The sequence below is a fragment of the Paenibacillus sp. LjRoot56 genome (genome assembly GCF_964253335.1).
Lineage (GTDB): Bacteria > Bacillota > Bacilli > Paenibacillales > NBRC-103111 > Paenibacillus_E > Paenibacillus_E allorhizoplanae.
The window spans coordinates 2,856,787-2,914,457 of record NZ_CAXURV020000001.1; the positions used below are offsets into that span (position 1 = coordinate 2,856,787).

44 protein-coding genes (2 of these 44 only partly in view) are annotated in these 57,671 nt (G+C 45.8%); 41 read left to right on the forward strand and 3 right to left on the reverse strand.

The genetic code is table 11. From position 1 onward, the window contains the following. The 6 genes from ACSQ8O_RS12735 to ACSQ8O_RS12760 all read left to right on the forward strand — a co-directional run. Nucleotides 1–2,348, forward strand: partial view of an S-layer homology domain-containing protein gene (locus tag ACSQ8O_RS12735; RefSeq protein ID WP_436241851.1) — the final stretch only. Its footprint begins 4,594 nt before the window's first position; the window shows 2,348 of its 6,942 coding nt (coding positions 4,595–6,942); its start codon lies off the left edge, out of view; its stop codon occupies nucleotides 2,346–2,348. A 327-nt stretch (nucleotides 2,349–2,675) separates the two neighbouring features. Beyond that, on the forward strand, nucleotides 2,676–5,783 hold the full coding sequence (locus ACSQ8O_RS12740) for an efflux RND transporter permease subunit (protein ID WP_436241852.1): 3,108 nt from the start codon (nucleotides 2,676–2,678) through the stop codon (nucleotides 5,781–5,783). Nucleotides 5,784–5,815: 32 nt separating this feature from the next. After that, a complete protein-coding gene (locus ACSQ8O_RS12745) occupies nucleotides 5,816–7,069 on the forward strand; it encodes an efflux RND transporter periplasmic adaptor subunit (protein WP_436241853.1) in 1,254 nt (417 codons plus the stop codon). A 27-nt stretch (nucleotides 7,070–7,096) separates the two neighbouring features. After that, on the forward strand, nucleotides 7,097–8,848 hold the full coding sequence (locus tag ACSQ8O_RS12750; RefSeq protein ID WP_436241854.1) for a hypothetical protein: 1,752 nt from the start codon (nucleotides 7,097–7,099) through the stop codon (nucleotides 8,846–8,848). A gap of 149 nt (nucleotides 8,849–8,997) precedes the next feature. Next, nucleotides 8,998–10,794 (forward strand): sensor histidine kinase, encoded by a 1,797-nt coding sequence (locus ACSQ8O_RS12755; protein WP_436241855.1) that lies wholly within the window; start codon nucleotides 8,998–9,000, stop codon nucleotides 10,792–10,794. Then, entirely contained in the window at nucleotides 10,791–12,338 is a 1,548-nt protein-coding gene (locus ACSQ8O_RS12760) for a response regulator transcription factor (RefSeq protein WP_436241856.1), read from the forward strand. Before ACSQ8O_RS12755 ends, ACSQ8O_RS12760 begins: the two co-directional genes overlap by 4 nt. Before the next feature lie 72 nt (nucleotides 12,339–12,410). Here ACSQ8O_RS12760 and ACSQ8O_RS12765 read toward each other — a convergent pair whose 3' ends face one another. Continuing rightward, nucleotides 12,411–14,717 carry an FAD-dependent oxidoreductase gene (locus ACSQ8O_RS12765; RefSeq protein ID WP_436241857.1) on the reverse strand — a complete coding sequence of 769 codons (2,307 nt, stop codon included), beginning with the start codon at nucleotides 14,715–14,717 and terminating at the stop codon, nucleotides 12,411–12,413. Between the two features lie 129 nt (nucleotides 14,718–14,846). On the opposite strand from ACSQ8O_RS12765, the gene ACSQ8O_RS12770 reads away from it, so the two are divergent. The 23 genes from ACSQ8O_RS12770 to ACSQ8O_RS12880 all read left to right on the forward strand — a co-directional run bounded on the left by ACSQ8O_RS12770 (nucleotide 14,847) and on the right by ACSQ8O_RS12880 (nucleotide 42,878). Next, a complete protein-coding gene (locus ACSQ8O_RS12770; protein ID WP_436241858.1) occupies nucleotides 14,847–15,836 on the forward strand; it encodes a LacI family DNA-binding transcriptional regulator in 990 nt (329 codons plus the stop codon). Between the two features lie 133 nt (nucleotides 15,837–15,969). Continuing rightward, nucleotides 15,970–17,835: a 3D-(3,5/4)-trihydroxycyclohexane-1,2-dione acylhydrolase (decyclizing) gene (gene iolD, locus ACSQ8O_RS12775; RefSeq protein ID WP_436241859.1), complete on the forward strand. Its 1,866-nt coding sequence runs from the start codon at nucleotides 15,970–15,972 to the stop codon at nucleotides 17,833–17,835. 21 nt (nucleotides 17,836–17,856) lie between these two features. Then, a complete protein-coding gene (gene iolE / locus ACSQ8O_RS12780) occupies nucleotides 17,857–18,765 on the forward strand; it encodes a myo-inosose-2 dehydratase (protein ID WP_436241860.1) in 909 nt (302 codons plus the stop codon). Between the two features lie 7 nt (nucleotides 18,766–18,772). Beyond that, nucleotides 18,773–19,783, forward strand: coding sequence for a 5-dehydro-2-deoxygluconokinase (gene iolC / locus ACSQ8O_RS12785; RefSeq protein ID WP_436241861.1), 1,011 nt, complete (start codon nucleotides 18,773–18,775; stop codon nucleotides 19,781–19,783). Nucleotides 19,784–19,814: 31 nt separating this feature from the next. Then, a complete protein-coding gene (locus ACSQ8O_RS12790) occupies nucleotides 19,815–21,260 on the forward strand; it encodes a CoA-acylating methylmalonate-semialdehyde dehydrogenase (protein ID WP_436241862.1) in 1,446 nt (481 codons plus the stop codon). Between the two features lie 32 nt (nucleotides 21,261–21,292). Continuing rightward, a complete protein-coding gene (gene fba, locus ACSQ8O_RS12795; protein WP_436241863.1) occupies nucleotides 21,293–22,171 on the forward strand; it encodes a class II fructose-1,6-bisphosphate aldolase in 879 nt (292 codons plus the stop codon). Then, nucleotides 22,168–23,208, forward strand: a complete 1,041-nt coding sequence (gene iolG, locus ACSQ8O_RS12800; protein ID WP_436241864.1) for an inositol 2-dehydrogenase — start codon at nucleotides 22,168–22,170, stop codon at nucleotides 23,206–23,208. The genes fba and iolG overlap by 4 nt, the downstream gene beginning before the upstream one ends. Before the next feature lie 21 nt (nucleotides 23,209–23,229). Next, a complete protein-coding gene (gene iolB / locus ACSQ8O_RS12805; RefSeq protein WP_436241865.1) occupies nucleotides 23,230–24,048 on the forward strand; it encodes a 5-deoxy-glucuronate isomerase in 819 nt (272 codons plus the stop codon). A gap of 75 nt (nucleotides 24,049–24,123) precedes the next feature. Continuing rightward, nucleotides 24,124–25,137: a LacI family DNA-binding transcriptional regulator gene (locus tag ACSQ8O_RS12810; RefSeq protein ID WP_436241866.1), complete on the forward strand. Its 1,014-nt coding sequence runs from the start codon at nucleotides 24,124–24,126 to the stop codon at nucleotides 25,135–25,137. Nucleotides 25,138–25,434: 297 nt separating this feature from the next. Then, nucleotides 25,435–27,831, forward strand: a complete 2,397-nt coding sequence (locus ACSQ8O_RS12815; protein WP_436241867.1) for a glycoside hydrolase family 95 protein — start codon at nucleotides 25,435–25,437, stop codon at nucleotides 27,829–27,831. Nucleotides 27,832–28,109: 278 nt separating this feature from the next. Further along, nucleotides 28,110–29,039 (forward strand): ABC transporter permease, encoded by a 930-nt coding sequence (locus ACSQ8O_RS12820; protein ID WP_436242008.1) that lies wholly within the window; start codon nucleotides 28,110–28,112, stop codon nucleotides 29,037–29,039. Between the two features lie 45 nt (nucleotides 29,040–29,084). Next, nucleotides 29,085–29,957: a carbohydrate ABC transporter permease gene (locus ACSQ8O_RS12825; protein WP_056616038.1), complete on the forward strand. Its 873-nt coding sequence runs from the start codon at nucleotides 29,085–29,087 to the stop codon at nucleotides 29,955–29,957. A 59-nt stretch (nucleotides 29,958–30,016) separates the two neighbouring features. Continuing rightward, a complete protein-coding gene (locus ACSQ8O_RS12830) occupies nucleotides 30,017–31,696 on the forward strand; it encodes an extracellular solute-binding protein (RefSeq protein WP_436241868.1) in 1,680 nt (559 codons plus the stop codon). Between the two features lie 120 nt (nucleotides 31,697–31,816). After that, nucleotides 31,817–32,896 (forward strand): Gfo/Idh/MocA family protein, encoded by a 1,080-nt coding sequence (locus tag ACSQ8O_RS12835; RefSeq protein WP_436241869.1) that lies wholly within the window; start codon nucleotides 31,817–31,819, stop codon nucleotides 32,894–32,896. Nucleotides 32,897–32,922: 26 nt separating this feature from the next. Beyond that, nucleotides 32,923–33,942: a Gfo/Idh/MocA family protein gene (locus ACSQ8O_RS12840; RefSeq protein WP_436241870.1), complete on the forward strand. Its 1,020-nt coding sequence runs from the start codon at nucleotides 32,923–32,925 to the stop codon at nucleotides 33,940–33,942. A 138-nt stretch (nucleotides 33,943–34,080) separates the two neighbouring features. Further along, the gene (locus ACSQ8O_RS12845) at nucleotides 34,081–35,028 is read left to right on the forward strand and encodes a sugar phosphate isomerase/epimerase family protein (RefSeq protein WP_436241871.1); all 948 of its coding nucleotides are present in this window, start codon (nucleotides 34,081–34,083) and stop codon (nucleotides 35,026–35,028) included. Between the two features lie 9 nt (nucleotides 35,029–35,037). Then, nucleotides 35,038–36,780, forward strand: a complete 1,743-nt coding sequence (locus tag ACSQ8O_RS12850) for a hypothetical protein (protein WP_436241872.1) — start codon at nucleotides 35,038–35,040, stop codon at nucleotides 36,778–36,780. Between the two features lie 14 nt (nucleotides 36,781–36,794). Then, a complete protein-coding gene (locus ACSQ8O_RS12855) occupies nucleotides 36,795–39,035 on the forward strand; it encodes a glycoside hydrolase family 88/105 protein (RefSeq protein ID WP_436241873.1) in 2,241 nt (746 codons plus the stop codon). Then, a complete protein-coding gene (locus ACSQ8O_RS12860; protein WP_436241874.1) occupies nucleotides 39,032–39,787 on the forward strand; it encodes an MgtC/SapB family protein in 756 nt (251 codons plus the stop codon). Before ACSQ8O_RS12855 ends, ACSQ8O_RS12860 begins: the two co-directional genes overlap by 4 nt. 338 nt (nucleotides 39,788–40,125) lie before the next feature. After that, a complete protein-coding gene (locus ACSQ8O_RS12865) occupies nucleotides 40,126–40,773 on the forward strand; it encodes a chromate transporter (RefSeq protein ID WP_056616015.1) in 648 nt (215 codons plus the stop codon). A 17-nt stretch (nucleotides 40,774–40,790) separates the two neighbouring features. Further along, on the forward strand, nucleotides 40,791–41,330 hold the full coding sequence (locus ACSQ8O_RS12870; protein WP_436241875.1) for a chromate transporter: 540 nt from the start codon (nucleotides 40,791–40,793) through the stop codon (nucleotides 41,328–41,330). 41 nt (nucleotides 41,331–41,371) lie between these two features. Further along, nucleotides 41,372–42,346 carry a formylglycine-generating enzyme family protein gene (locus tag ACSQ8O_RS12875; protein WP_436241876.1) on the forward strand — a complete coding sequence of 325 codons (975 nt, stop codon included), beginning with the start codon at nucleotides 41,372–41,374 and terminating at the stop codon, nucleotides 42,344–42,346. Between the two features lie 256 nt (nucleotides 42,347–42,602). After that, nucleotides 42,603–42,878: a transporter suffix domain-containing protein gene (locus ACSQ8O_RS12880; protein ID WP_056616008.1), complete on the forward strand. Its 276-nt coding sequence runs from the start codon at nucleotides 42,603–42,605 to the stop codon at nucleotides 42,876–42,878. A gap of 51 nt (nucleotides 42,879–42,929) precedes the next feature. Here the strand turns inward: ACSQ8O_RS12880 and ACSQ8O_RS12885 are convergent, their stop codons facing one another. Then, entirely contained in the window at nucleotides 42,930–43,829 is a 900-nt protein-coding gene (locus ACSQ8O_RS12885) for a LysR family transcriptional regulator (RefSeq protein WP_056616005.1), read from the reverse strand. Nucleotides 43,830–44,080: 251 nt separating this feature from the next. Here ACSQ8O_RS12885 and ACSQ8O_RS12890 point away from each other — a divergent pair, with 251 nt between their 5' ends. The 12 genes from ACSQ8O_RS12890 to ACSQ8O_RS12945 all read left to right on the forward strand — a co-directional run bounded on the left by ACSQ8O_RS12890 (nucleotide 44,081) and on the right by ACSQ8O_RS12945 (nucleotide 56,699). Next, a complete protein-coding gene (locus tag ACSQ8O_RS12890; RefSeq protein ID WP_436241877.1) occupies nucleotides 44,081–45,412 on the forward strand; it encodes an LLM class flavin-dependent oxidoreductase in 1,332 nt (443 codons plus the stop codon). Nucleotides 45,413–45,425: 13 nt separating this feature from the next. After that, the gene (locus ACSQ8O_RS12895; protein ID WP_436241878.1) at nucleotides 45,426–46,757 is read left to right on the forward strand and encodes an LLM class flavin-dependent oxidoreductase; all 1,332 of its coding nucleotides are present in this window, start codon (nucleotides 45,426–45,428) and stop codon (nucleotides 46,755–46,757) included. A gap of 20 nt (nucleotides 46,758–46,777) precedes the next feature. Then, a complete protein-coding gene (locus tag ACSQ8O_RS12900) occupies nucleotides 46,778–48,421 on the forward strand; it encodes an ABC transporter substrate-binding protein (protein WP_436241879.1) in 1,644 nt (547 codons plus the stop codon). Between the two features lie 21 nt (nucleotides 48,422–48,442). Next, a complete protein-coding gene (locus ACSQ8O_RS12905) occupies nucleotides 48,443–49,366 on the forward strand; it encodes an ABC transporter permease (protein ID WP_436241880.1) in 924 nt (307 codons plus the stop codon). A gap of 21 nt (nucleotides 49,367–49,387) precedes the next feature. Further along, nucleotides 49,388–50,284 (forward strand): ABC transporter permease, encoded by an 897-nt coding sequence (locus ACSQ8O_RS12910; RefSeq protein WP_436241881.1) that lies wholly within the window; start codon nucleotides 49,388–49,390, stop codon nucleotides 50,282–50,284. A gap of 3 nt (nucleotides 50,285–50,287) precedes the next feature. Then, entirely contained in the window at nucleotides 50,288–52,324 is a 2,037-nt protein-coding gene (locus tag ACSQ8O_RS12915) for an ABC transporter ATP-binding protein (RefSeq protein ID WP_436241882.1), read from the forward strand. A gap of 47 nt (nucleotides 52,325–52,371) precedes the next feature. Further along, on the forward strand, nucleotides 52,372–53,181 hold the full coding sequence (locus ACSQ8O_RS12920) for a CoA transferase subunit A (RefSeq protein WP_436241883.1): 810 nt from the start codon (nucleotides 52,372–52,374) through the stop codon (nucleotides 53,179–53,181). A 16-nt stretch (nucleotides 53,182–53,197) separates the two neighbouring features. Next, nucleotides 53,198–53,983 carry a CoA-transferase gene (locus ACSQ8O_RS12925; protein ID WP_436241884.1) on the forward strand — a complete coding sequence of 262 codons (786 nt, stop codon included), beginning with the start codon at nucleotides 53,198–53,200 and terminating at the stop codon, nucleotides 53,981–53,983. A gap of 14 nt (nucleotides 53,984–53,997) precedes the next feature. Next, complete coding sequence (locus ACSQ8O_RS12930; protein ID WP_436241885.1) at nucleotides 53,998–54,585, forward strand: hypothetical protein; 588 nt, start codon at nucleotides 53,998–54,000, stop codon at nucleotides 54,583–54,585. A gap of 48 nt (nucleotides 54,586–54,633) precedes the next feature. Beyond that, nucleotides 54,634–55,803 carry a CaiB/BaiF CoA transferase family protein gene (locus ACSQ8O_RS12935; protein WP_436241886.1) on the forward strand — a complete coding sequence of 390 codons (1,170 nt, stop codon included), beginning with the start codon at nucleotides 54,634–54,636 and terminating at the stop codon, nucleotides 55,801–55,803. Nucleotides 55,804–55,806: 3 nt separating this feature from the next. Beyond that, the gene (locus ACSQ8O_RS12940) at nucleotides 55,807–56,280 is read left to right on the forward strand and encodes a DinB family protein (protein WP_436241887.1); all 474 of its coding nucleotides are present in this window, start codon (nucleotides 55,807–55,809) and stop codon (nucleotides 56,278–56,280) included. 122 nt (nucleotides 56,281–56,402) lie between these two features. Further along, nucleotides 56,403–56,699, forward strand: coding sequence for a DUF6509 family protein (locus tag ACSQ8O_RS12945; RefSeq protein ID WP_056615967.1), 297 nt, complete (start codon nucleotides 56,403–56,405; stop codon nucleotides 56,697–56,699). A gap of 354 nt (nucleotides 56,700–57,053) precedes the next feature. Here the strand turns inward: ACSQ8O_RS12945 and ACSQ8O_RS12950 are convergent, their stop codons facing one another. Continuing rightward, nucleotides 57,054–57,671, reverse strand: partial view of an aldo/keto reductase family protein gene (locus ACSQ8O_RS12950; RefSeq protein ID WP_056615964.1) — the 3' portion only. Its footprint extends 324 nt past the window's final position; the window shows 618 of its 942 coding nt (coding positions 325–942); its start codon lies off the right edge, out of view; its stop codon occupies nucleotides 57,054–57,056.

Below are 57,671 nucleotides of genomic sequence, written 5' to 3' on the forward strand. Positions count from 1 at the left end.
CCGCATGGGTAGATACAGACAGCTACAACGCTTCCGTAGCAGGCAGCTATACATTTACGGCAACGTTAGGAAGTTTGCCTGCCAACACAACCAATACCGACAGCGTAACAGCGACAGTCGAAATTGTTGTATCGCCAGTGATTACCAACATCACAGCATTCGATGCCATTGGAGATGTAGCAGCTGGGACGGCAGGCGCAGCAACCTACGCAAACGCAGGTGAAGCAACGGCTGCGTTATTAGCAAACCATGCGATTGTAACGGCAAATGGCGGCACGATCACGGTGCCAGTAACGGCATGGGTAGATTCAGACAGCTACAACGCATCCGTAGCCGGTAGCTATACATTCACAGCAACGTTAGGAAGTTTGCCGGCTAATACAACTAATACAGGCAACTTAACAGCGACAGTAGAAGTTGTCGTAGAGCCAGTGATTACAAACATCACAGCATTCGATGCCATTGGAGATGTAGCTGCAGGGACGGCGGGTGCAGCAAGTTATGCAAATGCTGGTGAAGTAATGGCAGCGTTATTAGCAACCCATGCGACTGTAACGGCAAACGGCGGTACGATCACGGTGCCAGTGACGGCGTGGGAAGATACAGACAGCTACAACGCATATGTAGCGGGCAGCTATACATTCACGGCAACGTTAGGAAGTTTTCCGGCCAACACAACCAATACAGATAATTTAACAGCGACTGTTGAAGTTGTCGTATCGCCAGTGATTACTAACATCACGGCATTCGATGCTATCGGGGATGTTTCTGCGGGGACGGCAGGCTCAGCAACCTATGCAAATGCAGGGGCGGTATCAGCAGCGTTGTTAGCAACCCAAGCGACTGTAACCGCAAACGGCGGTACGATCACGGTGCCGGTAGCGGCATGGATAGATACGGACAGCTATAACCCGGCAGTTGCAGGCAGTTATACATTTACGGCAACGCTAGGAAGCTTGCCAGCCAACACAACCAATACAGGCAACTTAACAGCGACAGTCGAAGTTGTTGTGTCGCCAGTGATTACCAACATCACAGCATTCGATGCCATTGGAGATGTAGCAGCAGGTACGGCAGGCGCAGCCGCTTATGCCAACGCAGTTGAAGTATCAGCCGCGTTATTAGCAAGTCATGCAACAGTAACGGCAAACGGCGGCACGATCACGGTGCCGGTAACAACATGGGTAGATACGGACAGCTACAACGCATCCGTTGCGGGTAGCTATACATTCACGGCAACACTGGGAAGTTTGCCGGCCAACACAACCAATACGGACAACCTAACAGCAACCGTAGAAGTTGTCGTAGTAGATCCACCGCTTCCTCCAACGGGAGGAGGAGGAAGCGAAAGTTCAACAACACCAATAATTGACAACCCAGTAACCTCAACAGATGGTACATTAACTCTTCCTGTTGGTAAAAGAGGTATTGTTAGCTTGGAAGATGAGGCAATTGTCTCGATTCCGGCAGATGCCACAGACAGAGAGCTGAAACTAACAATAGCCAAAGTGTTAGATACGAAGCCTTTTCTAACGAATAAAAATGGTTTAGTCAGCCCAATTTTTGAGATTTTGAAAAACTTCTCGGAGAACTTTAATAAACCTGTCACACTAACTTTTGTTTTCGATAAGGCAAAATTGAGTAACGAACAAATTGTAACTGTAAACTATTTTGACGAAGCGAAGAAGGAATGGGTGGAAGTTCCTGGCGGTAAGATCAACGGAAATAACATTTCCGTAGAAGTTAATCACTTCACGAAATACGGTGTATTCGTTGTCGGCCAATCGACAACAGTGCCAACTCCAACCATGAACTTAAGCGATATTACTGGACATTGGGCAGAAGCAAACATCAAACAAGCGCTAAGCAGTGGAATCGTCGACGGTTATCCGGGAGGAACGTTTGCGCCGGATCAGTCTGTAACGCGTGCAGAATTTGCCGTGATGCTGATGAATACGTTGAAAATGCAAGGTGAAGGAGCAGCACTTACTTTCACAGATACAGCGAAGATTGGAGCTTGGGCGAAGAAAGCAGTTGCGCAAGCCGTACAATCAGGAATTATTCAAGGCTATGAGGATGGTAATTTCCGTCCGGACGTAGAAATTATGCGAACTGAAATGGCAGTGATGACTGCGATAGCGATGGGTCAGTCTATACCGGCCAACAGCACAACCGGCTTCGCCGATGACAAGAATATTCCGGCATGGGCGAAATCAAGTGTTGCTTACATGAAACAAACAGACGTTATGCAAGGGAAAGCTAACCTCCAATTCGCCCCTCGAGACCACGCAACAAGAGCAGAGGCCGTAACGGTACTGTTGAATATGCTAGCGCAAAAGAGTAAGTGAAATGCCGAATTTGACATAGTTTGAAAATAAGAGAACCGATGCCCTCGTATTTTGGAGAGCATCGGTTTTCTTTCGTTTCGTTTTATTTTGTTTTTAGATTTTCTCACACGAGGTCACAATCATTTTAACTGTTCGTATTACCAAAATATGACTTAAATATGACTTTACTCACCTGTTTTAATCACAATGAAAAGCTATAATAAATCCGATCGAGCATACATGGAATTGTCAACTTTAGGATATTTACTGTTAAAAAATTCCAAGTAAAATGTAAGAGTGAGTAATAAGCATGTAAGCATTAAAGCTGGTGATAGGGGAGAAGTGAGAATGTCCAAGTTAACTGAGTTTTCAATGAAAAATGTGGCAGCGATTTTCATCGTCATGCTGCTGTTGGTCGTAGGAGGAACTTATTCTACTACCACACTAAAGGTAGAAAGTATGCCTGATATTACATTTCCGGTTGTCATTATTAGCACGACTTATGTAGCACCCCCGAAGGACGTCCTTGATGAAATTACGAAGCCATTAGAGAAGGCTGTTGCGGGGTTGGATGGACTCAAAACCCTAAGCTCCGGATCACAGGACAATTACTCACAGATTATCCTGGAGTTGGACCAAGATAAGAAGCCGGAAGATGTTAAGAAAGATGTAGAGAGCTTGATATCTAACGTGAAGCTGCCTCAAGGCTCTGAGAAACCCAAAGTGTTAACAGCAGGTTTTGCTTCTGACCCTGTCTATTATTTGGCGGTTTACGGTGAGGCAGGAATGAACCAAACCGAGCTGGATAAAGCCTACAAAGATACAATTCTTCCCGGTTTTAATGGGCTCAAGGGAATTGACCATGTCGACTCTGTAGGCAATCAGGATGCTGTTCTTACTATTAAGCTTGATGCGCCTGCGATAAATAATTATGGTCTAACACCATCCGAAGTTTCTAGTTTAATCAAAGCTTCATTGGTATCTAGCCCAGCAGGTACGGTAGATTTCAATGGAAACACACAGATGGTTCGAGTCAAAGGTGAACTAGATACAATTTATAACTTAGATAACTTGAAAATCACCACGAAAACAGGCGATACATTGCTTCTCAAACAAATTGCCAAAGTTGAAGCGATCAGCGAGTCCAAGTTCATTGCAAGACTAGATGAACTTCCAGCCATTGGCGTGCTGCTTTACAAAACGAAAGCTGCGAATGCGGTAGAATTTGCAGATAGTGCTGACAAACTAATGACTGACTGGAGCCAAACGCTGCCTGGCGTAAAGTTCCATAAAATTTATAATTCTGCCAATGACATTAAAGATTCTATCCACGGGATGGTCCAAGAAGGTGGATTAGGTGCCATACTTGCTTCATTAATGATCTTGCTTTTCCTACGCAATGCACGTATGACAATCATCGTACTCGTTTCGATTCCTCTCTCCATCCTTGTTACGTTACTATTTATGGGTCCTCTAGGCATTTCCCTTAACATCATGACATTAGGTGGGATGGCCATTGCAGTCGGGCGAGTCGTGGATGACAGTATAGTCGTTATTGAGAATATCTATAGTCAGCTGCAAAAAGCGCAAGATCGTAATGAATCTGTTATTAAATTAGCAACGAAACAAGTTTCCAGCGCAATTACCTCCTCTACCATTACAACAGTTGGTGTATTTGGTCCCATTGGATTCGTAAGTGGGGTCGTTGGTGAAGTATTCCGTCCTTTTGCTATAACACTTGTCGTAGCCCTAATGTCATCATTAATTGTTGCACTAACGGTAATTCCAATGTTAGCGAAGATTATGGTGCTTAAAAGCAAGAAGCTTGCAAGTCATGATGACAATCACGTCGGCCCAATGGGTGTGAAATATAGGAAAGCACTCATATGGTCCTTGAATAACCGAATCAAAACGTTATTTATGGCTGGGGTTGCCCTTATAATCTCGATTTTCATTACAGTACCTAATTTAGCAGTAGCTTTTATGCCGGATAGTGAAGCAGTCAAACAAGGTGTAATTGAGATTAAAATGCCGCGAGAAACATCCATTGAAATGATGAATGAGAAGTCCAAAGAACTTGAAAAAGAACTAAAATTACACACAGATGAAGCTGGCAAACCTGCATTCAAGTACATTGAATCTCTTGTTGGATATAACCAAAGCAGTGATCGATTTGCTTATCGAGCAATGATGTTCTTCGAGCTAACAGCTGAAACCAATGCGACTGAGGGTGTCAAAACGTATAAGGAAGACATGTTGAAACTGATGCCAGATGGATCAGATGTGAATATTACACTGTTTACAGGAGGACCTCCTACCGCAACAGGAGCTGACTTCTCATATTCCCTTAAAGGGGATGACCAGCTTTACCTGAAGCAAGCTTCCCAGTTGGTCAAAGATAAAATGAAGGAATTCCCTGAGCTGAATGACATTAAAGACAGCTTGAGTGATTCCAAAACGGAAGTCGAGATTGTCGTAAATCAAAACAAAGCACGATTGTATGGTCTCTCAAGTGCTCAAATTTTGCAAGCAGTCAACGCCTGGATAGCAGAAGAGAAGTTAGGTGATTTGAAATTTAATAACATCACTTACGCCACGAAGGTTATGTTGAATCCTATGTACAAAAACTCCGTGGATAAATTGGGTACTTTCTTAATCAAGACGCCTACTGGCCAAACCATACAGTTAAATGAAGTAGCTCGTGTTGAACAGATTGAGGCACCAAACAGCATTAGTCGTGAAGATCAAGAACAAATCGTGAGTGTAAGAGCCAAAATTGATGCCACGGATAAAGGTGGCGTCAGCAAGAAAATTACGGAAGAACTGGCCAAGTTAGAACTACCTTCTGGCGTCACTCGTGAAGTGAAAGGTGTATCAGACGATATTCAAAAAAGTTTCATGCAAATGTTTATGGCTATTATAGCTTCCATCTTCATTGTGTACATGGTTATGGTTATTGCCTTTGGTAACGCTAGAGCGCCGCTTGCCATTCTGTTTTCACTGCCGCTAGCAGCTATTGGGGGACTCTTAGGGCTACTAATAACCGGCGAATCGATCAACGTAACGTCACTCATCGGCTTCCTCATGCTAATTGGTATCGTTGTAACCAATGCGATTGTACTCGTAGACCGCGTACAGCAGCTGAGAGAGCAAGATTATTCGATTCGTGACGCGCTCATAGAAGCCGGAATTACGAGATTAAGACCTATTATTATGACGGCAGGTGCAACGATACTTGCACTGATGCCTTTAGGACTTGGATTATCCAAAGGAACGATCATTTCCAAAGGTTTGGCCGTTGTCGTTATTGGCGGTCTTACGACTTCGACTCTACTAACGCTCGTAATCGTGCCAATTATTTATGAGATCCTATTTAAGAAAAGAGAAGGCGGCTTCTTCAAGAGAAAAGGAAAGCCGAATGCCATTCAATCAGAGCAAGTAGCATCTGCACGTTAATCATCTATATCGGGGAAAAGGGGAAAATGAATATGAAACGTCAGTTGTTTATGATCAAACAGAGCACCAAGATATTCGGTGTCCTCGCGCTTAGCGCGGCGATAGCCGTAGGATGTTCCTCAACACCAGCAGTAAGCCCTGCAGCAACAACAGCTGCCCAGCAAGGGGATAAGGTAGTGAAAACGGCAAAAGTCACAAAGCAAAAGATTGGTGAACCTCTAGAACAAGTGGGTGATGTCGTATCATCCGTTCAATTAGATATTATTGCCAAGTCCGGTGGCGAAGTTGTTGAAATCCTGAAAAAACGTGGAGATATCGTAGAGAAAGGCGAAGTGCTTTTCCGATTGGATCCAACGGATGTGCTGATACAAAAAGATCTGAATGCAGTAAGTATCAAAGGAGCACAGGCTGGACTTACAGCGGCTAAGCAAAATACATCGAATGGTATCGAAGATGCCAAAGACCGTGTTGCTAAGATGGAGAGCGCGGTTAGTGACCTAGAGAAGGCTTACAGCAGGGTTCACAATGAATACGATCTAGGAACAGCAACGAAATCCGATTTAGAACAGATGGAAACGAAGCTAAACAATTCCAAAAAAGATCTAGCCAGCGAACGTAGGTCGCTGAAAACGATGCAAGAGACGAATTCATTGGCACAAGCTGAGTCCAGTTTGGAAACGGCGCAAGTCAATGCCAAGAATATCGATAGAGCCCTTAGCAATCTGGAGGTAAAAGCACCAGCTTCCGGTAAGCTGACGGATCTGAATGTTACGGTCGGTCAGACCTTAGCGCCAGGTGGCCGTGTAGGGGAAGTGCAACAAACAAATCCCGTTAAAATCAAATCCCAATTAAGTGAAGAGTCAGCCAACCTTGTCAGAGGTAAGAGTGAATTGACATTCTACATTCCTGGCGTAACGACGAAAGCCGGAGCCAAAGTAACTTACTTATCGGATGTTATTAATGGACAATCCAAAGCTTATGATCTGGAATTGGAAGTCCCGAATCCGGAGGGGAAGCTGAAACCAGGATCTAAGGCACAAGTCGAACTAACCAAAGATGATGAACAAAACGTGCCTGTCATTCCAAGCCTTAGTATTGTTCGTGAAGGCGGAAATAACTTTGTTTATGTTGTAGATGGCGATAAGGTACAAAAGCGTAAACTTGAACTTGGTCGTTTGAATGAGACGAATCAGGAAGTTATTTCTGGGGTTAAAGAAGGAGAGATTCTGGTTATTTCCGGACAACATCAACTGAAAGATCAAGACACGGTCAAAGTGAGTAACTAACCTAATATTTTGAAGGAGGAGAAGTAAGTGAATATCAAGATGAAGAGATCTCTAGCTACTCTTGTTCTATCAGCTGTCCTTTTATCTACAGCATCTTTACCTGCATCGGCTGCGGATGGTCAGAATTTGTCAGCACTAGCTGAAGCAAGCACAAATGTTAGCTACGCGCTTTCCAATAAAGTAGAGGTTGAAATCAAAAGCATGCTCAATGAGCACGAATCGGATTCCACTAAGTTAGGTACAGTTCTTCGTATTAGAAATACGAGTGATAAAATCACGCGTGTACCTGACTTTGAACTACGGGTTCTGATGGCAGACGGTATTGAATATATACTGCAGCCTAGTGCCAAAAATCCGAAGTCCATTCAACCCAAGAGTCAGCTGGAGCTTAGCTACCTGTCGATAGTTGAACGGAGTGACGATGTTGATCTAACAAGCCTCAACTTTATTGATGTGGATATGGACGTGTATCCGAAAAAAGAAACAACACTGCTTACTATCCCTGTTGATGCTGGTATCGTATGGAACGGCAGTGACAGTACCATAACGAAATCATCTGCTATTCTTAAATGGGGAGAAGCCTTTACCTTACCATCATCGCGCTCGCCCCTTGGCTTCATTCCTGTAGACATTCATAAGGAAATTACAGCGAAAGGCGTTTCCACGGTAGTTCAAATTCAAGTCGTAAATACAACCAAAGAACGTCAGACTGTACCTAATTTTGGGATTGATGGAAAGTCAGAAAGTAAGGTTTATTCCGGTAGTCGTGCCGAAACTGCAGTTACGCTAGATCCAGGTGAGAAGAGATATATCCATATCGTCATTCCAACAGATCTGGATACGGAATTCACCAGCCTGAATGTAGTCACACCAGAGAGTTTTGCTGTTTCATTGGGTGAAGGTAAGTTCCTTGAAGACACCTACCGGGTTGGACGTGTCAATATTCTCCTCCCTGCAGGAGCTGCGACGCAGGGAGTTATCCCTGCCCCAGAATATATCTTAGGTACACCAGTTAAACTGGATTCTACGAATAAATTCGTTCCGTCTAATGTCGATGTTTCTTTGGTTGAATTACACGTAACAAGTAATGAAGACGATGGTTTTAATACGGCCGTGGCAAAGTTTAAATTGACGAACAATAGTGATCGTCCGATCCCAATTCCGGCGATACAAACGGAGCTTGTTAGTTTAGATGGTTATGCTTATGGAGGAAGAAGACAGGAAGCTACAGCACTAAGTGTTGTTCCTAATGCTTCCTATGTGGTTAGTTATTCGTATGCACTTCCAGCTTCGGAGACGGGTGAAGGTCTTAAAATGAACCTCTACAGTCAACAATCGAATGGAGACCTATCGTATAAATCACTTCTTGCATCGGCCAAGGTACCTGTTCAGAAAAATGACCTGACGAGTAAAGTACTTAACGTGTATCCCTATGAAATTACCATCAAAGATTGGACTATTTCAGCTATTTTCCAAGCAAATATGAGTTATGATTATAAGCTGAAGCTAGATCTAAGTATGAAGCCAGATAAGCAAGTTACGGTGGATAAGTTTAATAGTAAGCTCTCATTCGAATTATTCGATAATGTTGGAAATCCTGTTGGAAAATCAGTTCAAGCCTTGTCAGGCGAAGGCCGTTTGTACAATGGGACTAACACAATAGATTTAAACGCAAGATCCAACCAACTTGATTTCCCGATTCAGGTCAAAGTATTTGAGACGTTCACGAACGAATATGGTGAGTCCGTTAAGCGGTTGTTGACCACTTTCAAACAATAGTTAAATGTAAAAGACCGATGAACCTTAACTTGGGAACATCGGTTTTTGCTTTGTTTTGGTTCTGAAACTAAAAAATTAGCGGGAAAGCGATTAATGTTGTTATAATATCGTTTAAGGCTCGGTCACTTATAAGCAAAGGGGTAAATAAGATGCTATCCTGGATTCGAAATGTTATTATGATTAATCGCAGCTTCAGGGTGAAACTTATTCTTAGTTTATCCATTATTATTTTATTGGCATTCTGTTTGACCGGGTATTTAACGTATCGCTATAACTTAACGTTGTTCGAGGAAGAGATCAGTAAGCAATTTACCAGTACGAACGAAGAAGCGTTAGCGAAACTGGACCTTAAGGTGCAAGAAGTTGTTCGTATTTCGCAAACTGTTGTATTTAATCCATCAATTGAAAAGTTGATTTCACGCATTAACTTAAATGAAAGCTCCGATGCCTTTGAACGTTATTATGATAAGAAGCAAATCGAAGATCAGATCTACCAACTCAAATCAGATGCGCCCTATATTACAGGGATGTACCTATATGACTTAAATGGGAATCCATCGTATTTCAGCTATACGACTTCTGCCATTAATGCCCCTGATGAGAATGTATTTAAAGTGATTCGTTCCAAAATTAGCGACACCTCTGGCGATCTCGTGTGGATTAGCGTGCCATTAGCATCGTCTATTGAGCCAAGCGGTTATAGAAACACAATCATTGTGGCAAGGTTTATGAAAAATAGTAGTTTGACGACGTACGGTGTACTCGTTATGGCTTTCGACGAATCCTTCTTCTCAGGCTCTCTCAAGGAGTTGACGAAGGCAGGCCAGGGGCAAGTGTATTTGTTTAATAAGAATAGAGAACTGTTATTTACGAATTCACCTGTTCATTTAGATCAATTATCAGTGCTTCAAAATATGAACCAAACGCAATTAATGGAGCATCATTTGTATGTACAAGGAGAATCCGAAGTAACCAATTTCAAGCTCGTTAGTGGAACTTCGTTAACAGAGATTCAATCTAGAAGTCGCGATTTGTTCAGAATGATTGTTTACTCTGGTTTGGTTAGTATTCTACTTGCCAGTGTCTTAATCGTACTTTCCACGGGGAATCTACTCCGTCCACTTAAGGATTTAATGCTAGGACTTCGTAAGGTTCGCTCGGGTGATTTCGATGCACGTATCGAAATAAGGACCCATGACGAGTTAGCTTATATGGGCGAAAGCTTTAATGCCATGGCCGAACAGGTTGGACGGTTAATTAAGGAAGTATATCTCACGCAATTAAGTGAGAAAGAAGCGGAGCTTAAAGCTTTACAAGCGCAATTAAATCCTCATTTTCTACACAACATGTTTAATGAAATTTATTGGAAGCTATATCTGCAAGATGAAACGGAGACTGCGGCTTTGATCGCTGCCATTTCGGAAATGCTCAAATATTCCTTGATGCCTGTTCGAACGCTGACGACGGTAAAAGAAGAATTCCAGCAGATCCGTAACTATTTGAAGATACAGAAGGAACTGTTTGAAACTGATTTGGAAACCATCATTCAAGTAGATGAGGATGTCATGGACGTTCAGGTAATGCGTTCGCTGCTTCAGCCGTTAGTTGAAAATGTATTTATGCATGCTTTTCGCAATATGGTTTCACATAAAGTATTGATCATTAAGGCAAGCAGCCGCGACGACTTCCTTGAGATTGATGTTACCGATAATGGGTGTGGCATGGATGAGAAGGCTATTTCACAAATATTGGGAGTACAGGGCTCTTCCTTGCCTCATCGTACGGATGGACGAGAAAGTCTAGGTGTACGGAGTGTTGTGAGAAGGATTGAGTTGGTGTATGGCCCTCCGTTCCGCATGGAAATCTCAAGCCACGTGGGGAGTGGAACCAACATGCGTCTTATTCTGCCTCTTCTAACGAATGATGAAAGGAGATCACTGGAATGAGAAGTGGAAGAGTATTGATTGTCGAAGATCAGTTGAATTTTAGAAAAGGGCTAGTCAAGATGCTGCAAGGTGGAGAGCTGGGCTGGCAAGTGGTCGGTGAGGCAGGGAATGGGCAGGACGCCTTGGTGCTGCTTGATGAGCTTCAACCTGATTTGGTCTTAACGGATATTCGGATGCCCATCATGGATGGTATCGAATTCGTAGGGCATCTGCGGAAGAATTATCCGGAGATGATTGTGATTATTTTGACAGGATACAAAAATTTCGAATACGCACAAGCCGCTGTTAGGCTGGGAGCGTTAGATATTCTGATCAAGCCGTGCACGGAAGACGACGTTCGTCAGATCATGAACAAAGCATCAGAACGGTTCTATGAGAAGTATGCGCATCAGCAAAAACAACTCTTGCAAAGACAGCTGCAACAAGATCAAGAGCTTCGAGCGGTAGTACTGGACCTTCCCTATGAAATGAGTACATTGCCTGGCTTGAACCAAGCGTTGTCTGGTAAAGAATTGTGGTTATTGCATATGAATAATGAGGATATGGCGAATAGATCGAATGGTAAAAGGGACATGAGCTTGCTGCAATTTGCTTTCTCCAACATTGTGGAAGAGCTTGTGAAAGGAGCGGGTCTGGAAGCCCGCCTCTTATTAGTGGAACATGACACATTCCTCTTAGTGGCTGGACTACATCAGGTAGAGGAAACTTTGCAAAGCAGTATTCCAACGGCCTCCTTTGAATATTTGAAAATTCGCACAAGCATAGTTTCCATGGGGCTAGCGCCTCCCGCAATTGACTTGGCACAATTGTATCTGTTAACAAAAGAGGCTGTCTCAGATCCCATTAAACTTCCTTCTTTAAGCGGAAGTGAAGCGGGATCGGGGATCATGCTATCCCTTAATCAGGCAAGGGTCAGAGAGATGGAAGTTCAGCTCATGTCATCCATTCTAGTGGGACAAGAGGACAGCCTGCACGTGCTGTTGAATCGCGTGATACAAGAGCTAAGCCTCACATCGCCTGAGGAGATGCGACTTGGCGCGTTGTCACTGTCTATTGCGATGCACGGGACTATCCAGAAGCAGTTTGATCCTGACGATCAGAATGCGCTGGCTAGGCTGCCGAACGAAATGCCGCAGATCCACTGGACTCCGAAAGAGGTGTTGGATTGGGCAGCTGAGCAAGTGAAGCAATTCCTGCTTAAATTCAATCAATGGCAAGCGTCCAAAAGTGATAATGTGGTTGAGCGGGCCATTAAATATATTGAGGAACACTACAATGAGGAATGCCGATTGACGGATGTGGCTGCTCATATTCATTTAAATCCAAGCTATTTCAGTGTTGTTTTCAAAAAAACAACGGGAGAAAGTTTTACACGATTCGTTACCCGGGTTCGTATGGATAAAGCGGCCTTGCTTCTGAGGAATACGGATATGAAAATATTTGAAATTGCTTGCGCTATTGGGTTTGATGAACCGAATTATTTTACGAATGTATTCAAGCAGCAGTTTCAAATGTCACCGAAGGAATACAGAAGCAGTAAGTAGTTATCAGGTGCATGGTCACATATAAACACAAAAAAACTTGCTCAAAATATGAGCAAGTTTTTTTGTTGGAAATTAGCTATAGCAACGAATCTCATAAATGGCTGCAGAGGAATCCCCATTCGTTGCTTTAACTGTCAAGCGAATGCGATCAGTCTGAACTTCTTGATCCAATGTATGTTTAACCAACCGTTGGTAGTTCCCTTCAACATGCAAGATGGCAACCCATTGCCCTTGTATATACGCCTCGATCGTATAGTCTTTCGGACATTGAGGATCACGATAGAAAGGCTCATAGCGGTGGTATTCTTGAAGCAAATGCCCAGGGAAAGTGGCATGAATTTCACGAATCGTTTGTGAATTAGCCCATTGCAGCTGTACATATTGCGGCAGTGGTTGCGCGGGATCGGACATCCACATATTCGTGTATTGATGAGGACGAGTTACACCGCTAGTTATATTGACTGCACCATAGCTTTGCTGAGCTGGTGTTATCCGGTAGCTGAGCGTACCGCCATCATTCAGATAGCGACGCATTTTGCCGTTGCCCATGTCGAAAGCGGAAATGTGGCCTGGCAGGATATGATTAGCCGAATGCCATTCTACCGATGGATTAACACCTAGTTGGAGTTGAATGTAACGGCTGCCAACCGAAGGATCCTGCCAATTTAACGGCCATTCTACCCAAATATGCTGTCCTACCGGAACTGTGAAAGTCGTTTCTGCATAAACGACTCCTGTGTCTGTTCGATAATCCCAAATGTGATCTACTGGAATTATTTTGGCTGACACCTGTTGGGGAAGATCCGAGTTATTGCTTAGGCAGACAGAGAGAGTATCAATGCGTCCTCTTTCGATGGCAATCCATTGCCCGCGTTTGAAGGTTAGCGGCTCCGCTTTGTGCTTTCTGGCTTCTTGCTCAGCCTTCGAACGGAAGCCGAATGTGTAATCGCGGCTCTCAGGGCCGACGCCATGAATGGAGGCAGTACTGCTTGCACGAATCGTTGCCTGTCTAGCCAGATCCTTGGCATCCTCATTCTTATAATTAGGGAGGAAGCAGCCGTCGCGGAGCAGCGTTTGCTGTACTTGTGCGATATGTTCGCCTGACAAGTCGGACAGGTTCAATTGGTTGCTCAATGCATAAGCAGCACCCGTACCTGCAGCTTGCCCCATCAGGGCTATCGTTGACATGACACGGACGGTTCCAAGAGCTGCATGGGTAACGCTGACGTTACGTCCCGCCATCATTAAGTTGCTAATATCTTTGCTAACCATGATGCGGAAGGGAATACCGTAAGGTCCACAATAGCTTTTTTGGGCATATTCGCTCGTTTCGTTATAACCTTCAGCACTTGCTGGTTCTGCAGTAGGAGCCAGAAGACCGCCAGGTGTGTGAAGATCGACGAACCAGCCGCCATAAGCGATTTCGTCCTCGAATACGGTACGCTTTTGAATGTCGTGTTCGGTCATGAAGTAGCGGCCCATAATTCGGCGGCTCTCTCGTTTACCCGGAACTTGGCCGATCCAATCCAGTGCAAGATTCGCCGTTTGTTCTTTCAGCAGCGGGTCGCGATTTTTCATCCAATCCCAAATACCGAGGGTATGTCGGGTCAGCTCGTGACGGATATTTTCATTATCATAAACCGTGTTGTATGGGACACCGATCTCAATCCACCAAAATCCGGATACTGTGTCATAGAAAGTGCGACCTTGCTTATAAAAAAAGTCAGCATCTTCGTGATGGACTGCCCAGTCAGGTGCTTTGAATGGTACAGGACGTCCTATATCTTTGGCGCGGAAGTGGATGGAGTTTCCCATGGTATCAGAGCTGGCAACAAGTGGTGCATGAGGTTCGTTGAACTCCTCTCGGCCTTCGGAGCCCCAACGCCATTCGCAGCCTGCCATGTCAGCAATGACACCGTCGCCTGTACAGTCGATGAAGACATTTCCTTTAATTTCAAGCTCAGTCTCAGCATTTGCGATAACAGCCTTTATCGAAGTGAGTTTACCGTCCGTCACTTTTGCGCTGTTTACGGAGGTATTCAAATGGAAACTCAGATTCGGCGTTTTGACAGCCATGTCGTACATAACCATATCCCACACGCTATTCGTCCAACCGTTTTCACGAATTTTCTCATGATTGACAGCTCGTTCTTCAATTAGCAGTTCGGAGATAATACCTGTTTCTCTTCCATAGGCATGAAAGGCAGCCGCACCATGTGGTGTTACGCGAATTTCTGAGGAGCTGTTGCCTCCAAAAACAGGTCTATCTTGAATCAGGCAAGTCTTTGCACCATGCCTTGCCGACGCCACAGCGGCACAAAAGCCGGCGAGGCCTCCACCGCAAACGACAACATCAAATGCTTGTTGAAGAGATTTCATTTTCATAGCCTCCTATAAATTTACTCGAGTAAATTACATATCTTTTGCACATTGTAGCATCCGATTCGTTGCTTGCCAAGCGTTTTTTGAGTATAATTTACTCGAGTAGAAAGTTCGGGGGGTTATTGAATGGCTAGTCGACAAGAAGTAGCAGAACGTGCGGGTGTCTCCGTTGCCGTCGTATCTTATGTGCTGAACGGAAAGACCAACGTAAAGATGGAAACGCGAGTGAGAGTTCTCGCAGCTATGAAAGAATTGGGATATGAACCTAACCTCTTGGCCCGAAGTTTAAAAACGAAGAAGACAGGTCAATTGGCAGTATTGGTGAACTATCTAGGGAATCCGTTCGAGGCAGGCTTATTGTTACATTTTGAATCCGCTGCGAGAGAAGAAGCCTTTCTCGTATTTTTCCAGAGCTATACGCCGGATACCGAAGAGCAATTAATATCATCATTGCGCGGGCGGGTGGATGGTATTATCCTGCTTGGTCAGCAGCTCAAGGCAGAGACATACGACCGAATTTTGGAATGGGAAGTCCCTATCTTATCTGTGACCAAAAGCCCGAATGCCGAAGTACGGGGAATACCCTTTATTGATGTAGACTGGACTGTTCTTTACAGGCAGGCTATTCAACATTTGAAGGACAAAGGGCATACAAGCATCGGATACATGACCGATACGGAATCGTCCTCCTATCATGTGAATAGGCTGCTTCATTTTCAAGAAGCCATGCTGGCAGAGGGATTGGAGCTGCAAGAAGGGGCTTTGCTAAACGGTGGAGGCCGATTAGAAAATGCGTCTGAGGTCTTTCAAAGCTATGTGGACAACCACCCATCAGGACTACCTTTCAGCGCGATCATCTGCTCCAATGATTTGATGGCTGCAGGTATATTGGATGTTTGCAAGAAGAATGGCATTCAAATACCGAAGCAGCTTGCTATCCTTGGTTCAGAGAATATTTTGATGACGACACTTACAGAGCCTCAATTAAGCGTTATTCATTACCCTAGGGACGAGGCTGGGAAACTTGCCATGGAAATGATGAAGGAATTAATGGGTAAGCGACAGGTATCTTCGCGAACACTTACTGGACATCTCGTGATCCGGAGCTCAAGTTAGATGGTTTAAAAAAAAGCATTGCGAGTAAAATAAAAATGCTGTATGATCGGATTAAGCGCTTAACCCGCACAGGGGCGAGCGCTTAAAGATTGGAAGATTAAGCGCTTAACCTCTGAATAGAAGGGAGATTTACATGCGTACAATTCGACTTACAATGGCACAAGCATTACTTCGCTTTCTAGATCAGCAGTACATTTCCATCGATGGACAGGAGACTAAATTTGTTCAAGGTGTCATGGGGATTTTCGGACATGGCAATGTAACTGGGATTGGAGAAGCGTTGGAGTATAGCGCAGGTGACCTTACGTATATACAAGGCAAAAACGAGCAAGGAATGGTCCACGCTGCAACCGCTTACGCGAAGCAAAAGAACCGCAAACAAATATATGCCTGCACAACATCAATTGGCCCAGGTGCACTCAATATGGTAACGGCTGCGGCAACTGCGACTGTCAACCGCATCCCGGTACTGCTGCTGCCGGGCGATAATTTTGCTTCGAGACAGCCAGATCCTGTCCTGCAGCAGCTTGAAGTCACGAACGATTATACGATATCTGCGACCGACCCATTCAAGTCAGTGAGCAAATACTGGGATCGGATCGTTCGTCCCGAGCAATTGATAAGTGCAGCGACGCAAGCGATGCGGGTGTTAACGGATCCCGCGGAAACAGGAGCGGTGACTTTAGCGCTTCCCCAAGACGTGCAGGCGGAAGCCTACGACTATCCGGAAGCCTTTTTTGATAAGAAAGTTCATTATATCGATCGCCGACCAGCTGCACAGGAAGCTGTCCAAAGAGCGGCAGCACTAATCTTAGGTAAGAAGCGTCCGTTAATTATTGCAGGCGGCGGCGTGTTATATGCGGAAACGACGAAGGAACTAGCGGAATTTGCAGAAACGTTCGGCATCCCAGTAGCGGAAACGCAAGCAGGAAAAAGCGCGATGCCTTGGAATCATGCGCTGCATGTCGGTGCGATTGGCGTGACAGGAGCACTCGCTGCGAACAAGCTAGCGAAACAAGCGGATTTGATTATCGGTGTAGGTACGCGGTATTCCGACTTTACTACAGCGTCCAAATCAGCATTTGAGAATGACGATGTGCAATTTATTAATATCAATATCAGCGGCTTCGATTCTTCGAAGTTAGGCGGTGTTTCGATTACGGCTGATGCCAAGGAAGCACTAAACTTATTGCGCGAAGCTCTGACATTCCTTGATTATTCGAGCAACTACGAGACTGGTTACATAGCAACTTTGAAAGACGAATGGGATCGAGAAGTGGATCGTTTGTATCAAGCAGAGTGTGCAGAAGGGTTTGCTCAAACACACGCGCTTGGTGTGATCAATGAAACAATTGACGCTTCCTCGGTTGTTGTTTGCGCAGCGGGAAGTTTACCTGGCGATTTACACCGTTTATGGCGTTCAACGGAGCCCAAAACGTACCATATGGAATACGGTTTCTCTTGTATGGGATATGAAGTAAGCGGTGCCTTCGGCGCAGCTTTGGCGGAACCGGGGCGTGAGGTGTATGCGATCGTCGGAGATGGCAGTTACTTAATGCTTCACTCGGAATTAGTGACGAGCTTGCAAGAGGGTCAGAAATTTACGATTCTGCTGTTCGATAACCATGGCTTCCAATGCATTCATAATCTGCAGCGCAGTCAAGGGAGCGAAGGCTTTGGGAATGAATTCCGTTATCGGGAATCGGGGACGCGTAAACTCACAGGAAACTATATGCCGATTGACTTCGCAGCACATGCGCGCAGCTTGGGAGCGAAGTCATACAAGGCGACTAATCCCGAAGAGCTGAAGGCAGCGCTGCTGCAAGCGAAAGCAGAAACGGTGACAACCTTGATTGAAATCCCTGTCGAACCAGGTACGAACACAGGCGGCTATGAGTCTTGGTGGCAAGTTGGCGTACCTGAGGTTTCGGAGAGTGCCAAAGTGTTAGCAGCTCATGAAGAAATGAAGAAAAACATTCAAGCGGCTAAACCTATTTAACTAAGAAGAGGTGACCTAACGATGGAAGAACTACCGTTTAAGCTAGGCATACATCCGATTAATTGGGTGGGAGAGGACGTCAAGGAACATGGCGCTGATACCACATTTGAACAGATCGTAGATGAGATCCAGAAGCTGGGATTAACCGGAACGGAGATGGGGCGCAAATATCCGACCGATATTAATGAGCTGAAGAAAGAACTATCAGAACGTGGTATCAGTCTCGTATCCCAATGGAAATCGGTCCTGTTCTCGGATCCTGCTTACCGAGAAGAAGAACTGGAAGCTTACCGTAAGCATGTGCTATTTCTGAAAGAAATGGGCAGCACGGTCATTTCTACAGCGGAAGTCGGGGGTTCACTCCATTTTGATCCGCGTCGTACACCGAACGAGAAAGAAGTGCTTCGCCTCGATGAAGCAGGCTGGCAGAGCTTAGCAGAAGGGCTAAACCGTGCGGGAGCTATTGCAGCGGAACACGGGCTGAAGCTGACCTATCATCATCACGGAGGAACGGTAATTGAATCACCGGAAGAGATCGATCGATTGATGGAGCTAACCGATCCTTCCTTGGTCTACCTATTGTTTGATACAGGACACACCTACTACGGTGGTGGAGATCCGTTGACTGTATTGCGCAAACATTACAACCGAATTGCTTACATCCATTTGAAAGATATTCGTCAAGCTGTACTGGATGAAGCGCGCGCGGAGCAGGTTGATTTCGTAACTTGTATTCGCAAAGGTGTATTTACCGTACCAGGGGATGGCTGCCTTGATTTTGCACCGATTTTCAAAGAGTTATTGGATCGTGAATACACAGGATGGGCGATGCTCGAAGGCGAGCAAGACCCTGCAACCCATAATGCTTACGAATATGCGAAAAACGCACTGAACTATATACATTCTTTATTAATCAAAGAAAGCAGGTAATGAGGCCATGACCTATGTGACATTCCCGCAAGAGAAATCACTTGATTTTGTAGCAATCGGCAGACTATGTATCGATTTGAATGCGAACGAAATTCACCGTCCGATGGAAGAGACGATGACGTTCACGAAGTATGTTGGCGGGTCCCCAGCAAACATCACGATCGGTATGTCCCGATTAGGGATGAAAACAGCGTTTATCGGCAAAATCGCGAATGATCAAATGGGCCGTTTTATTGCTACCTATTTAGAGCGCAACGCGATTGATACTAGCAATGTTGTGACAGATCGCACGGGAGCTGTGACAGGATTAGCTTTTACAGAAATCAAAAGCCCGACGGATTGCAGCATCCTGATGTATCGCGATAACGTGGCTGATTTGAAGTTAACACCAGATGAGGTTCAAGAATCACTGATCGCAAACGCAAAAGTATTGCTGATCTCCGGAACGGCTCTAGCTCAAAGTCCTTCACGCGAAGCGGTGTTTCAAGCACTGAATTATGCGAAGAAGCATGGAGCAATCATCGTATTTGATCTCGATTATCGTCCATACACATGGACATCTCCGGAAGAGACGGCTGTGTACTATAATCTAGCTGCTGAGAAATGCGATATCATTCTCGGTACGCGCGAAGAGTTCGACATGATGGAGAAGTTTGAACATAATCCGGAAAAAGATGATCATATCACAGCGGCAAAATGGTTCGACTATTCCGCTAAGATTGTCATTATCAAGCATGGCAAAGACGGTTCTATCGCCTACACACCGGATGGTGTCGGTCATCGCGCGAAGAGCTTCCCAGCGAAGGTTGTTAAGACTTTTGGAGCTGGTGATTCTTATGCAGCGGGCTTTATCTATGGGGTTATGCAAGGGTGGACGTTGGAAAAAAGTATGGAATACGGAAGCGCAGCTGCTTGTATCGTGATTTCCAGTCATAGCTGCTCGGATGCGATGCCAACTGCGGCTGCAGTGGATGATTATATTGAACGTTGCAATCGTGGAGAAATCACAGCGTCATAATGACTTATCAACCTAAAGGAGCGAAATTGCTATGACACATACATTGAAAAACTGGATTGGCGGCGAATGGGTCGCATCATCCGCAACACAAACGGAGCCTGTTTATAATCCTGCAACAGAAGAGATCCTTGCATATATTCCCATTTCCACAAAAGAAGAAGTTGATCAAGCAGTTCGTAATTCGCAAGAAGCGTTTCAATCATGGAGCCGTACACCTGTACCGAAGAGAGCAAGAGTCTTATTCAAATACCAACAGCTTCTCGTTGATCATTGGGAAGAGCTGGCTCGTATCGTGACGAAAGAAAACGGTAAAAGCTACTCCGAAGCATATGGCGAAGTACTTCGCGGCATCGAGTGTGTGGAGTTCGCCGCTGGTGCCCCTACACTTATGATGGGCAAACAGCTTCCGGATATTGCTTCTAATCTGGAGTCTGGGATGTACCGTTACCCAATCGGAGTTATTGGTGGCATCACGCCATTCAACTTCCCGATGATGGTACCTTGCTGGATGTTCCCACTCGCGATCGCATGCGGCAATACCTTCGTATTGAAGCCGTCGGAGCGTACGCCTCATTTGGCTAATCGCCTTGCGGAATTGTTCCACGAGGCTGGATTACCAGCTGGTGTCTTGAACATCGTTCATGGTGCACATGATGTGGTGAATGGCCTTCTTGAGCACAAAGATATTAAAGCTATTTCCTTCGTTGGCTCCCAGCCCGTAGCTGAGTATGTATACAAAACAGCTGCTGCGAACGGGAAACGCGTGCAAGCACTAGCTGGCGCGAAAAATCACTCCATCGTCATGCCGGATGCGAACTTATCTATTGCGGTGAAGGAAATCACGAACGCAGCATTCGGTTCTGCGGGCGAGCGTTGTATGGCATGCTCCGTTGTAGTGGCCGTAGGCGATGTTGCGGATACGCTAGTTAGCAAGCTGCTTGAAGCGGCAGATGCGATTACGATTGGTAACGGAAATGATGAAGGTGTGTTCTTAGGTCCTGTCATTCGTGGCGGACATAAAGAACGTACATTGAAATATATTGAAATCGGTGAAAATGAAGGCGCCATTATGGTTCGCGATGGTCGTAAAGACGCTGCGGCTGGGCAAGCTGGCTACTTCGTAGGACCGACGATCTTCGATCAAGTGCAATGTGAGATGAAAATTTGGGAAGACGAAATTTTTGCTCCTGTACTTTCTATCGTTCGAGTTGACACACTCGAAGAAGCAATTGAGCTTTCCAACCGTTCCGAATTCGCGAATGGGGCATGCTTGTTTACGCAAGATGGCAGCAATGTACGTCAATTCCGTGAAAACATTGAAGCTGGGATGCTTGGTGTAAATCTTGGTGTACCTGCGCCGATGGCATTCTTCCCATTCTCTGGCTGGAAAAAATCCTTCTACGGCGATTTGCATGCCAACGGTACGGATGGCGTGGAATTCTATACGCGTAAAAAGATGGTAACCGCTCGCTGGTAACAGCGAGTTTCCGTTAGAAAGGAGAGGATCTTATGGCATTGGTTTCGATGAAAGAGATGCTGCAGACGGCGTTAGATGGTAAATATGCTGTTGGTCAATTTAATTTGAATAATCTTGAATTCACACAAGCGATCTTACAAGCGGCTCAACTTGAACAGGCACCTGTGATTCTTGGTGTCAGTGAGGCTTACATTCCCTATATGGGTGGACTGCCTTGCATCGCTGGCATGGTGAAAGCCTTGATCGAGCATTACGGCATTACAGTGCCGGTAGCTCTTCATTTGGACCATGGGAGCTCCTATGAAGTATGCATCAAAGCGATCCACGCTGGATTTACCTCAGTGATGATCGATGCTTCCCATCATTCCCTAGAGCACAATATCGAAGTGACGCGTCAAGTGACGCAAGCTGCGCACGTACTTGGTGTTTCTGTAGAGTCTGAGTTAGGTCGAATCACAGGACGTGAAGATGATCTCGTTGTAGATGATGCAGATGGGATGTATGCAGTAGCTGAGGATTGCGTAAAAATGGTTCAGGAAACAGGCATCGATTGCTTAGCACCTGCGCTTGGATCGGTTCATGGCCCATATCGCGGACAGCCCAAGCTTGGTTTTGAACGGATGGCTGAAATTAAAGAGCTGACTGGTGTACCTCTTGTGCTACATGGGGGAAGCGGTCTGCCAGATGACGAAATTCGCCAAGCCATTGCTTGTGGAACAGCTAAAATTAACGTAAATACAGATAATCAAATTGCCTGCACGGCAACGATTCGCACATTTTTGAATGATCATTCGGATGCCTATGATCCTAGGAATTATCTAATTCCAGCTCGGGAAGCCATCATTGCATCTGTGAGAGCCAAAATTCAGTTATTCGGAAGTGCAGGTAAAGCGGGAGGGAACCTAGGATGAAAAAGATCAGAATCGGTATTATCGGCGCAGGCCGAATTGGTAAAATCCACGCGGACAACTTATTGCGGAACCCGCAGGTAGAAATTATCGCGGTGAGTGATCTGTTTGCAGGCCCAGAACTAGAAGCATGGGCATCAGACCGCAACATCGCTATTGTGACAAAGGATAGTAACGAACTTATTCATCATTCCGACATTGATGCTATTTTCATCTGTTCTTCCACTGATACGCATGTTCCGTTGATTGAGCAAGCCGCGCGTGCGGGTAAACATATTTTCTGTGAAAAACCAATCTCGATGGATATCACGAAAACGGTATCAGCCATTGATGAAGTTAAAAAAGCTGGCGTGAAGCTGCAAATTGGGTTTAATCGTCGATTTGATCATAATTTCAAGCGTGTACAAGAAGTCGTGCAAGGCGGGGGGATCGGCGATCCGCATATTATTAAAATTACTTCTCGTGACCCGAATCCGCCTCATATTGATTATGTTAAAGTTTCTGGCGGTATTTTCATGGATATGATGATTCATGATTTTGATATGGCTCGGTTCGTTTCAGGCAGCGAGGTTGAAGAAGTGTATGCGGTTGGTAATGTACTGATCAACCCGGATTTTGCCCAGCATGGCGATGTGGATACAGCGGTTGTGACCCTTCGTTTTGCGAATGGCGCATTGGGTGTCATTGATAACAGCCGTCAAGCCGTCTATGGCTATGACCAGCGTGTTGAAGTGTTTGGCTCTAAGGGCAGTGTGGTCGTTGCGAATGATCATCCGAATACAGCTGTGATCTCCACAGCAGATTCGATTGTGAGTGATAAGCCGCTGCATTTCTTCCTTGAGCGTTATCAAGCAGCTTATATAGAAGAAACGCAAATGTTTATTGATGCGATTTTGAATGATAAATGTGTGCCTGTTAGTGGGGATGACGGCGTTCAAGCCGAACGGATTGCGCTGGCTGCGAAGTTATCTTCCCGTTTGGGCAGACCCGTGAAAGTTAGCGAAGCCTTGGAATTGCTAAAGCAATCTTCCGTAGTTTAAAGGAAAGAGGGAGACGTTACGATGTCCAAATTAATTGTAACACCTGCATCTTCTCCGAATGAAGAAGGCAGCCTTTTACAAGTGACGCCGGAATCGGCAGGTTGGCAGTATGTTGGCTTCGAAGTTGTCCAATTGGCAGCAGGAGAAACCTTAAAACGTGAAACCGTCGATCAAGAGGTATGCCTCGTTCTGTTGAGCGGCAAAGCGGATGTGTGTACAAAGGAAGAAGAATGGCTTGGCATTGGTCAGCGCATGAGCGTATTTGAGCAAATTCCACCGTATTCTGTTTATGTGACTAGCAACGATACCTATGAAGTAACGGCGTTAACCTCACTTCAACTCGCTGTTTGTTCAGCTCCTGGCGCGGGAAATCATCGTTCACGATTAATTGCTCCTGCCCAAGTAGGCGTTGAGACCCGCGGGTATGGGAATATCGAGCGGTACATTCATAATATTTTACCTGAGAGCGAGCCTGCTGATAGTTTGCTTGTTGTCGAAGTATTTACACCGAATGGCCATTGGTCCAGCTATCCGCCGCACAAGCATGATCGTGATGCGCTTCCAGAAGAGTCCTTTTTGGAGGAAACGTATTATTTCCGTGTCCAGCCCGAGCAAGGCTTTGCGATTCAACGGGTTTACACGGATGATCGTTCACTTGATGAGACGTTAATTGTTAAGAACGGGGAAGCTGTGCTAGTTCCGCGTGGTTATCATCCTGTATCTGCGCCTCCGGGCTATGATGTGTATTATTTGAATGTCATGGCGGGACCTACGCGGATATGGAAATTTCATAATGACCCCGACCATGATTGGATCATGACGAAGCCGAGCAAGTCGTAAGACGGTTGCAAGTTCTGGAAAGCCCCGTCATAATGGGGGAATAACTGTATTCTTCAAGAAAAATGGGGTAGTACGATGAAGGCAACCATTTACGATGTGGCTAGGGAAGCCGGTGTATCGATTGCAGCGGTATCGCAAGTCATGAACGGTAAAGGGAAAATAAGCGAAGAACGGCGCACTGAAATTCTGAAAGTGATGGAAAAGCTCAATTACCAGCCAAGTGTCATCGCATCAGCACTTACTGGGAAGAAGACATATACGTTAGGCCTGCTTGTCCCTGATATCTCCAATCCCTTCTTTGCTGAAATCGCAAGGGCAGTTGAAGACCAAGGTCATAATCTAGGATACAGTCTCGTTATCTGCAGTACGGATAATAAAGACGAACGTGTAGAACGGTATCTGAACTTACTCCAGCAAAAAAGTGTGGATGGGATGATTATCGGGACCGGGATGGATAATAAGGACATGCTTACACCACTCATGGAGCGATCGATTCCTGTTGTCATGATCGCACGGGAGATGCCGGATATGGCTGTACATACCGTTGTTGTTGACGATTTCGTTGGTGGCACGTTATCTGCTAAGCATCTCTTGGAGCTTGGTCATACACGCATGGCGATTCTTGCTGAACATACCAAAGTTACAAGTAGTCGTGAACGGGTAAAAGGTTTCGTGACCACGTTAGAGGAAGCCGGTATCGGGCTCCCTGAAGCGAGGGTTCGGAATTGTAGTTATACCGTAGAAGACGGCAAACGCGAAGCTATTGAACTTCTAGAGAAACCTGCCGCCGAACGACCTACTGCGCTTTTCTGCTGTAATGATATGCTCGCGATTGGCGCCTTGCAGGCTGCGAAACAATTAAAGCTGCGTGTTCCTGAAGATATTTCCGTGATCGGTTTCGATAATACCATTCTAGCTTCCGTGACAGATCCACCACTTACGACAATTGCACAGCCGATTGAGCCGATGGGTAAGCAAGTCGTCGATCTGCTTATTCTCGAACTGAAGAAGAAATCACAAGCCAAGCAACGCATCGTTATGCGTCCAGAACTCATCATCAGGCAATCTACAGCAGCTCCGGCAAAGTGATCGTATATGGAAGCGAAGACTGCTTTCCCTTAGGGGGAGGCAGTTTTTCATATCTTAGTGTGCCGCGCATGGCAATTAACTAGGTAATAATTTGAAGACATTCAAAGTTGTTGCTAATTCTCATCATTAAAATAGCTTAATTTTGTGCAAATACTTCGTATTTATATACATATCCATTCATATTTCCTCCTTTTACAATGGGGGGGTAATCATATATTTAATAAGGTAGAAATACCGATGAATCAAACCAATAAAAGTAAATTTAGTTAAAAAAAGAAATTGAAGGGTTGAGGAGAAATGAAAATTTTATTTCAAAGTCCTGCTAAGGAATGGACTGAAGCGCTGCCAATTGGCAACGGTCGAATAGGTGCCATGATTTTCGGCGGAATCGAAGTAGAAAAAATGCAATTAAACGAAGATACACTCTGGTCGGGTGGGCCAAAAAATTGTAATAACCCTCGTGCCAAGGAAGTGCTGCCGGAGGTGCGTCGTCTCTTGGCGGAAGGAAGATATGCGGATGCTGACCGAATGTGTAAGGAGATGTTAGGGCCTTACACGCAATCCTATTTGCCGTTTGGCGATCTCACACTTGTATTTGAGCATGGGGATAGCGCGCATTCGTATAGACGAGAGCTGGATTTGCAGGAAGGGGTATCTCGCGTCGAGTACCAGATCGGTAATGTTTTGTACACGCGAGAGATGTTTGCTTCCAATCCCAGTCAGGTTATTGCTATTCGTCTGAAGTCCAGTCAAGCCGGATCACTACATTTTACCGCGCGTCTGGATAGCCTACTGCGTGTTAATATGGTCCATGAGAACGGTCAATGGATCATTCGTGGGAAGGCGCCGGTGCAGGTGGCGCCAAGTTATTATCATGTTGACCAACCGATTGTATACGAAGATCAAGAGGACGGAGAGGCGATGTCTTTCGTAGGTCGACTCGCGATTGTTTTGGATGACGGTTACATGCATGCAGATCAAGCAGGTTTGCATGTTCGAGGAGCCACGAGTGTGACGCTTTACTTCAGTGCGGCAACAAGCTTTAATGGCTTTAATCGCTCCCCGGGCAGAGAAGGTAAGGATCCACTAGCGATCACAGAAACATACCTGGCAGAGGCGATGCAGTATTCTTATACGGAGCTTCGCGATAGTCATGTCAACGACTATCGCAGCTTGTTTGATAGAGTCAACATTCAACTTGGGAAGACGATCAGCCCTGCAGATATGCCGACAGACCAACGGATTTCTGAGTTTGGGGCTCAGGATCCGGGCTTAGTAGAACTATTATTTCAGTATGGCCGATATTTAATGATCGCCAGCTCACGCGAGGGGACGCAGCCCGCTAACCTGCAAGGCATTTGGAATAAGGAGACAAGACCGCCGTGGAGCAGCAATTATACATTGAACATCAATACGGAAATGAACTATTGGCTCGCAGAAACCTGCAACCTACCTGAATGCCATCAACCGCTGCTCGATTTTATTGGGAATTTATCGGTTAACGGGAGGAGTACCGCAGAGATCAATTACGGTGTCCGTGGATGGACAGCGCATCACAACTCTGACATTTGGGCTCAGAGTGCACCTGTAGGCGATTATGGACATGGCGACCCGGTTTGGGCATACTGGCCAATGGGCGGTGTTTGGCTTTGTCAGCATCTCTGGGAGCATTATGCCTTTGGCAGAGATAAGGCGTATCTAAGTGAGAAAGCATATCCAATCATGAAGGAAGCCGCTCTGTTTTGTTTGGATTGGCTCATTGAGGATCAGGAAGGATATCTTGTCACAGCCCCTTCCACGTCGCCGGAACATAAATTTATTAGTAGTGACGGTGAGAAAACAGCTGTAAGCATAGCTTCGACGATGGACTTATCATTGATCTGGGATTTGTTTACGAATTGCCTCGAGGCTGCTGAAGTACTGCGTGTGGATGAGGATTTCAGATCCGAGCTCACGATGGCGAGAAGTAAGCTATTCCCGCTGAAAATTGGACAGTACGGCCAACTTCAGGAATGGTATAGCGATTTCGAGGAGGAGGACATGAATCACCGTCACGTCTCACATTTGTTTGGAGTATATCCTGGACGCCAAATTAATGGAGAGGTTACGCCCGATTTGTTTGCGGCGGCACGAACATCATTAAATAGACGCGGAGACGAGGGGACGGGCTGGAGTCTCGGTTGGAAATTAGGATTATGGGCCCGTTTCCAAGATGGTAATCGCGCGGAACGGCTTATCTATAACATGTTGCAGCTCGTGAAGCCGGACAAGTGGAAATCACAGAGGGGCGGCGTTTATGCCAATATGTTTGGTGCGCACCCGCCATTTCAAATCGATGGCAATTTTGCTGCTACAGCTGGCATATCGGAATTGTTGCTGCAATCTCATAAAGGGTTTCTCCACTTGCTGCCAGCGCTTCCCGAAACGTGGGTTTCCGGTTCTATTAACGGGTTGCGGGCGCGCGGAGGGTTCACGGTCAATTTGCGCTGGGACAGCGGCAGTCTGAGCGAAGCGATGATCGATTCTTTGAACGGCGAACCGTGTACGATTTATTCTCGAATACCGGTACTGGTGTTGGATGAGGAGGGCCGACAAGTTACTTTTAATTCATTGGAACACTCAGGTTGCATGACGTTTACAACATTTGCTGGTACTAGGTACAGGATCGTACCGCAATCGGGTTCCAACGATTGAGAATAATTGCACTTATGGAAGCAGTTTGTCTGAGGTTTACATGCTCGAGGCAAGGGCGAACTCCCCCTATGAGGTATGGGGGAAGTTCGCCTTTTGTGTGCTTGTCAGCTATCGTATAAAAAGAAGAAAAAGCGAGTAATGACCCAATGAATTTATAGTTTCTTCTATAATATTTTAAGGGTTTTTCCTATAAAAACTTATATCATAGGGTTATAAGATTAAAGTAAAGGAGTGAAGCAAACATGAATGGGAATATTATTAAAACTCCTGACATCCAGATGACTCAAAGTGAGCTAAATGCCTTGCGACTAAAACGACGAAGAAGACTGAAGCAAAACATTCCTTTGTTTATCATGCTGGTTCCTGTTATTGCTTACTATATTTTATTCAAATATTGGCCTATGGGCGGACTTGTTATCGCTTTCAAGAATTATAACTTTGCAGATGGTATTTTAGGAAGTCCTTGGGTGGGACTGAAAAATTTTCATGTGTTATTCTCTAGTTCAAATACGCTACAAATTATTTGGAATACATTTTGGTTAAGTTTTCTGAGCTTGGTATTTGGATTTCCGACGCCGATCTTTCTAGCTATTTTATTAAATGAAGTGAGACGCTCGTGGTTTAAAAGATGGGTACAAACAATTATCTACTTACCGCATTTCTTCTCATGGGTTATTGTTTCCGGCATCGTATTGTCTCTATTCGCAACGGATTATGGTTCAATTAATAAGGTGCTCGGCCTTTTTGGAATTGAACCGATTACTTTCCTGTACGAGTCCAAATCTTGGCTAGCCATTTTTGTTGGATCTGGAATTTGGAAGGAAATGGGTTTTAGCACCATTATTTATCTAGCAGCGCTTACAACCATTGATCCATCTCTATACGAATCTGCAGCTATGGATGGAGCTACGAAATGGCGGCAAATGTGGCACGTAACAATCCCAGGCATTCGTCACACGATTATCTTATTACTCATCTTAGCAATGGGTAAGATTATGGAAGTAGGCTTTGATCAAGTCTACAACTTACAGAACGCCGGAGTTTCGGAAGTGTCTGAAGTCATAAGTACGTATATTTATAAAATTGGCTTGGGCAATGCTCAGTTTAGTTTAACAACAGCCATGGGATTTTTTGAATCAATCATTAGTTGCAGTCTTGTACTTATAGCTAATCGGATCGCTAAGAAATACGATCAAGCACTCTTCTAGCATCCTGTATACATCGAGTTCAACATCCGTGGAAGGAGGATTTGTATGAAAGCGACAAATGGAGAAAAAATATTTTATGCAATCAATTATTTAGTTCTCGGATTAATCGCATTAACTTGTATTCTGCCATTTATTCATCTCATCGCACTATCTCTAAGTGAGCGATCTGCTGTTGAATCTGGTCATGTCTTCTTTTGGCCTGTGGGTTTAGAACTTACAGCATATAAAATTTTCTTCATCGCTAGCCCTGCTTGGAGTGCTTTTAAAAATAGTGTGCTTATCACGGTGATTGGTGTGGTGTTAAGTTTATTGGGCACCATACTAGCTGCTTATCCGTTGTCTAGATCCTATCTGATTGGAAGACGCTATCTAGTTCTAGGTATGGTGTTCACCATGCTCTTCTCGGGTGGGTTGATTCCCACATATCTCGTGATTAAGAACATGCACCTTATTGACTCCTATTGGGCTTTATGGCTTTCTGGATTCATCAGCACCTATAACATGCTTCTTATGAAAAGCTATTTCGAGAATATTCCCTATGAAGTGCAGGAAGCTGCACGGATTGATGGCTGTAATGATACTTCACTGCTCATTCGGATCATATTACCGCTCTCACTTCCCATGTTGGCTACACTTGCGTTATTCTATGGCATTGGCTTCTGGAATTCGTTTATGAACGTGCTCATGTACATTAATAAAAGTGAGATGTTGAATTTAACTGTAGTTGTCCAAGGGATGTTGCAGAAAAATGATTTATTGAACTCCCCTTCCCTCAATTTGGAGGAACAGCAAACGGTTGCAACAGAGATGGTGAAAGCAGTCGGTGTTGTTGTCATGGTTGTACCAATGCTGGTCGTATATCCTTTCTTGCAAAAGTATTTTGTCAAGGGAGTTATGCTAGGATCTGTTAAAGGTTAACAACGAAGGTATTCCCGTTTAACAAAACGATAATATAATCTTGTAGGGGGAACGTGCATATGGAAAACAAGAAACTATGGCTTGGAATGACGGTAGGGGTTGTAGCTTTAGGGGCAACATTAGCGGGCTGCAGCAGTGACAAAAAAGAAGAAGCAACAACAACGTCAGCAGAAGCAACTAAGTCTGCCGCAGTAACGCCAGCAAAACGTGGAGATGTTACAGTTTCCATGTACGATCGCGGTGGCGTTCCGGCATCGGAAGGCACCTATGAAGAAAATCGCTGGACCAAGTTTATTAACCAAAAGGGACCAGCCAATGTAAAATTCGTTCCAATTCTTCGAAGCGACTCTACGAAAAAATTAAACGTCTTGTTTGCTTCCGGTTCCGCTCCAGATATTGTCAACGAGTATAATACACCGTTCAGAGGCAGTTTGTATGACCAAAAACAATTGATGCCGATTGACAACATTTTGCAATATATGCCTGAATATCAAAAGCTATTAGAGAAATATCCTCAGCTGAAGAAGGCAGGAACAAAACCTGATGGCAAGATTTACGAAATTGGTAAGGTAAAAGAAGCGACTCCAGCGCATATTCTTTATATTCGTACGGATTGGTTGAAAAAGTTGAATTTGCAAATGCCGACAACAACGGATGAACTATATAACGTAGCGAAAGCGTTTGTTGATCAAGACCCCGATGGTAATGGTAAGAAAGATACGTACGGTATGAACATGAGTACGTATTCAGAACAAGCAATTAATGAAATTTTCGGTGAGAGTTCTTCAAAGACATTGCTGGCATGGGATATTAAGGACGGCAAAGTTGTTCGTGCATGGGACAAAGAATTTGCTTCCCTGACTTTCAAGAAGAAACTTTATGATGGCGGAATTATCGACAAAGACTACATTAACGACAAAGATGGCAATAAAGCAAAACAGGACTTCCTTAACGGAAAGATCGGGATCTTTGTTCAGTTCTCTGGCAGCGTAGGTGGTCTTGACTTACCTACATTGAAGAAAAATGTACCTGGTGTTGAAATTGCACCATTAGGTTATCCGAAATCACCGATGGGAACATTTACCGGCGCGATCGATAACCCAGTTCAAATGACAACGGTTGTGAATGCGAAAGCGAAGGATCCTGAAGCAGTTGGCCGCTATCTTGACTTTATGATGCAGACCGATAATGCTCGGAAAACGATCTACGGGGATGAAGGAGTCCACTGGAAGAAAGCTGCAAACGGCTGTCCTCAAGTTATTGATGCAGATAAGTCCAAAAATGAAGTTGCTTACGCATTAGACTATTCCATGTTCTACTCAGCTGGCATAGACAAATGTAACTATACGTTGAGTGGGCTTAGCAACCCAGATGTGCTGCCTGATCAAAAAATCAACATGGAAATGTATAAAGTGATCCAAGGTATTTACTTCGATCCATCAAGAGAATATCCTGGAGTCACGCTAGGGGATCATATGCCAGTATATCCAGCAGATCTTCAAGTTATCAATACAACAATTTTGAAAGAAAAAGATGATCTTTTCGTTAAAGCTATCCTTAGTGGTTCTAAGTACACGCCAGAACAAGCGATTAAAGATGCACAAGCAGCTTGGGATAAAGCAGACGGCAAGAAACTCGAAGAATTCATGAACAAATGGTATGCAGAAAATAAAAACACAGCGTTCTTGGCTAAGGATGCTATGGCCATCATCAAACAACAAATGGAATTTGTGAAGTAAACGTTTCTTAGAAGAGCTGGATTTCGATGGGGAGTGCCTGCACGCTGAGGTATCTCATCGATGTCCAGCATCTTCTTTAAATAGGCAGATATCAGCTTTACATCATGGGAGGAACTAACAGTGAACAAAGTGAAAGTAGCCATCATCGGTTGTGGCGGCATTGCAACGGGGAAGCATTTACCCAGCTTGAGCAAAATTGAGCAAGTCGAAATTATCGGATTTTTTGATATTTTTCCGGCAAGTGCACATAAGGCAGCTGAGAAATTTGGCGCACCTGGAGCCAGAGTCTATGATGATTACCGCGAATTACTCGCAGACCCAATGATTGATGTGGTTCACATCTGTACACCGAATGATTCACATGCGGAAATATCGATTGCTGCATTGGAAGCAGGCAAGCATGTGATGTGTGAGAAACCGATGGCCAAAACATCGGCAGATGCTCGCCGTATGGTGGAAGTTGCGAAACGAACAGGTAAGAAATTGACAATTGGGTATAACAATCGGTTTCGTGCTGATAGCCAACATTTGAAACGAGTTATTGAAGATGGGGATTTGGGCGAAATTTATTTTGCTAAAGCACATGCTGTTCGCAGACGTGGTGTTCCCACTTGGGGTGTTTTCTTGGATGAAGAGAAACAAGGCGGCGGGCCGCTAATTGATATTGGAACGCATGCGCTCGATTTAACGCTTTGGTTAATGAATAACTATGAACCTAAGGTGGTGCTGGGCACCGCTTATCATAAACTTTCACGTAAGGAAAATGCGGCAAATTCTTGGGGGCCTTGGGATCCAGCGAAGTTTAAGGTTGAGGATTCAGCTTTTGCTATGATCGTTATGAAGAATGGTGCAACGATCATGGTAGAAGCAAGCTGGGCGCTGAATACACTCGATACGAAGGAAGCCAAATGTACGCTTTGCGGTACAGAAGGTGGTGCTGATATGCAGGATGGCTTACGTATTAATGGCGAAAAGCATAGCCGCCTCTATGTGAACCAAATGCAGTTCGAAGCGAAAGGTGCAGATTTCTACGAAGGTAAGAAAGAAACGATGCAGGATAAAGAAATTCGGTTATGGATTGATGCCATTATCAACGATACAGAGCCAGTCGTAACACCAGAACAATCTTGTGTCGTTTCTGAGATTCTTGAAGCGATCTATGAATCGAATCGAACGGGTAAAGCTGTCTATTTTGACTAAACCATTAGAAAAGAGGCAGTCGAACTATGATGAAAGTAGCGATGTTGAGCTTCTGGCACGTTCATGCCAAAGATTATGCATGTTTAGCTGCCGAACATACGGATACCGAAATTGTTGCTGTTTGGGATGAAATCCAGGAGCGAGGCCGCGAAAAGGCAGAGGAACTAGGTGTTCCCTTTTATGGAAACTTGGATGAGCTGTTGAGAAATCCTGAGATTGACGCTGTCATTGTGGGTACGCCAACGAATCGGCATCATGAGGTCATTATCGCAGCCGCAATAGCAGGTAAACACATATTCACGGAAAAAGTTGTAGCTACGACCACCAAAGAATGCAAAGAAATACTTGCCGTGATCGAGGAAACCGGGGTTAAGCTAACTGTGTCCTTACCGCGTCTCTACATGGGCTTTGCACAAGCAGCGTTAACGTGTATCCGTGAAGGTCTTCTAGGCACGATTACTACTGTACGGATTCGACTTGCACATAATGGTGCGCTGCGAACAGAGAAACATCCAGACGGAGCGCTTCCAGCCCATTTCTTCAACTTGGAGCAATGCGGTGGGGGAGCGCTGATGGACTTAGGGTGTCATCCGATGTACTTAGCTCGTTTGTTTCTCGGATTACCGGAAAGCGTTAGTGCAAGCTTCGGCTACATCACCGATCGCGAGGTTGAAGATAGTGCCGTAGTCACCTTACGTTATCCAAGTGGTGCACTGGGCATTGTGGAAGCTGGATTTGTTAACAGCTACTCGCAATTTGATATGGAGATTCAAGGAACAGAAGGTAACCTTAAGTATGCCCGAACGGATGATAAATTACGCATCCGCAGCTCCAAAATGTCAGGTGAAGCAGCTACAGGGTGGCAAGAAGTGACCGATTTACCCAAGCTGCCTTCCGCTTTCGAGCAATGGGTATCCCATATTCAGCAGGGAACGACGGCGACAGAGAATATTGAACTTGCCTTTGATTTGACCCGTTTAATGGAAGCATCGACTTTATCTGCCCGTTCTGGTGCTGTGATGAAGCTGAGTGACCTTTCAGAATAAAACCGTACCCCCAAGGAAAGGCCAGAGCATCCCCTTCGCAGTAGTAAGGGAATTCTGTCCTTTCTTTCATAATAGAAGAGCATAGCTAATGCTTACGATGCGAGTATTTCTAACGAAAAACTTTTAGGAGGAAGAGACATGATCGATAAAGGGGAATATTCCTTTTCAACCTGTTGGAACATTAAGAAGCACACGGTAGGACGTGGCATGATTGAGGAAATTAAAGAGCTGGGCTTTCGCAATGTCGAGCTTAACTATAACGTTACGGAAGAAATGATGACAACGATTGAACCGATGATTGAGAAGGGTGAGATTGGTGTATCCAGTGTGCACAATGTATTCCCATTCATCAATGACAAGGATTATGATACGGATTCCGTCATGCTGGGGTTCGATGATGAAGCGAAGCGTAAGCGTTCCGTAGAGTTACTGATCCGTTCTATGGAATATGCTAATCGATACGGGGCCAAAGCTGTGGTCGTACATCCAGGTGAAGTGCCTTTTGAGTATAATATTGATGTAGATTTAAAAAAGCTTTATCGAGATCACGGCAAGGATTCACCGGAGTATCAGAAACTATGGAGTGTCATGATCGAAAGACGGGATCGGTTGAGTCCTCTGTATACGCAAAGAATTCAAGAAAGTTTGGAGATTGTAAGCGAGCATGCTGCCAAAAAAGGTTGGAATGTCGCGATCGGCATAGAAACTCGCTCCAGATCGTATCAGATGCCTTCCTTGATGGAAGCCAAAACGATTTGCGACAACCTGGCAGGCAGTCCTGTGTACTTATGGTACGATATCGGCCATGCGATGATGATGGACCGAATGGGCTTATACGATAATCTTAAAGAGTTACAAGAAGTGAAGAAATATATTTATGGTGTGCATATCCATGAAACGCTGGAACTTGCCGATCACTGGTGTCCCTATGTTCACAGCAAGGACCTGCACTATTTCGACCATTTCCTAGAAGCCATCGATTATGCGAAAGTGAAAGTCTACGAGCTGAAAGCTCTGTGTGAGCCGAATGAGATTCATGAAAGTCACAACCTTATCACCAGTAAAATTGCAGCTATGAAAGGGTAGGTGATCTATGTGGACGCTATTTATAATCGCTTAGTTAAATTAAATGATCAATTAACAGAAGCTACGCTTCTGGGGCAGATTCTTGATCCGCAATCCAAATATTACGGTGGTATCGTTGATGAAACGGGCATTGCCCGAGCTAATCATATGAGTACACCGCGTATGATAGCGGGATGGGCTTCAGCCTTGGTTAATCCAGATTCTCGCTACTATCAGGATAGCTTTTTATTGAATGCCTTGGATAAAGCGGTCGCGTTCATGCTGAACAGACAGCATGCGGATGGTACCGTTTCATTGGGCTCAACAAATTATAATTCTCCCCCAGATACGGCGTTCGTAGTCGGTGGGGTAACACAAATATACCAATTGCTTAACAAGCACGACTGGGCCCAACTTGAGCCTGTGACAGCAAAGCTGAAGCTCTTCTTGGAACGCACAATACCAGCTATGCTGACTGGTGGTTGTCACACGCCGAATCATCGTTGGGTGCTTACCGCTGCACTATGCTTATTATTTGAAATTTTCCCACAGCCCGAGTTGCTTGCACGAGCGGAAGACTGGTTAGCTGAAGGATTAGATATTACCGAAGATGGGGAATGGACAGAACGCAGTAACGGGATTTATAACGCAGTTAGTAATATTGCCCTATATCATACGGGTCGTTTGATGAACCGTCCTGAACTGATCGAATGTGTGCGAAGTAATCTTCGTATGATGATGTACTTAATTCACCCGTCTGGCGAAGTGGTAACGGATTACTCTGGTCGTCAGGATTTCGGTCAGACCGCTACGATGGCGAACTACTTCCCGATTTACCGCTTAATGGCGGCGCATGATCAGGATCCGATCTTTGCTGCAATGGCCGATTATGCGGGATCCTACATCACAGGTTTTCATGAAGGTGTGAACAACCATCCATTGATGAGCATTCTCGTTTATCCCGAAGCAGATATCTCACATATTGAACGAGTACCGCTGCTTGATCGATATGTGAAAATGATAAATGCAGAGCATCCGATGAGGGAACATTTGCAGCGTATCGATGAGGTTGGCCATCATATGCACATTCAGCATAGCAGCATGCATCTCTCTTTCGGTGCTCCGTTGGTTCGGATCCGTGAGCTGGATCAAAGTGTAACGATCATGTCGCAGACACCTTCCTTCTTCTCATTACGCCATGGGAAAGCAAGGTTACTCGGTGTTAAACTTTCCACTTCGTTCTCCCCAGGCATTGTGAAGTTCACGAATCTGACAGCGAGCGTAGGCGGGTATAAACTGGATACAGTATTGGAAAAAGGCTACAACGGACCGATCCCGCGTCATTTGCTGCCTGCAGGGACGGAGGGTTCAACACTCAGTCCATGGTATTTATTGCCGCATCAGCATCGGCCGATGACCCATTTGCAGAAGCTTGAACTGCAAGCGGAAATAGTGAACTCAGGAGATTCGGAATGGACAATCCACGTATCGTCTGATGAGCGTGAGGATGTCTTCACGCAAGTAACTTTCATTTTTGGCAATGAAGGTGCGGTGAGTGGCGATGATTTGCTAGCTGGGGAAGAAGGCAAGTACTTCCTGCGAAGCGGTTCTATGACGTACGAAGCAGAGGGAGATGTTATTGAAATTTCTGCAGGTGCCTATGAACATATCCTGCCTATCGTTCGTGAAGATCATCATCCATCTGGATGCCAATATGTCCATGTCAACTTGGTTACACCTTATGATCGGACATTCAAGATCCGTCTACTGTAGAAAGGAAGTACGTTATGACGACCTATTTCAATGAACAAGAAAGTATACAAACCCGTTTAGGGAATGACAATAAACAAACATTGAAAGTGCTTGCTGATCGCTACATTGGTGCGAACCCACCTGTACCCTTTGCATTTCGAGCATTCAGCCGAGCAGGCGTTTTGCAAAATGAAAAAGGGATGTTTGATCTCGATTTGGGCCGCAGATTTCCTGACGCAAAACCCGGTCAGTTCTCCTATGCCTATGCCTTAGTTTGGAGTGATGGCGAACGTAACCTGGATGTCTTGTTCAATTGTTTGGGTCCGATTCAGTTTTATTTCAATGATGAGTTGACGTATCGTTCAACGGTCATTGACGAGATTAAGCCAGATGCCACTGTGAAGTTAAATCTGGACTTCGTCAAAGGCTGGAATCGTCTCTTTATCAAAGCGAAGCATACAGCTGCTGGTTTTGGCTGCTTATTCGGTTCCGATGAGGCAAAGGTACGCATTCTGAATGTGCTAGCTCCGTTCACAGAACGGAAAGGACAAGCGGGTTGGGTGTTTTCCTCGCCAATTGACAACGATGTTTTCGAGGGGCGTTCCTTACCTGATGCGATGTCTTCAGAGAAGAATAATGGCTTACGTTGGCTGCCAAACCGTGAATGGGATGAGAATGAGCTCTCACTGCCTGTCTGCGAGCGATTGTTTGGGAGACAGCCTGGTAAACAGGCATTTGCTTGGACGCAGCTGAACAACGTAAGACCGGGTAGAGAAACCTGCATAATCAAGGGCCATGCATCAGGAGCGCTAACGGTTTGCCTGGAAGGCATGCTAGTTCTGGAGCTTACGGAAGCAGGCAACTTTCATGTCGAGGTGCCGCTTGCTTATGGTCAGCATCATCTACTTATTCGGAGTATTTGTGGTAATAACACTTGGGGGTTCACGCTTGAGGTTTCCATCGGTGAGGAGGTTGTCCCCCTTAGTTTACCGAAGCAGGTTCATGGCGCTGCAGAGCCTTGGTTGTTTCTTGGCCCTCTGTCTGCCAACATTTCCTTATCTTACGAGGATTTGGTACAGACAGATCGCGTGTACACAATCGATGTGAATTCTGAAGAGAAAACCTATTGGCGCTTGGATCGTCCTAACACATGGATTCGGCCTTACTATGAGAATGCGATGCTGAGCAATAAATGGACAGTTGGCAATGTGACGAATTATGCACGTTGGGATTACCCGCTTGGTGTAACTATTTATGGGCTGTTGCAAACCGGCCGCTTATTAGAGCGATCTGACATTACCCAGTATGCGCTGGACCATGTTCAAAGCTGTACAGATATGTTCGCATATTCCCTTTGGGATCGTGAGCAATATGGGTTCCCAGCGATTAATCAACAATTGGTTATGATGAAAATGCTGGACAACTGCGGTTCCTTTGGCTCCGCGATGTTAGAGGCGTATCAGGAAGATGAGGATCAGGGCTTCATGGCCATTGCGAATCGAATCGCAAATTTCATCTTACACGGGTTGGAACGCAAGGAAGACGGCGCATTTTATCGGATATGTCAGGATGAGTATTCGGAAAATACAATGTGGGCAGATGATCTCTACATGAGCACACCGTTTCTGTGTCGTTATGCTCGGATCACTGGTGTATCTGAAGCGCTTGATGAAGCAGCGAAGCAATTTTTGCTGTTCCGCAAGTACTTGTATATGCCGGAAGAACGCATTATGTCGCACGTGTTTGATTTTAAATATGACATGCCGACAGGCATCCCATGGGGACGTGGCAATGGTTGGACACTCTTTTCGTTGACAGAGGTGTTGGAAGCATTGCCAGCTTCACATGAAGCACGACCGGCGCTTGTGGATTTCTTCAATGAGCTGTGTGGGGGATATGCTGATCTTCAAGCGGAAAGTGGCCTATGGCATCAGGTTTTGAACGATTCGGATGCCTATGAGGAAGCTTCGTGTACAGCGATGTTCGCTTATTCATTTGCACGAGGTGTTCGCTTTGGTTGGCTTAAGGAGCCGCAGCGGTTCATTGAAGCGGCATTGAAGGCGTGGGATGGTCTGACTCGCATCGCGATCGATGCGCAAGGGAATGTGCACGGTGTCTGCAGTGGCTCGAGATATGCGTTTACAGCTGACTATTATAAAAAGGATCTGCTTACTGTCAAAAATGACAATCATGGCGTTGGCATTATGATGCTTGCTGGTTCGGAAGTTGTGAAGTTGAACCAATGGCTGGCAGAACCGCTTGAGGCCACGCAATGATAGGCGCCGCTGATAGTGTGTGGCAAATTAGTCATTTGGACTTAATTATTCGCATGGTGTTAGCAGTCATTTTAGGCGGCTTGATCGGTCTTGAAAGGGAATGGAACAATCATGCGGCAGGCTTCCGAACCCATATTCTAGTTTGCTTGGGATCGGCCACCATTATGCTGCTGTCGGAGTACGGCTTTTCTGACTTTGTCAATGAACCGAATGTCCGTATTGACCCGTCTAGGTTGGCTGCACAGGTTGTCAGCGGCATTGGGTTTTTAGGAGCTGGCGCCATTTTGCGAAACGGCAATGTTATTAAAGGATTGACGACCGCTGCTTCCGTGTGGCTGGTTGCGGCCATTGGTTTAAGCGTCGGGGCCGGCTTTATTACCGGAGCGCTGGTTTGTACCTTTTTAGTACTCATCAGTCTGTATGTCTTAAATAAGTTCGAAAAGCATATCATCAGGCACCGACGTACGCATGAAGTCGAAATTACGATTAATGAGCATCTAGGCTTCCTCAGCTCGTTAACCGCTCGTTTCGGGGAACAGGGTATACAGGTGATTCATCTCAAAATGATGCCTGAGAGTGCTCCTTCTACGATTGTAGGGAAAGCGGGGGAGCTCTCCGTTATGCACTTGGTTTTTAGCTTGAGATGTCCAAAGCACGAGAAGCTGATTGCAGCCTATGAGCAAATATGTGCGCTGGATATTGTTGTCAGCATGGAAGCCTCCAACTTCGTCTTTCATAAACAAGTGGCGTAGGGAAGTGAATGATTGCGTGCGTGAGAGGTATGTGACAGGTGCTAACTCGAGGTGATAAGAAAAAGTGATGAGAGATTGGTGACAAGTAACTGATGAGGCCGAGAGATGGATATCCATCTCTTGGCTATTTATGCTTTCACAGGAGCCTCGACTAGTTTTATACTTAAAATCACATTGATTTAAACTAAGTGATTCGATCGGATTAAAGGAATTAATTTCACGCTAATGCCACTGGTTAATTTCGAATATCCCCACTGATCTTCAATTGTTTATTCCATTTTGGAGTTAAGTGGAGTATAATTGAGTTACCATACAAATGGGCTAGAGGGGGAATCCATATGCAGAAACATCAATTACATCTTTGTTTGGATATATTCTGGACATTTCTCAAGATCGGACCTTCCACGTTTGGGGGAGGATATGCCATGATTCCAGTCATTGAGAGGGAAGTTGTTGAAAAAAAGGCTTGGATCGCAGAAGACGAAATATCCAATATCATTGCGATTGCAGGCTCAGCGCCAGGCGGGATCGGCGTAAATGCATCGGCATTTATTGGCTACCGCTTAGCGCGAATACCTGGTGCAGCAGCAGCCGTCATCGGCATTGCTTTGCCAACCTTTTTAATCGCATTAGTACTTAGCTTTTTCTTACTATTCATGCAGGCAGATCCGAAAGTCGTGGCCGCTTTCAAAGGCATTCATGGAGCAATCATTGGACTCATCGTGTTAGCAGCATACAATATGGCACGTTCGGCTATTTTTGATAAAACTACATTAGTTACGGCAATTGGTACTGTAGCGATTCTGTTGCTGCTTCCCATTAATCCGCTTTTCATGATTCTCATTGGTTTGTTTATTGGATTTGTTTTTGTCAAAGTGAAAGAAACGTTTGGCTTCACAATTAGCTTGGAAAAAGGCAAAGAACCTGTACACACTTCCTATAATGGCTACACTTACTACGACTATTATATCGCGGATGGGATATGAGAAAGGCGGCGAGGTAGATGGTGTTGTGGGAGCTGTTTATTACATTTTTGAAAATAGGATTCATGTCATTCGGCGGCGGTTACGCGATGATCCCGATCATTCAACATGAGGTCGAGCAGCATGAATGGATGACAACAGAGCATTTTGCTCAGAGTGTGGCTACAGCAGGGATGGCGCCTGGGCCGATTGCAACGAACACAGCAACAATAATTGGCTATCAAGCAAATGGCATTCTGGGTGCTGTGATTTCAACGATTGGCATTGTATTGCCGTCACTGATTATTGTCCTTATTATTTCATCTTTCTTTTATAAAATCGTTCAAAGTAAAGCGGTCCACACCACATTTTATGGGTTAAGACCGATTGTAACCGGATTAATCGTCTATGCGGCTATCCATTTTGGCTTCTCAGACCGTACGCAACAACTATTTTCGTGGCAGGTATTATTCACTCTTTTAATCGCGGCGGGTGTGTTTATCGTTGTACATAAGTACAAATGGCATCCACTTGCAACCATTGTATTGTCGGCACTCGTCGGAATTGCTATATTTAGTTAATAGCATGCAATTGATAGAACGAAAGTGAGAGGACGACCGTTATGGAACCGAATAAACCAACTTGCTGTTCAGCCAGCCGTGCGTCATCCGATCAACCATCGGCACATCCGGAAGCGTTAATTTCAGTTGAGATACCAGAGGCAGCTGCTCCAATTGGTAAAGAAGGCATGGTACTTATTCCAGGTGGAAAATTTTTAATGGGAACGGATGACCGTGAAGGTTTCCCTGCGGATGGCGAAGGACCAGTACGTGAGATTAACGTGAAGCCCTTCTACATAGACACTTGTGCGGTAACCAATGCTGACTTCAAGCAATTTGTTGATGCGACGAATTACAAAACAGAGGCCGAATCCTTTGGCTGGTCATTTGTTTTTCATTTGTTTGTATCCGAAGCGACGGCAGCACGTGTGCAGAATAAAGTACAACAAACCCCATGGTGGTGGGTGGTTGAGGGAGCAGATTGGTTGCATCCTGAGGGCCCCGATTCCCATGTCGAAGATCGCTGGGATCACCCGGTTATCCATGTTTCATGGAGCGATGCGATGGCCTATTGCAAATGGGCAGGCAAACGTCTACCAACAGAAGCCGAATGGGAATATGCCGCTCGCGGTGGACTAGCCCAGAAGCGGTATCCGTGGGGAGACGAGCTTAAGCCAGGCGGAAGACATATGTGTAACATTTGGCAGGGGAAGTTTCCGGACAAAAACAATCAAAGTGACGGCTACGCAGGCACCGCACCCGTCAAAGCATTCGAGCCGAATGCTTACGGTTTGTACAACGTGGCAGGCAACGTATGGGAGTGGTGCTCCGATTGGTTCAGCCCGAACTATCACGTGAAGGGCAAAAGGGACAACCCTGTTGGCCCTCCATCCGGAGACACGCGAGTACTTCGAGGCGGCTCATACTTGTGCCACCGTTCATACTGCAATCGCTACCGTGTTGCGGCACGCAGCAAAAATACGCCAGACAGTTCAACCGGAAACATCGGGTTTCGATGCGCGGCGGATGTCAAGTAGTTGAAATGATAAGCCACCTATCCCATTGAGGAAGAGGTGGCTTTTTGCCGGTGTGGTGGCGATAGATGAACTGTAAAAAGTACATCTAATTTCCTGGGAAATCAATTGAAGATAGATTTAGATGGACAAAGTAGGAGTTGGTGAATGCAAACGGGCTGTGGGTAAGGGTTTGAATTACGTAGGTCTTGCCCTTATGATAGGAGAAGACATCGATCAGTAGGGTCAGGTTTTATTTGAAACATAAGGGGGACATGATGTGGCCAAAAAACTAGGCATCACCTTGTTAATTTTATCGACACTCGCTTTTATAAGTGCTTTTACCATTCCATTTTTCGTACATACGGGAGGCGGTATGGCCAAGTGGATTGCGGGGCTGCTTATTTTTAGTGAGGTTACCTTCTGGACGGGCGGCATTTTATTAGGCAAAGAGGTTGCCAAGAAATACAGGAGCTACCTCAATCCGAAAAACTGGAAACGGAAGAACGTGCCAGACAAGCCAGATCAGGCGTCCATCAAACAAGACGATGTATGAAAAAGCAGTATTCCTAACTCAGGAATACTGCTTTTTCTGTCTTTCTCAACATCAAGAGGCAGACGATACGGCGCTTTTCAGCTCCTTACGGAAAATCTCGACAAGGCTCTCAGTCGCTAAGCTAAAGGTGCTGGCATTCATTTTGCGCAGCAGGCCTGTGACTAGACCTGAATCCAGATCATCAATTGCTTTAAGTACAGTGCCCTGCGGAGTAGGCGTTGCAGATATGACAGGAACAACCGCGATGCCGAAATCCGCTTGGACGTAGTATTTAAGTGCTGCCATATTGCCGATCTCCATGCCGGAGTAGGGACTGCCGCCATTTTCGAGCAAAGCATTCTCTAGCTTTTGACGATAAGGGCATTGCGAGTTTGTGATAAGTAAGTGCTCATGCTGTAAATCTCGTAGGCGAATAGAAGGTTTCGATGCTAACCAATGGGTTTCTGGGACGAGCAGTGCGAGTCTTTCGATGAAAAAAGGCTCAAAGGAATGGTCCAATCCCGTATTAGGCGTTGAGCAAATAGCCATATCAATGCTCCCCTCATGGAGCATCTGACCAAGCACTGTCGTGTTGCCAATGTGAATGCTGATCTTCACTTTGGGATGCTGACGCAGGAAGGGGCCAAGTAACTGTGGCAGTCGATAGCTGGCTGTGGGTTCCATGACGCCAAGACGAATGATCCCAGCATCCCCTTTGACTAGCTCGTCCATTGAAGCCTGCAGAAAATCATAATCCTTCAGCAACAGATCGGCATTCTGATGAAATAGTCTGCCAGCCTCCGTTAGCGTCAGCTTTTTTCCGCGTTCTAATAGTTTAACCCCCAGATCACTTTCGAGCTTCTGTATATGCATCGTTACGGTCGATTGGCCGTATTGCAGTTCCTCGGCCGCACGCTGAAAGCTACCAAGCCTGATGATGGTTTGAAAGGTTTTGATATTTCGAATATCCATAGGAACCCCCGTCCTCTCCTAAGATTTGGTTCATGATTTGTGAAGTATACGATCGGATTTTTCAATTTTACAAAGTCTTACATCTATCATAACATGAATTCTAATTAATCCAAGTGGTTTACTCGTATATTCATAAAAACTGAATCAAGCGTTCATCTTTTTGAATTGTACAAGAGAAAGATCCTGTTTTATGATAAATACCATTAAGTGCATCGGAATAATCAAATATAAATAAACGGAGGCTGATTCGAATGGCAAAAGGTAAGAAAATTAAACTAGGTGCAATGATTCATGGTGTAGGCGGAGGCTGGGAAGATTGGAAGCATCCTGATGCCATCACGGATGCGAGCACGAACTTTCAATTTTATAAACATCAAGCGCAAACAGCAGAAGCTGGGAAATTTGATTTTGCGTTCATCGCAGATAGTGTTCATATCACTGAAAAATCAAGCCCGCACTACTTGAATCGTTTCGAGCCGCTGACCATTCTATCAGCACTTGCAACCGTCACGAAACGGATCGGCCTTGTTGCGACAGTGACAGTCAGCTATAGCGAGCCGTTCACTGTGGCTAGGCAATTCGCTTCACTGGATTTGATCAGCAAAGGGCGCGCGGGTTGGAACGTAGTCACTTCTTGGCTATCGGGCAGTGCGAACAATTACAGCAAGGAAGAGCATCCTCCGCACGAGAAGCGCTACCGCATTGCGCAAGAGCATGTGGATGTGGTGAAAGGCTTATGGGATTCCTGGGAGGATGATGCATTTACGCGGAATAAAGAGACAGGTCAGTTTTTTGACCCAGCGAAGCTACATACCTTGAATCACAAAGGTGAGTTCTTCTCCGTACAGGGTCCGCTAAACATTGCTCGTTCGAAGCAAGGGCAGCCTGTCATTTTCCAAGCAGGAACCTCCGAGGATGGTCGCAACTTTGCTTCCAAGAATGCAGATGCGATCTTCGTTGGACACGAGAATATCGAGGAAGCCAAGGCGTATTATGCGGATATTAAACGCAGAGCAGCTTCCTTCGGTCGCAATCCTGATGATGTTTCGATCCTTCCGGGTATTCGACCAATCATTGGCCGCACGGAAGAAGAAGCTGAACGTAAGTACCTCGAAACGGTAAATCTCGTATCCATCGACAAAGCGATTATTGCGTTGGGTCGACCCTTCAATGATTTTGATTTTAGTGTATACCCGTTGGATGAACCTTTCCCAGACCTTGGAGATTTGGGGGCTAACAGTCAACAAGGCGGCTCAGCGAAGATCAAGCGATTAGCGAAAGAACACAATTTGACATTGCGACAAGTGGCTCTACGTTTTGCAACACCAAAAGGGAATTTCGTAGGTACACCGGAAAAGATCGCGGATACGATTCAGCAATGGGTGGAAGAAGGAGCGTCTGACGGGTTCATTATTGGTGTGGGGATACCGGGAGCATTGCAAGATTTCGTGGAGCTGGTTGTGCCGATTTTACAAGAACGCGGCTTATATCGTACGGAATATGAACATGACACACTGCGTGGTCATCTAGGTCTCGAAGTGCCGGTTAATCGAAATAGCAAAGCCAAAGTGCTGAACTCATAAGGGGGAGATACACATGTCCAAACCAAGAAAACTTAAACTCGGAGCGACCATCACAGGTGTTGGTACTTCCAAATACACATGGCGAAATCCAGAAATTCCAGGGGATGCCAGTGTGGATTTTGATTATTATGCCGGGCAGGCGTTACAAGCGGAGGAAGGGAAATTTGATTTTGTTTTTATCGTCGATAGCACGTATATTACGGAAAAATCAGCGCCGCATTATTTAAACAGGCTGGAGCCATTAACGGTGTTATCAGCGCTTGGAGCTGTTACCTCGAAGATTGGTCTGGTGGGGACGCTAACTGCGTCTTTCACGCAACCATTCACTGTGGCAAGACAGTTTGCTTCGCTGGATCATATAAGTAGCGGGCGTGCAGGATGGAACGTTGTGACGACGGGGCTTGAAGGTGCAGCTCGTAATTATAGCAGGGATGAGCACTATGCTCATGATGAACGTTATCGGATCGCAGAGGAGCATTTAGAAGTTGTGCGCGGACTATGGGACTCTTGGGAAGATGATGCATTCACACGAGATAAATCAACCGGTCAGTTCTTTGATCCGAGTAAGCTGCATGCGTTGAATCATAAGGGCAAGCATTTCTCCGTACAGGGGCCATTAAACATCGCCCGTTCGCAGCAAGGTCAGCCAGTCATTTTCCAAGCTGGCGGGTCGGACGATGGTCGCAATTTAGCGGCGAAGAGTGCGAATGCGATATTCACAGGGCACGAATCGATTAAGGAAGCGAAAGCTTTTTATCAAGATATTAAAGCACGTGCGGCAACGTATGGCAGAGCGAGCGAGGAGATCCTCGTGTTCCCAGGCATTAGTCCGATCATTGGCCGGACCGTGGAAGAAGCGGAGAGCAAATACCAGGCAATTGCAGGGTTGGTGACGTTGGAGGATGCGCTGGATCAACTGGGTCGTCCATTTACTTACCACGATTTCAAACAGTATCCGTTGGATGAGCCATTCCCGGATCTTGGTGATCTTGGCAGCAACAGCTACCGCAGCTCAACAGATCGAATTAAGCGCATTGCAAAGGAAGAGAATTTGACGCTTCGTCAAACAGCACTGCGATTTGCAACGCCAAGAAGCTCTTTCGTCGGTACGCCTGAGCAGATCGCAGATACTGTTCAACAATGGTTTGAAGAAGGCGCAGCTGATGGTTTTATTATTCATACGGGCATTCCTAGTGTGCTTAAGGATTTCGTTGAACTTGTTGTCCCTATTCTTCAAGAGCGCGGTATTTATCGGGAAGAGTACGAAAGTGATACGTTACGAGGCAATTTAGGGCTTGAAATCCCAGTAAACCGCTATACCAAACAGAGAATAGCCCAAGCATAAGCTTAGAGGGAGAGAAAGATATGAAAAAGAGAATCGGATCTATCGTCAGTGGTTTACTCATTACGGCTTTCATCGTAACAGGCTGCGGGGAAGCCTCAAAGAATGGAGGAGCCAAAGAAGGTGCAGCACAAGAAGCGGGTACGGTGACGCCAGGTGGTGAGCTTGTGTGGGCACTTGCAGGTACGGTGACATCTGACAGCTTGGATGCACATAAAGCAGGCTTCGCCCCAACGACTAGAGTCATGCGTTCGATCTATGACAGCTTAGTTGTGGAGCTTCCTGATCACACGATTAAGCCGTGGTTAGCGACAGATTGGGAGCTTTCCCCGGACAAAAAGAGTTATACGTTCCACCTGCGCAAGGATGTGAAATTCCATGATGGTACACCGTTTAATGCGGAAGCTGTGAAATTTAACTTTGATCGGATTATCGATCCAGCGACCAAAGCGTCCATCGCATTGAACGAGCTTGGCTCGTATCAATCCACGGAAATCATTGATGAATTCACTGTGAAGGTGAATTTTAAGACAACCTTCGCGCCGTTCCTGAGCAATGCAGCCAAAGTCGATTTAGGCTTCGTTTCTCCGACAGCTGTGAAGAAGTATGGCGATGCATTCCCGCAAAACCCAGTGGGAACGGGACCTTTTAAGCTTAAAAAAATCACACCTAGCTCACAAGTTGAGCTCGAGAAAAATCCGGACTACAACTGGGGCCCGTCCAATGCGAAGCATCAAGGTCCTGCCTATTTAGATAAATTAACGGTGAAATACGTGGAAGAAGAAGCAACGCGTGTCAGCGTTCTGCAGAGCAAACAAGTCCAAGTGGCGGACATTATTCCTCCGCAGAATCTCGTGGCTTTGAAGGCGGATCGTAATTTTAATGTACAGGAAACAGAGCTGCTGCAAGCCAACTATACACTCTATTTAAATATTCAGAAAGCACCTTGGAATGATCTGAAAATACGACAAGCGTTCCGCTCGGCGTTGGATATCGACTCGGCAGTGAAGACGATTTACTTAGGTACCTCGAAGCAAGGCTGGTCGCCGCTTTCTCCACAGCAGTTTGCCTATTCGCCGAGTAGAGAGAATGCCTACAAGGTAGATGCAGCCAAGTCTAATCAAACGCTGGAAGAAGCGGGTTGGATTAAAGGAGCAGATGGCTATCGTTCCAAGGACGGTAAACGACTCACGGTCGAAGTCATTGATACACAAGGAAACCGCGAGAAGCGGCTTGATTTGATCGCGATATTCACCCAGCAGCTGAAACAAGTAGGGATCGAGCTAAAAGTGATTTCTTTGCCTACAGGTACATACACGGATCGCCGCAATAAAGGGGATTATGACCTGATCGCGGGCAGCCAATTCTCAGGTGATCCAGATGTGCTCAGACAGCTTTACTCGACCAAAGGTCCCTCTAAGGCAAATAATATTGCCAAAACGAATGATCCAAAATTAGATGAGTTTTTGGAGCAAGGCTACTTGGAAACAGATCCAGAGAAACGGAAAACGATCTATCAAAACGCCCAAGAGTACATTATTGATAATGTTTACGGGATTCCAGCCTATGTGTTCAACTATTCTGTTGCTTCCACGAAAGAAGTGAAGGGGATTACGTTCGATTCGCCGGCATGGCCTGTGTTCTACGATGCTTGGATTCAAAAATAAAATCACGAGGGGGAGTCACGGATGGTGAAGTATATCTTGAACAGGCTCATCGTCTCTATTCCAGTCATTCTAGGTTCGTTGACGCTTGTTTTCTTAATCATTCACTGGCTTCCCGGTGATCCGGCCCAGATGATTGCAGGTGAGGATGCCTCACCTGAGCGCATCGACTATTTAAGAAAGCAGTTTGGCTTAGATCAGCCGCTTTGGCAGCAATATGCCGTGTATTTGTGGAAAAGTATTCGGGGAGATTTCGGGCATTCCTTCGCTAACAGCCAGCCGGTTATAGATCGATTGTTGGCTCAGCTGCCCGCAACACTTTCTCTAGCTTTATTGAGCACGATTTTTGCCATTATTGTCGGCTTCATACTAGGTGTGTTATCAGCTGTGTACAAGAATCGGGTTTTGGACTATATCGTGCGTGTCATTAGTTTGTTAGGTGTTTCTATGCCCAAGTTTTGGCTCGGCATTCTGCTTATTCTTGTCTTTTCGGTGCACTTCCAGCTCTTGCCCGCGATTGGGAATGGCAGCTTTAAACAGTTGATCCTACCGTCGTTCGCATTAGGGGTGACTGGTGCTGGGATGTTAACCCGAATGGTGCGTAATAGCGTGTTGGAGGTCATTCATGAACCTTTTGTCGTGACACTGCGGGCGAAGGGGCTGTCCGAAAAAATCGTGCTCTATAAGCACGTGCTACGGAATGCTTTGCTGCCTGCTGTTACGATTCTTGGTTTGTTAGTTGGGGAGATGCTCTCGGGAGCTGTTGTGACGGAGACTGTTTTTTCCAGGCAAGGCTTAGGGAAACTAGTGGTAGACGCGATCAATCAGAAAGATATTCCGGTGATTCAGGCGGCAATTCTGATTACAGGACTTTTTAATATTTTGGTCAACTTGATGGTGGATGTGTCCTATTCCTATGTGGATCCGCGTGTCCGTAAGTCAGGATAATGATGAAAGGAGTTGGCGCTTATGCTGTTCAACACGGTAACAACAGAAAGGCTGCTGCGGAAGAGGCAGGAGCTTCTAAGTTTTCGATTTCGGTTGAAAAAGCTTAATTTATCCAAAGCACTGCTAAGCCTGTCGCTATTTATTTTAGCTTTTCTGATCTTGTGTGCCATCGTTCCCTCCTGGATTGCTCCTTACTCACCAACGGAAATGCTGACGGATCAACTCTTGAAATCGCCAAGTTTGTCGCATCCGCTTGGAACAGACCAATTCGGTCGTGATGTATGGACACTCGTCATCTATGGCAGCAGACAGTCGCTCGTTATGGGGGTCGTGTCCGTCGTAATTGGTGGTTGTATTGGGACATTATTCGGACTTATTGCGGGGTATTGGGGCGGTACAGTCGATTCGTTGTTTATGCGTTTCAATGATATTTTGATGACGATCCCGGGGATTCTGTTGGCGATAGCGATCTCGGTTGCCCTCGGACCTAGCTTTTTTAACGTGATATTGGCCATTAGTGTCGCTACGATACCTGGAAAAGCAAGAGTTGTGCGCAGCCAAGTGATTTCAATTCGCAATCGGCCTTTCATTGACGCTGCGCGTGCGGTGGGGACTTCACATCTCGAGATCATGCTGCGTCATATTTTGCCGAATTGCTTCTCTCCGTTGCTCGTCATGATGACGATCGGTGTAGGGAGCTCCATTCTAGTAGGTACAGGTCTAAGCTTCCTTGGACTGGGCGTGGTAAAAGAGATTCCGGATTGGGGCTATATGCTGTCCCAAGGACGCAGCTATATGACGGTAGCTTGGTGGGTAGCTACGTTCCCAGGGCTGGCTATTACCTTGCTGGTCATTGTGGTTAATCTCATTGGTGACGAAATTCGTGATCGCATGGATCCAAAGAAATCGAGGGCATAGCGAATGAAACCATTACTCGAAATAGATGCATTGTCAGTTGATTTTCAAACAGCTAGCGGTTCACTCAATGCGATAAACAATATTAGTTTACAGATCGGAACAGGCGAAATTGTGTGCTTGGTCGGGGAGTCTGGGAGTGGAAAGACGATAACCTCTTTGTCGATTATGCGTCTGATTAACTATGATGGCGGCTATATTTCACATGGGGATATCAAGCTCGATGGGCAAAGTTTAGTAGGACTGACACAGAAGGAAATCAGTGATCTCCGTGGGAAGAAAATCGCAATGATTTTCCAAGAGCCGATGACGGCACTAGATCCGATCTTCACAATTGGAAGCCAAATCGTAGAAGTAATTGTCCGTCATGAGCGAATTTCGAAGCTGGGAGCTAAGGAAAAGGCAATATCCTTACTGCGCAGAGTTGGCATTCCTGAACCAGAAATTCGGATGGGGCAATATCCGTATGAGCTTTCAGGTGGCATGCGCCAAAGGGCGATGATCGCCATGGCACTAGCATGCGGACCTGAGCTGCTTATTGCTGATGAACCTACAACAGCGTTGGATGTAACGATCCAAGCGCAAATCTTGAGCTTGCTCCGTGAGCTGAAAGATGAATTTCAGATGTCGATTCTATTAATTACCCATGATCTCGGTATTGCAGCTGAAATGGCGGATCGTGTCGTGGTCATGTATGCGGGGAAGGTAGTTGAGCAATCGCCCGTGCATCAATTGTTCGAAAATCCAGCCCATCCCTATACCCAAGGGCTTCTACATTCCATTGTTACATTGGATAATGTTCGTGGCTTGAAGCTGTATACGATCAAGGGCACAATTCCCAGCTTATCTCAGTTGCCGACAGGTTGCCGATTCCATCCCCGTTGCCCTTACGCAACGGATCGCTGTTTGAGTGAAGATCCGCCACTGCAGGAGCTTCACGGCCGTGAGGTCGCTTGTTGGAATGCGGAGAGGATTGATCATTTGGCGGCTGAGTTTTTTGGAGATGCGGTAAAGACCGCTCCTGTCGAGCTGCTTGGCAACGAGGGGCTCCGTGATGATGCCTGGTTGCTGGGCTCGGAGCCGCCGTTACTCCAAGTGAAGAACGTGAAGAAATATTTTCCGATTCGTCAAGGATGGTTTGGGCGAGGACGTTCCTCCATTAAAGCGGTTGATGATGTGTCCTTTGACATTCGTAAAGGGGAGACTTTCGGTCTTGTCGGAGAATCCGGTTGTGGGAAATCTACGCTAGGCCGTGTACTTCTTCAACTGGAAAAAGCGACAGCGGGCAGTATTCATTTTGAAGGGAGAGATCTCACTCAATCAGGTTCACAGGGGTGGAAGGAAACACGACGTGACATGCAAATTGTGTTTCAGGATCCGTATGGCTCCATTAATCCCCGCTGGAAAGTGGGAGATATCATCGGTGAACCCTTCTGGGTGCACGAGTCCTTACGAGGATCTGCCAAAAGAGCCAAAGTAGAGTCCGTTATGGAGCTCGTGGGATTGAATCCTTCCTGGTACGATCGGTTGCCGCATGAATTCTCAGGCGGGCAGCGCCAACGAATTGGGATTGCTCGCGCGATTGCATTGAATCCGAAGTTTATTTTAGCTGATGAAGCCGTTTCCGCTTTAGATGTTTCTGTCCAATCGCAGATCGTCAATCTGATGCAAGATATTCAGCAACGCATGAATTTGACGTATTTGTTCATCGCACATGGCCTGAATATTGTTCGCTACATTTCGGATCGTATTGGCGTCATGTACTTAGGAAAGCTAGTTGAAATTGCACCAACAGATGAGTTGTTTAGGCATCCTGCACATCACTATACGAAGGCACTTCTATCCGCCATTCCAGTGCCAGATCCCAAACGTAAGCGGAGTTTCGTACCCTTGGAAGGCGAAATGCCATCACCTGCGAGGCCGCCTTCCGGCTGCCGCTTTCATACACGCTGCCCGGCGGCGACGGCACTGTGCCGAGAAGTTGTGCCTGAATTAGCGCCGATTGCACCCGGTCATTATGCCGCTTGTCATTATCCATTGTAAGAAGGGGAGTTTACTTGAACAACCTCTTGAAAGAAGGAGTGAGTTATGTGCCATCCAAAATAATTTCCATCCAAGAGGCTGTTGCACAGATTCCGGATGGTACGAAGCTTGCTATTAGCGGCAATATGGAAATGTCCCCGATGGTCCTTATTCGTGAAATCATCCGTGCCAAGCGGCGCGAGTTATATCTAGTTTGTACGGGGGCTGCGGCAGTGAATGCTGATCTCCTGATCGGAGCTGGCGTAGTCACGACTGTTGAATTCTCACAGATTTCGATGGGAGAGTATGGATTTGGACTGAACTTCCGGCGCAAATTTGAGCAAGCCGCAATTGTCGGATTAGAGCATGCTTGTCCAACGCTGACTGCAGCGATAGGGGCAGGTGCTTCAGGTATCCCCTTCACGCCAGTGCGAGGGCTTCTCGGGACGGATTATATGCAAACTAGACCGGATTTTCATGAGATCAAGAATCCATACAATGCGGAGGAGCGAATCGCCATCGTTCCGGCGATTCGACCAGACGTAGCCATATTTCACGGCTATAAGGCGGATACGCTGGGCAATGTGATTGCTCACCCAGCGCAGAACAATCGACTACTCGCACAAGCTTCAATGAAATCATTTGCTTCGGTGGAAGAGATCGTGTCCCCTGAAGAGCTGCTTAGTGAAGCTAACCATGGTGTAGCGTTCATTCCATCGCTGTTTCTCAGCGGTGTCATTCATGCACCTGGAGGTGCTATACCAACGGCTTGTCCAGGTTACTATGGGGTAGATGATGACGAAATTTCCATTTATATGGAAGCATCTAGATCGGATGCTTCTTTTGAGGAATATGTGAAGAGCTTAATTAACACGTAGTGAGGGGAGGTATCGTATGAGTCGTATGGAGCAGGTTAGGTTGTCTTCCTATTCCATGGAGGAAGCCATGATTTGTTACTTGGCAAGAGAGCTGCATAATCACGAGGTTATCGGAGTCGGCAATAACTCACCTATCCCTGCTGCGGCTGCATTGCTTGCCAAAGCGAGGCATGCGAAGCAAGCCTCTGTTTACATTCTCGGGCAGTGTGATTGGCCTTTTCAAGGAACGAAAGAGTTCTTTGATCTCATGCAGCGGGGAGAAATGGATGTGTTCTTTCTAAGCGGTGCTCAAATCGACAGCTACGGACGCATCAATCTGCATACGATTGGCGATTATGGCAAGCCGAAGGTGAGACTCCCTGGAGGAGCAGGCTCAGGGGTTGTTTATTTTACATGCAAACGCATTTTCTTATTTAAAACAGATCATGGTATCAAAGGATTCCCTGAAACGCTCGATTTCGTTACGTCGATACCTTCTTCGGGGAAAGGCATTTATCATCAAAACGGATTAGTTGGTGTGTATACACCGCTGGGGGTAATGAAACCGATCGGGCCCGATGGCAGATTAAAGCTAGCAGCAACCGTTCCAGGCGTAAAGCCAGCTGAGGTACAGGGGAGAACTGGTTTTGATCTAGGTTTGAACAACGATGATGATACATCGATTCCAAACCTTGAACCCCCTTCAACGAATGAGTTAGCGACACTTCGTTATGAGGTAAGTCATGAATTGAGACGCATCTATCCATTGTTTGCGAAGCAACACTTCGGTGCTTATTTGAAAAGTGCAGTAGTTCAATCATAGAAAGAGGGATGGCCATGAGTGCGAACCAAGCATTTCATCAGTTGGAAGCGAATATTTCAGGTATTTTAGCTAGTCATCAGGATTATCGGACAATCATTGATCATGTGCGGCCGCATTTGCAAGAATTGCTGACCAATGAGCGGTTGCTTCCTGAGGGCTTACAAGTGCCGCTGCCGAATAAATATGCGCAGTATTTACTGTATAGGCCGGAGAACGAGTCCTTCGCCGTTATTGCATTCGTCTGGGGGGCGGGTCAGGTTGCCCCGGTTCACGATCATTTGGTTTGGGGGTTAGTTGGTGTCTACCGCGGGTCAATTGTTGAGAAAAGGTATCGCCGTGAAGATCACGGCGAATCTGCTGAGCCACGCTACACAATTCGTGAGGTATCGGAGGTCACAGCTACAGAAGGTGACATCTCCTTTGTGTATCCGCCGGATTATGATATCCATGGCGTTGCGAATCCATTTGATGAGGTCGCGATTACGATTCACATTTATGGGACAGATATCGGGAAACAGCCGAGGCATATTCATGATGTGGCCTCTGGGAATGCGCGAGAAGTGATTACGAAGCATGATAATGCTAGCCCTGTTTTTAGCTAAAGAGAAGGAACGATTGCTAACAACCAAACAAAGAGGAGCGAAGCGCAAATGAGCAAGAACAATCACGGCCCTCTTGCAGGCATCAAAGTTATTGAATTCGGTCAAATAGCGGCAGGTCCCTTCGCGGGAATGTTGTTTGCTGATCTGGGCGCGGATGTGGTCAAGGTGGAACGGCCTGATGTGGGGGATAGTATGCGAGAATGGCCGCCATTTATCACGAGTGAAGAAGGAGAGAGCTATAGCTCCAATTTCAGTTCGTTAAATCGGAATAAACGCAGCATAGCGATTGATTTTAAAGCGCCTGCGGACCTTGAACGATTGCGTGAGTTATGTGCGCATGCCGATGTCATCGTGGAAAATTATCGGCCAGGCGTATTGGCGAAATTCGGCCTAAGCTATGACCGATTAGTTGAAGTGAACCCGAAGCTCGTGTATTGTTCCATTTCTGGATACGGGCAAAAGGGTGCTTACGCACAAAAAGGCGCCTTCGACGTGACTATTCAAGCGATAAGCGGATTGATGAGTGTGACGGGGGAAGAGGATGGCGCACCTGTCAAATGCGGGGTTCCTGTGGCTGATTTCGTGGCAGGGCTCTATGGTGCCTACACAGTTGTTGCGGCGATTCATCAAGCATCTCGAAGCGGGAAAGGCAGTTACATTGATTGCTCCATGTTAGCTAGTGTGCTAGGGATATCCGCGTTGCAGACTAGTGAGTATTATGGCAATGGCGAGGCGCCGAAGCGTTTGGGCAGCGCGCATCCACGCAATGCACCGTATCAAGGTTATCACGGCAGTGATAAGCCATTCGTTATAGCAGCTGGCAACGAGAAGCTGTGGCGTGAGGTGGTGGATGCGGTGGAACTACCAGCGTTAGCGGACGATCCACGTTTTCAGAATCAAACGCTGCGCGCAAAGCATCAGAAGGAACTGGCACTGCTACTGCAGGAAGCATTCAGCCTGAAAACCGCTGCAGAATGGCTCGACATTTTTGATGGACGAGGTGTCCCGTGTGCGCCAATCAATACGTTTGAGGACATTTTGCATGATCCTGTGGTGAGGGAAAGTGGCTTGATTCACGAACTAGCGCTTCCCAATCAAACGCAAACTACGACCGTAGGCTATCCCGTTAAGCTAACGGACTACGAGTTTCAGATTTATCGCAAACCGCCGCTTAAGGGTGAGCACACAGAAGAAATTTTTCAAGAATGGGGTGTATAGAACGTGAGTGAGACAACAAGGCTTCATATTGATATTTACCTTGCAACTTCGGAATTAATTAAACAACGCGTTAGTCAGCTTTCACGGGAACAATTGGAATGGAAGCCTGCTCCCGAGAAGTGGAGCATCAAAGAAGTCGTAGCTCATCTCGTGGATGCCAGCTTCGTGCACGCCGTTCGTATTCGTAAAATTGTCGCAGAAAATGGCAATGAGTTTCTCCTCTATGATCAAGATGCATGGGTTGCGAGCTCACGAGCGAACCAGACGGAGCTGAGTGACATTCTACTTGTGTTTGATGCCATACTTGCCTATAATGCGCTGTTCTACGGGCGTTTGACAGATGAGCAGTGGGAACGTAAGGGGAATAACAACGGCAAAGAAATCTCCATCGCTGATTTGTTCCAAGGTTTTATTCGTCATGTGCAAACGCATTTGCTGCAAATTGGGCGTAACTTGGATGCTTTAGGTGTGAAGTAAAGGTAGGTATATCTAGTGTGGAATACCGATAGGGGTATTTCTAGAGCAATCTGGAGGTGCCTTTTTTCTTTTGCGCGTATTTCGGTTATACTAACAGGTGCAGAAGAGAAAGGGGCGGTACTATGTTTACGATTACAACTTACACAGTAGAATTGATTAGAGATCCTTTTAAGATTTTGACGGGGCAACGTTATGAATTTATCATCGATATCGAAGTCGAGGAAGATGATGAGCTATATTCCGAGAGCGGCCTATATATCCGAGCGATCTACAATGTGACCGAAGAAACATCAGCACTTATGAAATACGAGTTATACGAGAAAACGACCGAGCTTTATCTGGATTTCGACCTAGAGGACGATGAAGTCGCCGTCGTGGAAGCGTTCTGTAAGGAGCATTACTCGGAAGGTAATGAATAAGGAGGAGCGATGTATGCTCTTCTTTTTTTTGCGCATAGTTGAGAGCTATAAATGAATTGCTGTATTTTATACAGTTAATTTTGTTCGATTTGCCCTCGTTTCCTGATTAGATGGATTTACTACAGTTATTTATAGGTGTTTTTAGCGGTTTGAGCTTATTTGGAGAAATTAGCTGCATATTTTCCATTTAAATCAAATTTTAGGTGAAATTAGGTTGATATAGCTGTATGTTTTCCAGTTATTAGTTATTTTCGCGTGACCACCAACCCCACTTAACCATTCAAACATGCAAAGAAACCTGCCTAATGGCAGGTTTCTCAATTATACATACGTCAAAAGTAGCTATAGTTTCACTTATCCTTGCAGAATCGTCTCAATGCTGCTAAGCACATCATCTGTCAAATGAATGCCGCTTGCGCTGCAATTCTCAACAACTTGCTCTGGTCGGCTCGCACCGACAAGGGCGCTGGATACGTTGTTTTGACGCAGAATCCAAGCGATCGCCAGTTGGGATACCTTAATGCCAAGTTCATCCGCAATACTGGACAGTTGGGCTACTTTATGTAAAGAAGCTTCATTCAGCTGCTTTTCATCCCAATTTTTGCTGCTGGCCCGGCTATCGGCGGCGATTGGCTGCCCTGCACGATATTTACCTGTCAGGAGGCCCTGTGCAAGTGGAGAGAACACGACCTGGCCGAAGCCCTTCGTTTCGCCGAGCGGAATGATATCTTTTTCAATGTAACGATTGAACATATTGTATACGGGCTGATTTACGATCAGCTTATCGAGCAATAACTTATCAGCAAGCGCATAAGCCTCAACAATTTGAGCTGGAGTCCACTCACTAACGCCAATGTAAAGCACTTTCCCTTGTGTAACTAGGTCATCTAGAGCGCGCAAAGTTTCTTCCAACGGCGTTTCCGTGTCAAAACGGTGACAATAATAAATGTCAATGTAGTCCGCATTCAATCG

What these genes read in the sequence shown, in the direction of transcription:
- ACSQ8O_RS12740 (WP_436241852.1), top strand. Translation starts at nt 2,676, where the DNA reads ATGTCCAAGTTAACTGAGTTTTCAATGAAAAATGTGGCAGCGATTTTC.
- ACSQ8O_RS12745 (WP_436241853.1), top strand. Translation starts at nt 5,816, where the DNA reads ATGAAACGTCAGTTGTTTATGATCAAACAGAGCACCAAGATATTCGGT.
- ACSQ8O_RS12755 (WP_436241855.1), top strand. Translation starts at nt 8,998, where the DNA reads ATGCTATCCTGGATTCGAAATGTTATTATGATTAATCGCAGCTTCAGG.
- ACSQ8O_RS12760 (WP_436241856.1), top strand. Translation starts at nt 10,791, where the DNA reads ATGAGAAGTGGAAGAGTATTGATTGTCGAAGATCAGTTGAATTTTAGA.
- ACSQ8O_RS12765 (WP_436241857.1), bottom strand. Translation starts at nt 14,717, where the DNA reads ATGAAATCTCTTCAACAAGCATTTGATGTTGTCGTTTGCGGTGGAGGC.
- ACSQ8O_RS12770 (WP_436241858.1), top strand. Translation starts at nt 14,847, where the DNA reads ATGGCTAGTCGACAAGAAGTAGCAGAACGTGCGGGTGTCTCCGTTGCC.
- iolD (WP_436241859.1), top strand. Translation starts at nt 15,970, where the DNA reads ATGCGTACAATTCGACTTACAATGGCACAAGCATTACTTCGCTTTCTA.
- iolE (WP_436241860.1), top strand. Translation starts at nt 17,857, where the DNA reads ATGGAAGAACTACCGTTTAAGCTAGGCATACATCCGATTAATTGGGTG.
- iolC (WP_436241861.1), top strand. Translation starts at nt 18,773, where the DNA reads ATGACCTATGTGACATTCCCGCAAGAGAAATCACTTGATTTTGTAGCA.
- ACSQ8O_RS12790 (WP_436241862.1), top strand. Translation starts at nt 19,815, where the DNA reads ATGACACATACATTGAAAAACTGGATTGGCGGCGAATGGGTCGCATCA.
- fba (WP_436241863.1), top strand. Translation starts at nt 21,293, where the DNA reads ATGGCATTGGTTTCGATGAAAGAGATGCTGCAGACGGCGTTAGATGGT.
- iolG (WP_436241864.1), top strand. Translation starts at nt 22,168, where the DNA reads ATGAAAAAGATCAGAATCGGTATTATCGGCGCAGGCCGAATTGGTAAA.
- iolB (WP_436241865.1), top strand. Translation starts at nt 23,230, where the DNA reads ATGTCCAAATTAATTGTAACACCTGCATCTTCTCCGAATGAAGAAGGC.
- ACSQ8O_RS12810 (WP_436241866.1), top strand. Translation starts at nt 24,124, where the DNA reads ATGAAGGCAACCATTTACGATGTGGCTAGGGAAGCCGGTGTATCGATT.
- ACSQ8O_RS12815 (WP_436241867.1), top strand. Translation starts at nt 25,435, where the DNA reads ATGAAAATTTTATTTCAAAGTCCTGCTAAGGAATGGACTGAAGCGCTG.
- ACSQ8O_RS12820 (WP_436242008.1), top strand. Translation starts at nt 28,110, where the DNA reads ATGACTCAAAGTGAGCTAAATGCCTTGCGACTAAAACGACGAAGAAGA.
- ACSQ8O_RS12825 (WP_056616038.1), top strand. Translation starts at nt 29,085, where the DNA reads ATGAAAGCGACAAATGGAGAAAAAATATTTTATGCAATCAATTATTTA.
- ACSQ8O_RS12830 (WP_436241868.1), top strand. Translation starts at nt 30,017, where the DNA reads ATGGAAAACAAGAAACTATGGCTTGGAATGACGGTAGGGGTTGTAGCT.
- ACSQ8O_RS12840 (WP_436241870.1), top strand. Translation starts at nt 32,923, where the DNA reads ATGATGAAAGTAGCGATGTTGAGCTTCTGGCACGTTCATGCCAAAGAT.
- ACSQ8O_RS12845 (WP_436241871.1), top strand. Translation starts at nt 34,081, where the DNA reads ATGATCGATAAAGGGGAATATTCCTTTTCAACCTGTTGGAACATTAAG.
- ACSQ8O_RS12855 (WP_436241873.1), top strand. Translation starts at nt 36,795, where the DNA reads ATGACGACCTATTTCAATGAACAAGAAAGTATACAAACCCGTTTAGGG.
- ACSQ8O_RS12860 (WP_436241874.1), top strand. Translation starts at nt 39,032, where the DNA reads ATGATAGGCGCCGCTGATAGTGTGTGGCAAATTAGTCATTTGGACTTA.
- ACSQ8O_RS12865 (WP_056616015.1), top strand. Translation starts at nt 40,126, where the DNA reads ATGCAGAAACATCAATTACATCTTTGTTTGGATATATTCTGGACATTT.
- ACSQ8O_RS12870 (WP_436241875.1), top strand. Translation starts at nt 40,791, where the DNA reads ATGGTGTTGTGGGAGCTGTTTATTACATTTTTGAAAATAGGATTCATG.
- ACSQ8O_RS12875 (WP_436241876.1), top strand. Translation starts at nt 41,372, where the DNA reads ATGGAACCGAATAAACCAACTTGCTGTTCAGCCAGCCGTGCGTCATCC.
- ACSQ8O_RS12885 (WP_056616005.1), bottom strand. Translation starts at nt 43,829, where the DNA reads ATGGATATTCGAAATATCAAAACCTTTCAAACCATCATCAGGCTTGGT.
- ACSQ8O_RS12890 (WP_436241877.1), top strand. Translation starts at nt 44,081, where the DNA reads ATGGCAAAAGGTAAGAAAATTAAACTAGGTGCAATGATTCATGGTGTA.
- ACSQ8O_RS12895 (WP_436241878.1), top strand. Translation starts at nt 45,426, where the DNA reads ATGTCCAAACCAAGAAAACTTAAACTCGGAGCGACCATCACAGGTGTT.
- ACSQ8O_RS12900 (WP_436241879.1), top strand. Translation starts at nt 46,778, where the DNA reads ATGAAAAAGAGAATCGGATCTATCGTCAGTGGTTTACTCATTACGGCT.
- ACSQ8O_RS12905 (WP_436241880.1), top strand. Translation starts at nt 48,443, where the DNA reads ATGGTGAAGTATATCTTGAACAGGCTCATCGTCTCTATTCCAGTCATT.
- ACSQ8O_RS12910 (WP_436241881.1), top strand. Translation starts at nt 49,388, where the DNA reads ATGCTGTTCAACACGGTAACAACAGAAAGGCTGCTGCGGAAGAGGCAG.
- ACSQ8O_RS12915 (WP_436241882.1), top strand. Translation starts at nt 50,288, where the DNA reads ATGAAACCATTACTCGAAATAGATGCATTGTCAGTTGATTTTCAAACA.
- ACSQ8O_RS12925 (WP_436241884.1), top strand. Translation starts at nt 53,198, where the DNA reads ATGAGTCGTATGGAGCAGGTTAGGTTGTCTTCCTATTCCATGGAGGAA.
- ACSQ8O_RS12930 (WP_436241885.1), top strand. Translation starts at nt 53,998, where the DNA reads ATGAGTGCGAACCAAGCATTTCATCAGTTGGAAGCGAATATTTCAGGT.
- ACSQ8O_RS12935 (WP_436241886.1), top strand. Translation starts at nt 54,634, where the DNA reads ATGAGCAAGAACAATCACGGCCCTCTTGCAGGCATCAAAGTTATTGAA.
- ACSQ8O_RS12945 (WP_056615967.1), top strand. Translation starts at nt 56,403, where the DNA reads ATGTTTACGATTACAACTTACACAGTAGAATTGATTAGAGATCCTTTT.